The organism is Agrobacterium sp. MS2 (assembly GCF_003261015.1).
GTDB classification, from domain to species: domain Bacteria; phylum Pseudomonadota; class Alphaproteobacteria; order Rhizobiales; family Rhizobiaceae; genus Agrobacterium; species Agrobacterium pusense.
This window is the reverse complement of record NZ_QLNF01000025.1, coordinates 79,775-137,445: the sequence shown is the minus strand read 5'-3', so window position 1 is coordinate 137,445 and position 57,671 is coordinate 79,775. Positions and strand designations below refer to the sequence as shown.

Annotated in this window: 42 protein-coding genes and 4 pseudogenes (2 of these 46 running past the window's edge); 25 read left to right on the top strand and 21 right to left on the bottom strand. The window is 59.0% G+C overall.

Going from position 1 to position 57,671, the window contains the following annotated elements:
• The 4 genes and pseudogenes from DOU54_RS11395 to DOU54_RS11380 form a co-directional block, all read right to left on the bottom strand.
• A protein-coding gene (locus tag DOU54_RS11395; RefSeq protein ID WP_113731317.1) for a bile acid:sodium symporter family protein crosses the window boundary here: on the bottom strand, nucleotides 1-401 show its 5' portion. The gene continues 550 nt to the left of window position 1, outside the view; 401 of the gene's 951 nt are visible here — the first part of the coding sequence; its start codon is at nucleotides 399-401; its stop codon lies off the left edge, out of view.
• Nucleotides 402-637: 236 nt separating this feature from the next.
• Nucleotides 638-2,262: pseudogene (locus DOU54_RS11390) on the bottom strand (type IV secretory system conjugative DNA transfer family protein).
• On the bottom strand, nucleotides 2,259-2,606 hold the full coding sequence (locus DOU54_RS11385) for a mobilization protein (protein ID WP_146617353.1): 348 nt from the start codon (nucleotides 2,604-2,606) through the stop codon (nucleotides 2,259-2,261). The pseudogene DOU54_RS11390 and the gene DOU54_RS11385 overlap by 4 nt, the downstream one beginning before the upstream one ends.
• A gap of 184 nt (nucleotides 2,607-2,790) precedes the next feature.
• Entirely contained in the window at nucleotides 2,791-3,717 is a 927-nt protein-coding gene (locus tag DOU54_RS11380; RefSeq protein ID WP_113731316.1) for a nucleotidyltransferase and HEPN domain-containing protein, read from the bottom strand.
• Nucleotides 3,718-4,138: 421 nt separating this feature from the next.
• On the opposite strand from DOU54_RS11380, the gene traA reads away from it, so the two are divergent.
• Nucleotides 4,139-6,679: a Ti-type conjugative transfer relaxase TraA gene (gene traA / locus DOU54_RS11375; RefSeq protein WP_286079891.1), complete on the top strand. Its 2,541-nt coding sequence runs from the start codon at nucleotides 4,139-4,141 to the stop codon at nucleotides 6,677-6,679.
• Between the two features lie 187 nt (nucleotides 6,680-6,866).
• On the opposite strand, the pseudogene DOU54_RS28430 reads toward traA, so the two are convergent.
• From DOU54_RS28430 to DOU54_RS11345, 6 genes and pseudogenes are all read right to left on the bottom strand, one after another.
• Nucleotides 6,867-6,944: pseudogene (locus DOU54_RS28430) on the bottom strand (colicin E3/pyocin S6 family cytotoxin); the annotation flags it as partial.
• 78 nt (nucleotides 6,945-7,022) lie between these two features.
• Nucleotides 7,023-7,322, bottom strand: coding sequence for a hypothetical protein (locus DOU54_RS11365; protein ID WP_113731315.1), 300 nt, complete (start codon nucleotides 7,320-7,322; stop codon nucleotides 7,023-7,025).
• Nucleotides 7,323-7,350: 28 nt separating this feature from the next.
• A complete protein-coding gene (locus DOU54_RS11360; protein ID WP_286079890.1) occupies nucleotides 7,351-13,818 on the bottom strand; it encodes a hemagglutinin repeat-containing protein in 6,468 nt (2,155 codons plus the stop codon).
• A gap of 36 nt (nucleotides 13,819-13,854) precedes the next feature.
• Complete coding sequence (locus DOU54_RS11355; RefSeq protein ID WP_044459930.1) at nucleotides 13,855-14,307, bottom strand: hypothetical protein; 453 nt, start codon at nucleotides 14,305-14,307, stop codon at nucleotides 13,855-13,857.
• An 18-nt stretch (nucleotides 14,308-14,325) separates the two neighbouring features.
• Nucleotides 14,326-16,236 carry a ShlB/FhaC/HecB family hemolysin secretion/activation protein gene (locus tag DOU54_RS11350; protein WP_113731314.1) on the bottom strand — a complete coding sequence of 637 codons (1,911 nt, stop codon included), beginning with the start codon at nucleotides 16,234-16,236 and terminating at the stop codon, nucleotides 14,326-14,328.
• Nucleotides 16,237-16,614: 378 nt separating this feature from the next.
• Nucleotides 16,615-17,445, bottom strand: a complete 831-nt coding sequence (locus tag DOU54_RS11345; protein ID WP_113731313.1) for a porin family protein — start codon at nucleotides 17,443-17,445, stop codon at nucleotides 16,615-16,617.
• A 110-nt stretch (nucleotides 17,446-17,555) separates the two neighbouring features.
• Here DOU54_RS11345 and DOU54_RS11340 point away from each other — a divergent pair, with 110 nt between their 5' ends.
• Nucleotides 17,556-18,623 (top strand): linear amide C-N hydrolase, encoded by a 1,068-nt coding sequence (locus DOU54_RS11340; RefSeq protein ID WP_064263001.1) that lies wholly within the window; start codon nucleotides 17,556-17,558, stop codon nucleotides 18,621-18,623.
• Nucleotides 18,624-18,663: 40 nt separating this feature from the next.
• On the opposite strand, the pseudogene DOU54_RS28425 reads toward DOU54_RS11340, so the two are convergent.
• Nucleotides 18,664-18,780, bottom strand: a pseudogene (locus DOU54_RS28425) (dihydrofolate reductase family protein); the annotation flags it as partial.
• Nucleotides 18,781-18,783: 3 nt separating this feature from the next.
• Here DOU54_RS28425 and DOU54_RS11330 point away from each other — a divergent pair.
• The 3 genes and pseudogenes from DOU54_RS11330 to DOU54_RS11320 all read left to right on the top strand — a co-directional run.
• Nucleotides 18,784-19,599 (top strand): annotated as a pseudogene (locus tag DOU54_RS11330) (ABC transporter ATP-binding protein); the annotation flags it as partial.
• Nucleotide 19,600: 1 nt separating this feature from the next.
• Nucleotides 19,601-20,596: a carbohydrate ABC transporter permease gene (locus tag DOU54_RS11325; RefSeq protein WP_113731312.1), complete on the top strand. Its 996-nt coding sequence runs from the start codon at nucleotides 19,601-19,603 to the stop codon at nucleotides 20,594-20,596.
• Between the two features lie 2 nt (nucleotides 20,597-20,598).
• Nucleotides 20,599-21,648: a carbohydrate ABC transporter permease gene (locus DOU54_RS11320; RefSeq protein WP_022563731.1), complete on the top strand. Its 1,050-nt coding sequence runs from the start codon at nucleotides 20,599-20,601 to the stop codon at nucleotides 21,646-21,648.
• A 94-nt stretch (nucleotides 21,649-21,742) separates the two neighbouring features.
• Here the strand turns inward: DOU54_RS11320 and DOU54_RS11315 are convergent, their stop codons facing one another.
• Nucleotides 21,743-24,442, bottom strand: a complete 2,700-nt coding sequence (locus DOU54_RS11315; protein ID WP_113731311.1) for a DNA translocase FtsK — start codon at nucleotides 24,440-24,442, stop codon at nucleotides 21,743-21,745.
• Nucleotides 24,443-24,816: 374 nt separating this feature from the next.
• On the opposite strand from DOU54_RS11315, the gene DOU54_RS11310 reads away from it, so the two are divergent.
• The 7 genes from DOU54_RS11310 (at nucleotide 24,817) to DOU54_RS27420 (ending at nucleotide 31,304) form a co-directional block, all read left to right on the top strand.
• Entirely contained in the window at nucleotides 24,817-26,424 is a 1,608-nt protein-coding gene (locus DOU54_RS11310; RefSeq protein WP_113731310.1) for an ABC transporter substrate-binding protein, read from the top strand.
• A gap of 9 nt (nucleotides 26,425-26,433) precedes the next feature.
• Entirely contained in the window at nucleotides 26,434-27,423 is a 990-nt protein-coding gene (locus DOU54_RS11305) for an ABC transporter permease (RefSeq protein ID WP_006697258.1), read from the top strand.
• Nucleotides 27,420-28,250: an ABC transporter permease gene (locus tag DOU54_RS11300; protein ID WP_113731309.1), complete on the top strand. Its 831-nt coding sequence runs from the start codon at nucleotides 27,420-27,422 to the stop codon at nucleotides 28,248-28,250. The genes DOU54_RS11305 and DOU54_RS11300 overlap by 4 nt, the downstream gene beginning before the upstream one ends.
• Nucleotides 28,247-29,047, top strand: a complete 801-nt coding sequence (locus DOU54_RS11295; protein WP_037093499.1) for an ABC transporter ATP-binding protein — start codon at nucleotides 28,247-28,249, stop codon at nucleotides 29,045-29,047. The genes DOU54_RS11300 and DOU54_RS11295 overlap by 4 nt, the downstream gene beginning before the upstream one ends.
• Nucleotides 29,044-29,823 carry an ABC transporter ATP-binding protein gene (locus DOU54_RS11290; protein ID WP_037093501.1) on the top strand — a complete coding sequence of 260 codons (780 nt, stop codon included), beginning with the start codon at nucleotides 29,044-29,046 and terminating at the stop codon, nucleotides 29,821-29,823. The genes DOU54_RS11295 and DOU54_RS11290 overlap by 4 nt, the downstream gene beginning before the upstream one ends.
• 9 nt (nucleotides 29,824-29,832) lie before the next feature.
• Nucleotides 29,833-30,951 (top strand): pyridoxal-phosphate-dependent aminotransferase family protein, encoded by a 1,119-nt coding sequence (locus tag DOU54_RS11285; protein ID WP_113731308.1) that lies wholly within the window; start codon nucleotides 29,833-29,835, stop codon nucleotides 30,949-30,951.
• A gap of 164 nt (nucleotides 30,952-31,115) precedes the next feature.
• Nucleotides 31,116-31,304, top strand: a complete 189-nt coding sequence (locus DOU54_RS27420) for a hypothetical protein (protein WP_003506556.1) — start codon at nucleotides 31,116-31,118, stop codon at nucleotides 31,302-31,304.
• Between the two features lie 179 nt (nucleotides 31,305-31,483).
• On the opposite strand, the gene DOU54_RS11275 is transcribed toward DOU54_RS27420, so the two are convergent.
• Nucleotides 31,484-33,295 carry an IlvD/Edd family dehydratase gene (locus DOU54_RS11275; protein ID WP_035208190.1) on the bottom strand — a complete coding sequence of 604 codons (1,812 nt, stop codon included), beginning with the start codon at nucleotides 33,293-33,295 and terminating at the stop codon, nucleotides 31,484-31,486.
• A gap of 525 nt (nucleotides 33,296-33,820) precedes the next feature.
• Between DOU54_RS11275 and ytfQ the strand changes: the two genes are divergently transcribed.
• From ytfQ to DOU54_RS11250, 5 genes are all read left to right on the top strand, one after another.
• Nucleotides 33,821-34,780, top strand: a complete 960-nt coding sequence (gene ytfQ, locus DOU54_RS11270; protein WP_004438884.1) for a galactofuranose ABC transporter, galactofuranose-binding protein YtfQ — start codon at nucleotides 33,821-33,823, stop codon at nucleotides 34,778-34,780.
• Nucleotides 34,781-35,078: 298 nt separating this feature from the next.
• Nucleotides 35,079-36,602, top strand: a complete 1,524-nt coding sequence (locus tag DOU54_RS11265; RefSeq protein WP_113731307.1) for a sugar ABC transporter ATP-binding protein — start codon at nucleotides 35,079-35,081, stop codon at nucleotides 36,600-36,602.
• A complete protein-coding gene (locus DOU54_RS11260; RefSeq protein ID WP_161794454.1) occupies nucleotides 36,602-37,642 on the top strand; it encodes an ABC transporter permease in 1,041 nt (346 codons plus the stop codon). The genes DOU54_RS11265 and DOU54_RS11260 overlap by 1 nt, the downstream gene beginning before the upstream one ends.
• Entirely contained in the window at nucleotides 37,639-38,619 is a 981-nt protein-coding gene (gene yjfF, locus DOU54_RS11255; protein ID WP_113731306.1) for a galactofuranose ABC transporter, permease protein YjfF, read from the top strand. Before DOU54_RS11260 ends, yjfF begins: the two co-directional genes overlap by 4 nt.
• Nucleotides 38,620-38,636: 17 nt before the next feature.
• Nucleotides 38,637-39,371 carry a FadR/GntR family transcriptional regulator gene (locus DOU54_RS11250; protein WP_006697251.1) on the top strand — a complete coding sequence of 245 codons (735 nt, stop codon included), beginning with the start codon at nucleotides 38,637-38,639 and terminating at the stop codon, nucleotides 39,369-39,371.
• A 65-nt stretch (nucleotides 39,372-39,436) separates the two neighbouring features.
• Here DOU54_RS11250 and DOU54_RS11245 read toward each other — a convergent pair whose 3' ends face one another.
• Complete coding sequence (locus DOU54_RS11245; protein WP_113731305.1) at nucleotides 39,437-40,654, bottom strand: MFS transporter; 1,218 nt, start codon at nucleotides 40,652-40,654, stop codon at nucleotides 39,437-39,439.
• 184 nt (nucleotides 40,655-40,838) lie between these two features.
• Here DOU54_RS11245 and DOU54_RS11240 point away from each other — a divergent pair, with 184 nt between their 5' ends.
• From DOU54_RS11240 to DOU54_RS11225, 4 genes are all read left to right on the top strand, one after another.
• Complete coding sequence (locus DOU54_RS11240) at nucleotides 40,839-41,777, top strand: AraC family transcriptional regulator (RefSeq protein WP_035208187.1); 939 nt, start codon at nucleotides 40,839-40,841, stop codon at nucleotides 41,775-41,777.
• 234 nt (nucleotides 41,778-42,011) lie between these two features.
• Nucleotides 42,012-42,365, top strand: coding sequence for a DUF1304 domain-containing protein (locus tag DOU54_RS11235; protein ID WP_113731327.1), 354 nt, complete (start codon nucleotides 42,012-42,014; stop codon nucleotides 42,363-42,365).
• A 4-nt stretch (nucleotides 42,366-42,369) separates the two neighbouring features.
• A complete protein-coding gene (locus DOU54_RS11230) occupies nucleotides 42,370-43,641 on the top strand; it encodes a glycerate kinase type-2 family protein (protein WP_113731304.1) in 1,272 nt (423 codons plus the stop codon).
• Nucleotides 43,642-43,756: 115 nt separating this feature from the next.
• Nucleotides 43,757-44,008, top strand: a complete 252-nt coding sequence (locus DOU54_RS11225; RefSeq protein WP_113731303.1) for a hypothetical protein — start codon at nucleotides 43,757-43,759, stop codon at nucleotides 44,006-44,008.
• 88 nt (nucleotides 44,009-44,096) lie between these two features.
• On the opposite strand, the gene DOU54_RS11220 is transcribed toward DOU54_RS11225, so the two are convergent.
• From DOU54_RS11220 to DOU54_RS11195, 6 genes are all read right to left on the bottom strand, one after another.
• Nucleotides 44,097-45,284, bottom strand: a complete 1,188-nt coding sequence (locus DOU54_RS11220) for a Gfo/Idh/MocA family protein (protein ID WP_004438856.1) — start codon at nucleotides 45,282-45,284, stop codon at nucleotides 44,097-44,099.
• 21 nt (nucleotides 45,285-45,305) lie between these two features.
• Nucleotides 45,306-46,358 (bottom strand): sugar phosphate isomerase/epimerase family protein, encoded by a 1,053-nt coding sequence (locus DOU54_RS11215; protein ID WP_113731326.1) that lies wholly within the window; start codon nucleotides 46,356-46,358, stop codon nucleotides 45,306-45,308.
• Nucleotides 46,359-46,502: 144 nt separating this feature from the next.
• Nucleotides 46,503-47,576, bottom strand: coding sequence for an ABC transporter ATP-binding protein (locus tag DOU54_RS11210; protein WP_006697244.1), 1,074 nt, complete (start codon nucleotides 47,574-47,576; stop codon nucleotides 46,503-46,505).
• A 17-nt stretch (nucleotides 47,577-47,593) separates the two neighbouring features.
• Nucleotides 47,594-48,442, bottom strand: coding sequence for a carbohydrate ABC transporter permease (locus tag DOU54_RS11205; protein WP_004438848.1), 849 nt, complete (start codon nucleotides 48,440-48,442; stop codon nucleotides 47,594-47,596).
• The gene (locus DOU54_RS11200) at nucleotides 48,435-49,373 is read right to left on the bottom strand and encodes a carbohydrate ABC transporter permease (RefSeq protein WP_004438845.1); all 939 of its coding nucleotides are present in this window, start codon (nucleotides 49,371-49,373) and stop codon (nucleotides 48,435-48,437) included. The genes DOU54_RS11205 and DOU54_RS11200 overlap by 8 nt, the downstream gene beginning before the upstream one ends.
• Before the next feature lie 67 nt (nucleotides 49,374-49,440).
• Nucleotides 49,441-50,742, bottom strand: a complete 1,302-nt coding sequence (locus tag DOU54_RS11195; protein WP_034498157.1) for an extracellular solute-binding protein — start codon at nucleotides 50,740-50,742, stop codon at nucleotides 49,441-49,443.
• Nucleotides 50,743-50,938: 196 nt separating this feature from the next.
• Here DOU54_RS11195 and DOU54_RS11190 point away from each other — a divergent pair, with 196 nt between their 5' ends.
• Genes DOU54_RS11190 through DOU54_RS11180 form a run of 3 tightly spaced genes read left to right on the top strand, consistent with a single transcriptional unit; the run spans nucleotide 50,939 to nucleotide 53,949 of the window.
• Entirely contained in the window at nucleotides 50,939-52,138 is a 1,200-nt protein-coding gene (locus DOU54_RS11190; protein ID WP_037093277.1) for an ROK family transcriptional regulator, read from the top strand.
• A gap of 51 nt (nucleotides 52,139-52,189) precedes the next feature.
• Complete coding sequence (locus DOU54_RS11185) at nucleotides 52,190-53,290, top strand: Gfo/Idh/MocA family protein (protein WP_113731302.1); 1,101 nt, start codon at nucleotides 52,190-52,192, stop codon at nucleotides 53,288-53,290.
• Nucleotides 53,291-53,307: 17 nt separating this feature from the next.
• Nucleotides 53,308-53,949: a ThuA domain-containing protein gene (locus DOU54_RS11180; protein WP_004438834.1), complete on the top strand. Its 642-nt coding sequence runs from the start codon at nucleotides 53,308-53,310 to the stop codon at nucleotides 53,947-53,949.
• A 133-nt stretch (nucleotides 53,950-54,082) separates the two neighbouring features.
• Here the strand turns inward: DOU54_RS11180 and DOU54_RS11175 are convergent, their stop codons facing one another.
• Nucleotides 54,083-55,441, bottom strand: a complete 1,359-nt coding sequence (locus DOU54_RS11175) for an amidase (RefSeq protein ID WP_037093280.1) — start codon at nucleotides 55,439-55,441, stop codon at nucleotides 54,083-54,085.
• A gap of 302 nt (nucleotides 55,442-55,743) precedes the next feature.
• Here DOU54_RS11175 and DOU54_RS11170 point away from each other — a divergent pair, with 302 nt between their 5' ends.
• Nucleotides 55,744-57,671 carry the 5' portion of a sensor domain-containing phosphodiesterase gene (locus DOU54_RS11170; protein ID WP_113731301.1) on the top strand. Its footprint extends 415 nt past the window's final position, so the window shows 1,928 of its 2,343 coding nt (coding positions 1-1,928); its start codon is at nucleotides 55,744-55,746; its stop codon lies off the right edge, out of view.

Sequence of the window (57,671 nt, the reverse complement as noted above, 5' to 3'; positions counted from 1 at the left end):
ACCGAGGTGCAGGCGACCGACAGCGCGACATCGCCCTTGGAGAGATAAGTCATGACATTGGAAGACGTGCCGCCCGGGCAGCAGCCAACCAGAATGACGCCAGCCGCGACTTCCGGCGGCATGGGAATGATCCGGGTGAGCAGAACTGCGAGCAGCGGCATGATGAGAAACTGGCCGAGCACACCGATCGTCACATCGAACGGCCTTTTGGCAACCTCTCTGAAATCATCAACCGAAAGGGTGAGGCCCATGCCGAACATGATGATTGACAGAAGCGTGACGATCCAGGGCGCGATTTGCTTGAACGTATCCGGAAAAAAGAAGCCGAGTACGGCAAACAGGATTACCCAGGTGGCAAAGGTCTTGCCCACGAAAGCCGAAACGGCTGCCAGCGTCTTCATTTACATACTCCCAACATGATTATGAAAACCCATCTAGACTCCTATGGTGCCCTGTCAAGGTCATTACCCCGTTGCTAGACCTCGCGGTCGAAAACGATCCCCCCTCCGCGATGCCACCGTCGCCACAGGACTGCAATTTGGACGAAGGCTTATCTATCCGCTTCCCGTTGCGCCGAAGAGAGCCCGAGGGCCGCGCACACGAGGTCTCAGATGCTGGCCTGCCCTTTCGTCGCGCGTTAGACCGCGTCGAACATCTCCCTGAACTCCGGATCGGCAAAATAGGCAAGCTTTTCAGCAAATATTGGTCGTTGCCCGGCCAGGAACAGCAATTGTCCTTTTGCGGGCAGTTTGCGCGCCTTGTCCGGGGTGAGTAGCGGCCGGCCGGTATGCTGCTGGCTATAGGAAATTCCGGTCTTATCGGAATCGAGCGCTCTCGCCATCGTCTGGAACACGACTGTCTCCTGTCCGAGCAAATCAGAGATGAGGCGGGCGCTGTCATGATCGTTGACGCCGAAGACCTGCAGCACGCCGGCGTTTGACAGGAAGGTTCCGCGCGATGACCGTATGTTGCGCGCAGCTGATGGATATCCTGAAGGATAGGCCAAAGCTGGACACCATAGCCCGCCATCAGACCCATAGCGCGTTCGACTGGGGCCAGATGCCCAAGGGATGTAAACTCATCGAACAAATAAAGAACCAGTGCCGCCGGCTTTGCCGGATCACGAGCCATTTCGAGCAGGCTTTGAGAGACAAGCAGGCGCAGCCAGCGCGAATAGGTCGAGAGGCGGTCGGGCGGAAGAACGATGAACACCGTCATGTTGCTGCGCTTGAGATCCGCAAACCGGAAATCCGAGCGACTGAGGATGGCCGTCATGCGTGGTGAATCGAGAAAATGCGTATGGCGCTGGGCTGCGGACAGAACGCCTGCGGCTTCGCGATCGGATTTTCCGAGGTGACGGTTTGCGGCACGCACGACAAGACCTCTTGCCGCATCGCTGTCCTGCATCCGCTTGAGCAACGCTGCAAACTGTTCCGGAGCAAGGGTGAGATACTCTCGAAGTGTTGCAAGGTGCCGGCGTCGCAAAGGCTCCGCCGCAACAATCTCGAGCAGCAATCCGGCAATCAGCACTTTTGCCTCCTCGTTCCAATGCGCCTCGCCCGCCATTCCCGGTTCGTCGAACACGAGTGCGTCGGCAAGCGCGCTGGCATCTTCCGCAACATCGAGGCTGTGGGGATCGAGCATGGCCAGGGGATTGAAAGCTGAGGAGCGTCTGCCGGTGAAAGCAAAAGGATCGAGCACCTGAACCGGCCCGAACTTCTGGCGGGCACGGCCGGTGATCCTTGCATTCTCGCCTTTTGGATCGACGCAGATCATGGGACGGTCAGCGGTCAGCAGGTTCGGGATGATCGTGCCGACGCCCTTGCCGGTACGGGTCGGCGCCATGGTGAGGAGATGGGCCGGACCATCATAGCGCAGGGGCCTGGTCGTTTTCGTATCACGACCAATCAAGAGGCCGGAGCTGGATGAGGTTAGAGCGGCTATCTCCTTGTCTGTCGCAAAGCGGGCGGAGCCATGGGTCTCATCGTCACTGTCCCCGAAATGCAAAATCAGTGGAGCGGTGATGAACCGGAAGGTGATGGCGGCGAGCGCCAGCAGGGTTAAGACACCTGGGATGATGTAGACAGGCGAGCCGTGACCGAAACCCGTTTGCTCAAGGAAATGACGGCCACCCATGCCGATCACAAACGTGACGATGATAAGGATGAAGAGAAATCCGGCGAGCTGTTTCCAGATCCGGAAGGGGATGGCAATCAAAGCCAGAAATGCCCAAATCGGATCCTGCGCGGCAGCGCGCATCATGTTCTTGAATGCGGCCCAAGCAAGTCGTATTCGGGTCGTAGAGCACCCTGCCCGCTGTCGCTACCCTCTCCCTTGTCCGTCAGTCCTTGTCCGATCAGGTCGGCAAACAGCGCCTTGTCATTGTCGCGTGTCAGAAAGCCCGGCAGTTCGCGACGCAGCCATTCACCGAGTTGTTTGCTGAACTCCTGATCATCCGAGGCTTCGAGATGATGCAGAACGAGCGAGCCGATCAGGACCTTGCGCCGCATATCGTTGTTGCGCTCGGTTTTTGAAAGCCGGGCCTTGAGCGCGGAGCGTTGCGCGTCCAGTTCAGCCAGGCGCTGTTCGATGGTTTTCCGTGCCACGATTATTCCTTTCGATTGCGGTCGCACCGGAACTGCCGCTTTGACCACGGCTTTGCTCCTGGAAGACAGACCAGTTTCTACGGGGAGATCGACATAGCGATTGTAAAAGTAGGTTGGACCCTGTGGTTGATCACGCTGCGGTGGCTGCTGCCTGAGCTCAGGATTGATCCGCCACCGGTGGCGCTCAGTCGCTGGAATTTGCGGCTTGTCCCGCGGCCTGTTTGAGCTTTTCGATGTACTCGCGGCAGAGGGTCTCAACCAGCTTGTGAAGTTCCGCCGTCCGCTCCTGAAGCCATGTCAGCGCCTCTTCGGAAACCTCGAAACGCTTCGAATAGCGTGCCTTGACGTAGGCCTCATTCAGGATGTTGTACCAGGTGGTAAATCGCTGACGGTCGCGCGGCCAGATGTCAATCAGACGGTGGTCACGACCTTCGGAAAGTCCACGCAGGAATTTGAGATTGTGCGACGCGGGCGAATAGTTTGTCAGTGTCAGCAGGTAGCAGTTGTAAGCGGTCTCGACTGCCTGATGAAGATTGAAAGCCGCGTGATTTCGCTGATCATGGGTGATAGAATATAGAGCGAGTTCATGAAAGAATTTGGCGCTATTAAGTTGGGTACTGAAATGCTCCTCAGCCACCCTGAGTGCATCGGAAGGGCTGAGCGGTTTCGCTTCAGCCAGCGGCCTGTCGTCGAATTCGTAAAGAACAACACCTTCGCGGGCGAGGTCGACGAAGAAGTACTGGCCATCATGTAAAAAATTGCTGATCTCGCGAGCGCCATGGACAATCAGGCTCACGGGTGTCTCGATCTCCTTGTCCCACATCAGCCGGTCTGTTGTCTTGTCCCAGTATTTGGGATCGGCCAGCTCCTTGTTGCTGACGATGACAAGAATATCAAAATCCGAGCGGTAGCCTTTCGACGTATGCGGTTCATCAACCCAGTTGCCGCGCGCGTAAGAACCGAACAGGATGATTTTGAATATCCGTCCATCCTTCTTGGCGTCAGACTTCGAGCGCTCGACCAGATCAGCAAACTCTTCCTGGATAATCCCGACGACGCGCGCAAGCTCGCGTTGCTTTCGTTCCGGCAAATGTTCAAGGCTGGTCTTCATGTCTGCTCCGCTTCTGGACGGTATCCTGTATGGTCCATTGTAAACTTCTTTGAAACTCCGATTTTTGGCAGCCGCCAACCGAATGCCTGTATCCCGCTAGGGCAATCTTCCGGCGCGTTGTCTGCGCCCGCTCTGTTTGTCGAGCCGCGCCTGCAATATCTCCTTCCACTCGTCCGGCTCCCTTTGGCGCCTATCCCTCCTCCGTCGTGCGATCAACCTGCGCCTATCGCCCTCCCCTGATTGACGCGTTTGTGTCCCTATTCAAACACGAGCAATTGCCACTTGGCGACTACTACTTTTAGTAGTCGAAATGCCTGTTCGATGTTGCTAGCGTCGCCACCGGTAAACAGACAAGGGCGCACTTACGACTTGCACCGCAGTTGAGCGCTGAATTTCCCCGTTTGCGGATCGGAGATTTCGGTTGGCGATTTATCATCTCAGCACCAAACGTGTCTCGCGCTCATACGGCCGCAGTGCCGTCGCTTCTGCCGCCTACCGTTGCGCGGTTCTCCTCACCAATCACCGCGATGGTCTCGTGCATGATTTTACCCGGAAAGAAGGAGTGGAGCACATCGAGATCGTGCTGCCGGACGGTCTTTCTGCCGATTGGGCTCTGGATCGTTCGGCATTGTGGAATGCTGCCGAGTTTGCAGAAAAGCGCAGGGATGCCCGCGTCGCCCGCGAATTCGAAATCGCGCTTCCACATGAGCTGTCTCCAGAAGGGCGGCTGAAGGCTGCACGCGCCTTTGCCCGGGATCTGACAAACCGCTATGGCGCGGCTGTGGATTTTGCCATCCATTCGCCGGGCGAGCATGGTGATATCAGGAACCACCATGCGCATGTGCTGATGACGACGCGACAGCTTGGCAGAACCCGTCTTGGGGAGAAAACTCATCTCGAGCACAAGAACGCACGGCTGCTGGCAAATGGCATGGCGACGACCGACATGCAGCTGCGCGATATCCGGCAGGCATGGGAAGGCATCGCCAACCGCCAGCTTCAACGCGAAGGCATGGACGTTCGCATCGATCATCGGTCGCATGTGGAGCGCGGTCTTGAACTGTCGCCAACCGAACATATGGGCGTGCATGCCTCGCAGATGCAGCAGCAAGGAATGACCGTCGAGCGCGGGAGGCTGGATGACGAGGCGGCACGGCAGAATGCAGCGCTGATCCGCCAAAAACCGGAACAGGTTCTGACGCTGATCAGCAACGAGAAGAGCGTGTTCGATCGGCACGACATTGCCAAAACCTTGCATCGCTATATCGACGATGACGCCCAAACGTTCCGGAACGTCTTTGCCGCTGTGATGGCGTCGCCGGCACTGGTGGAACTCCAGGCTGAGCACATCGATCCGGACGCAGGTGAGGTTTCCAGCGCGCGCTATTCGACTCGGGAGATGATCGATCTGGAAGTTGGCATGGCGCGATCGGCGAACCGGTTTCATCAGGCGCAGTCCCACGGTGTCGATCCGCGCCATGTAGAGCGCGCGAAGGAGAAGCAGGATCGCTCTCTTCAGAAAAGCCCTGGCGGACCGTCGGCTGCGAGCGATCCGTCTGCGGGATTGTCGGATGAACTGCGTCAGGCGATCGAGCATATTACCGGGCGAGAACGCATTGCGGCCGTGGTCGGGTTTGCCGGTGCCGGAAAGTCCACCATGCTCGCAGCGGCTCGTGAGGCCTGGGAGGCTCAAGGTTATCAGGTCCATGGTGCGGCATTAGCCGGAAAGGCAGCCGAGGGGCTTGAGGAAAGTTCCGGTATCGAGAGCCGCACGCTTGCGTCATGGTCATACAGCTGGGACCATGGCCGGGATCTGATCGGCAGCAGCGACGTGTTCGTCATCGACGAGGCCGGCATGGTCGGCAGCCGGCAGCTTGCCCGCTTCATCGGCGAGGCTGAAGAGCGCGGCGCGAAGATTGTTCTTGTTGGCGACCATGAGCAGCTGCAGGCGGTCGGGGCCGGTGCCCCCTTCAGGGCGATTGCCGAGCAGATCGGCCATGTCGAGCTTTCCGGCATTCGCCGCCAGCGCCATGATTGGCAGAGGCAAGCATCGGTTGCCTTTGCGACCCACAAGACGGCCGAGGGCCTTGCCGCCTACCGCGATCACGGCGACATCCATTTTGCGGAAAGCCGCGAGGCGGCGATGGCAGAGATCGTGCGTGATTATGTTGCCGATCATGAGAAGCGTGCCGATGGCACCCGGGTTGCAATGGCGCATCGCCGTGCCGATGTGCGCGCCCTCAATGCCGCCATCCGTTCCGAGCTTCAGAACCGACAAAGGCTGGAGCGCAGCCACGGGCAGAACGCCGGTGCGGACCGTGGGGGTGTCGGGGATCTTGGAGAACTCAACTTCCAGACCAGTAACGGCAAACGCGCCTTCGCCGCCGGCGACAGGATCATCTTCCTCGAAAACAACCGCGACCTCGCTGTGAAAAACGGCATGCTTGGCACGGTCGAGCATGTCGAAAAGGGCAAGATCATCGCCCGGCTCGATGGCCGGGGTGGCGACAGTGTCAGCATTCTGACGAACACCTACCAGGCAATCGACCACGGTTATGCGACGACGATCCATAAAAACCAGGGGGCGACGGTGGATCGCGCCTTCGTGCTGGCGTCCGGCACCATGGACCGGCATCTGACCTATGTCGCCATGACCAGGCATCGCTACAGCGTGCAGCTCTATGCCGACAGCCAGGAGTTCAGCAATACAGGCCGGCTGGTCGATCACGGCGCGGCTCCCTATGAACACAATCCGCAGTCACGCGAGAGCTATTTTGTGACGCTGGAGAATGACTGGGGCGAACAGCGAACGTTGTGGGGCGTCGATCTCAAGCGGGCCATGCAGGAGGCATCGCCAAAGATCGGGGACAGGATCGGACTACAGCATGAAGGCGCCACGCCTGTCACGCTTCCGGACGGTACAAAGGCGGAGCGCAATGCATGGCGTGTCGTCAAGGGGTGATGAACTACAGAGAGCAATACATTGATTGCTTTATCGATCTTATATGAATTATACATCAGTGGATCACTATCGCTCACCGAGAAAATACGCATAGTAGTTTGAGAACCACTCTTTTCGACCTATACTTGATTCACAAACGGTGATCCATCTCTTTCAAAGATTTCTATTACAAAGATCGTTCTTATTATTAACCCTTCGCAGTGGTTCGCTCAGGTTTCCCAGTATTCGTTTGCTCGCCGGTTTTGGGATCAAATTCTCCAAGATGCTTCTTTCCAGGCCAAACATGTCGACCGGAATGTGCTCTGTGTAACGGGTTGTAACGATTCTCTGAGAATGAACGGGGTTAATCGTGGGGAGGGTCAGCGATAAGTTCTTCTATTGTAACGTTTTTTAGTCGTTTCAAGGCCTCAAGGCAGTCGGTCCGCACTTCAGGGTTCTCTTCAACCGCCCTTCCATACCAATATTTTGCGGCATGCAAATCTCCCATCGCCTCGTAAGATTGACCGAGCATTTTACCTAAGTAACCTCCATCAAGTGACTGGTCACCGTCAGCCATGTAAAGAAAGATTTTAACTGCATCATGTGGCCTATCTAGCTTAAGAAAGCTCTTTGCTTTTTTTTCTAGTACATTGAAATCGTACATTATTTTCACTTTCTTTGTTTGTGAATTTTTACCTCAGGTTGATATGCTCGTTCCCCCAAGGGCCTTCCAAATTAATATGTGGTCCCTGCCCCCTCAAATATTGTCCTGGCGCGAGATCAAAACGCAAAATCATGCCGTTCGGAAAGATAAACTGCGTAGCTCCTTTAGGAGTGACGACCAGACGAGGAACTCCACCACCCAAGACCTCCAACCGAGAAGACAGGTCAGCAACTTGTACGGTGTCGTGCGGATTCTCTGCATCTTCTTGGCGATTTTGTGAGGCTAGACGGGATAAGCGCGTCACGATCTGCGGATCGTTCATCGCATAACCCACTGACTTCACTATTTGTCCCGCTTGTTCTGGATCCATTTGCCCTTTAGCAGCCATTTCCTGGAAGCTATTCGCAACAATTTCACTTAACGTTTTTCCGGCATTCCGAGCGATCCGAACGGTATTGCTCGAAAGGTAAATTGCGCCGTCGATATGTTTATCTTTTGTAATTTCGTATGCTTTGTCGGGATCACGATTGAGTTCGTCAAGCGGCCGCGTCGAACTGTTATCCCGCTCGAGAGCAGCCTGCTGCTCCTGGTCACGAATGACAATATCGCCTGGTCCGACGGTGGCACGTACCGTCTGGCGAGTGTCGTCGAATTGGTAGGAGCCTTCCAACGTATGATTGGCGGTGGCGTTGCCCGCCGCGTCCTTTCCACTGGAAAGATCGATACCAAGATCGACACTGAAACCTTCGTAACCCTTCTGGCCTTCAAAGTTGTCGTGGGTCAATGTGCCCGTATCGAGTATGAGGTCACCGGTTGCAGAGATGATCTTTCCGGCACCCAGATGGGTATTGCCGCCGACGGTGACGTCCATCGCTCCATTGGAAACGAGGCCGGACTGCTCAGTGATCCAGTTCGTTTCTCCAGAACCGCTGCCACCGCCAACTTGCACGCCGGACAGAAGCTGGCCTCCGCCGAGGCTGAAGCCGGCCGAGGCGAAGTGGTTGGAGTTTGTACCGGTATCTGGCACGGACAGGATCGTGAGATTACCACCGACATTGGCAATGACCGTGTCCCCGGAGACCACCGCACCCGCGAGACGCGTATCGTTTCCTGACTTCAGAGTTATGTCACCGGTTCCGCTGACATGACTATTGACCTGAGTTGTCCCATCGGCGTTGGACTTGCCGACCGACGCATTGGCCCCGCCCGTCAATCCGGCGCTGACACCGTTGATGCCGACGCCAGCGGAAACACCGAAGTTTGCACCGCCTGACATGCTGCTCGTCGATGAGCTGTTGGTCGCCTGGGCGCTTTCGAGAATGATATCCTTGCCGGCCTTGAGCGTAATATCACCGGCTTTTTCATTGTCGGAGATCACGATCTGTCCTTCTGAACCGTAACCTGCAGCGATTTGTGCGCCATGGCTCGTCAAATCTCCGGAGACGGCCTCAATCGTTACCGACTGCGCTGCGCGTATCTCGGTCGGAACCGGGACAGAGGATTGCGCGGTTTCCCTTTCTTTCTGGTAGCTGAATCCCACGGTCAGCGACGCCGAGACAAGGTTGCCGCCCTTGGCAATCTTATCAAGCGCATCATAGGCTTTCAGCGAGGCAAAGGCGGCATTGGCGGCAGAATAGCCATCATTGATGGTCGTAAGCTTCTGTGCTGCGCCGCTTACGCTGGTAGCCGCGTTCACCACCGAGGTCGCCACCGACAGACTTACGCCCGCGAAAAACTCCTCATGCAGGCTTTCGTAGTTGGACTTGTCCTGCGCGGAAAGCAGATTGACGTTGCGCTCCGCAAGGATGGCGACATCGCGGTCTGCCGATAGCTGAGCGGCCTGCAGGTTGGCGTCTCGGCCAGCGGATATGATTAGGTCACGACCGGCAAACAGGATGGATCTGGCGTTAATTTCTGATGACTGACTGGTCCGATCGACCGACTTGCCGTAGCCGATACCGATCGATGCGCTGCCGTTGCCAGATTTCACCTGAATACCGAAGCCCGAGCGTTTTTCCTTCTCCTGCGATGAGGCACTCTCTGCTCCAGGAGTGATATTGACGTCGCGGGCTGCATCAAGCGTTATATCCTGACCGGCTGCGATAGAGGAGCCGATCACATTGACGTCGTTTTCGCGCGCCGTAAGAGTGACATCGGTTCCAGCGCTCAGCCCGGAGCCAACGTTAAGACTGGACGACTGACTCTTTTCTTTCTGTTCCTTGCCCCAGAGTGAAAGGAAGCCGCCGCCGGAACCGGCAAACAGGCCAGATTTCTTGCTGCTGCTCTCCAGCGCGTGCTGTTCCTCGGCCCCGATGATGGCGACGCTGTCGCCCGTGACGCTGATCGCATCGCCTGCCGTTATGTTCGAGCCGGCGATGACAGCGTCGCCGCCAGCATCCAGCTTGATGTTGCCGGATGCGGAAAGCTCGGAGCTGACTGTGGCTTCGTCGTAGTTGTACTGCGTCGAGCTCTTTTTCGAGAGAAAGCCCTTGGATGAGGAGCTCTGCTCGAACTCCGCCGTATTCTTGCCCGACGCGATCAGCAGATCGCCGCCCGCGCTGACATTGATATCGGCTTTGTCGGTCTCGTCGCCGGCAGTCACCTTCGAGGCGGAGACGACGGTATCTCCACCTGAGATGATGGATACACCCTTCCCGCCACTGACCGATGATCCGACGACGGTCTGCATTTCCGTGTGGCTCGTCGTCTGTTTGCTTCCGCCGAACAGACCGCCCTTTTTCCTGTAGGTGTAATCTATCGTGGTGGTGTCGATGGCCTCAGCGATTGTCACATCGCCGGTCGCTTTCAGACCGACCGTTCCATCGGCAGCAATGTTGCTGCCGATGACGTTGAGGTTGCCACCTGCATTGGCTGAGACCGACCCGCCCGCGGTGATCTCGGAACCCTGGCTGGCGGTTCTCACAACCGTCGTAAAACTCCGCTTGTCGCGCAAAGTGCTGGTCGTTGACCGTTCGGTGACGGAGATATTGATGTCTCCATTCGACGTCAGGCCGAGATTGCCGCCGGCCGTCACTTTCGCATTGGCGAGCAGAATGTTCTCGTTACCCTTCAGCGAGGCATTGCCACCCGCCGTGAAGGTGCCGCCGATTGCCGCGATCGACGAACCAGAAACGCTAAGATCGCCGGTCGATGCCACCATCCCTGATGTTGCAAGCAGGCCGGTATCGATCGTCACCTGATTGCCCGCGATCAGCGCGCCCGCAGAATTCAATCTTTCCCTGTCATTGGCGGCGAGATGTAGTACCGGCGCAAGAACGGTCGTACCGTTCACCGTCTGCCACTCATATACGACGACGGATTCGGTGAGGCTGGCGATCTCCTCGGCCGTAAGCGGTTCGCCGAGCGGGCGCTGCTGCGCTCCCAGATAGGCGGCTCCGTTGTCGAGCAATTGCTTTATCTGAGCGATCGAATCCTGCCCGGTGAAGCCGGAACCCGTCGCCAGTTTGAGCTGCTGCTCAATATATTGGTTCTCGAAATAGGCGTCCCCAAGGAACTGGATCTGCCGGTCCGGCTGGTAGCCGATGCGGCCAAGGAAATAGCTCGATCCGTAGAATTTCGAGACATCGAGGAAGGCGGCACGCGTTTCATAGAGGAACGTCTGACCGGGAATGGTGCCGCCAAAGCCGCCGGACTGGGGGCCTGCAACGGAGCCAATAGTGAACAGCGCACCGCTTGCGGTCATGCCAGCGAGCAATCCGGTCGGATCGCTCGAAGGCGCAGGCGCTACTACGCTGACATGATCTGCGATCGTACCTGCTGCGGCGGTATTGTTAACGGTACCAAAACCGGTAATACCCAGCGCTCCGCCAGAGCGGATCGCCGCGGGAACACCGCCGATCGCCTCGACGCTTTCTACACTCCGTCCTGGCCCGATATCCTTTGACGCATCGCGCGTTCCAAAGGGACTGGGGCCAGGCATGGCGACCTGCCATGAACCTTCCCAACCACCTGTATCGCCGCTTGTTTTCGATTCCTGCCACTCATAGATGACGTCAGGATAATATAGGCAGCCACCTTGTTGGTTGCAATTGAGCGAAGTGGTACGCTGCAATTGCAAACCGAGATTGTTAAGAGTGCCGGAGCCAACAAGTGTCATGCCGGAGCCGGCTTCGATGTTGCTATAGGCATTGGTAAGATCGACGGTATCGACAAAAAGCGTATTGCCCGCCTTGATTGTCGCTGCGGGGCTACCAGCCGATGTAAGACGGTCTTCAGTCACATCACGATAGACATGGCGAATGGGCGCACCAATAACGAACTGCTTGCCAGCAAAAGAGACGGGAGATGAACAATCTCCACATTCGCGTGCATAATAGGTGTCATAAGCCGACACGAGTGCGTTTGAGATTTGCTGGCTCGTATAGGTGGGAGCCACGCTTTTCTCGTTACGCAGATTTGCCGTCAGGATCGAGATATTGCGACTAGCGGAAATTAGACCTGAACTGTTGACCGTAGCAGCATTGCGCGCGCCAGAAGCACTTCCAGCAATTGTGAGGTCACGACCTGCGACAATCGCCCCCTGATCATTAGCCAGCACGCCGCCCACGAAAAGTGCCGCGTCGTTACCGGCATAGATGAGCCCCGTGGCGGTGTTGGTCAGGTTGCCGGCGATATTGAGGGCAAGATCATTGCCAGCAGCCAGCTGACCGGAGTTGGCAAGTTGCGAAAGCGACAGCGTCAGATCATGGGCCGCAAGAATATTGGTGGCGTCATTCGCAGTGAGGCTACCCGCTTGGATCGCGATGTCACCTGACCCCTGAACGGAACGAGCTGTGCTGCTCGCGGTGACAGCATTGAGCCGCGCACCGGTCAGATCTGTCGTTCCAGATGAGGTGAGATCAATGCCACCTGACGTCAGCGTGCTGTTGGTGAGATTGATATTATTGGCATTGATGTAGAGCGTGCCGGATGTGGCAAGTCTGCTCCTATTATTTGAAAGATCGGCATTTTGCTGCCTGATCCTGATGTCGCCCCCTGCTGCCGTGCGTTTATCGAAGCTGATGACACCACCTGTCGAAGACAGCAAAACGTCTCCGTTTGCCTCCAGACTGTCATAGCGGATGTCACTGCCAGCCGAAGCCTGCAAATTCCCTTCTGCAAGCACGAGCCCGGAAATCCCCAGATCAAGGCCGGAGAGCAGAGCCAAATCGCCTTTCGAAAGCAGCGAGCCCGCTGTGATCGCTCCTGAGGCCGCCGTAAGTGACATCGCCGCGCCAGACTGGGCCGTGCCCCTGATGGCAATGGAGCCAGCCCCCGACCATAGCGAAACAGGTCCGGCAGCCGACGCGTCGGCCAAGGCAATACGCCCGTCTGCCAGAAGGTTGAGTGCGCCACTCGCCCCGAGAGTACCGGCGACATCGATGAAGCCTGCTCCGCCATTGATCAGGATATCCTCTTCTGCACCGATAGAAGCGACCCTGACGTCCTTCCCCGCCTTGACCGACACTGATTTTTTCGAGGTCAGACGACCGGCCGAAACACTCCCCTTCGAAGAGATGCTGACGCCGTTATTGCCAGAGGTATTGCCGATCGAAATTTTACCGTCTGCCGACAGCGAAAGCTCCCCGGCATTGGCCGCCATGTCGCCGCGCATGCGAACGCCGGCACCTTTTTCCGTGACAACCATCTTGATGCGGCCGGCCTGCATGGCCCCGAGTGCTGAACCATCGATTGCGTATTCAGGTGTTCCGGAGGTGGCATCGAGCGCTGTTGCCTCCCCGGTGGCATAATCGAACTTGCTCTTGCCGGCGGTCAGGCGCAAATCCTCACCGTAGATCGTTCCGTCGATCTGGATGGTACGGGACACGACATCGAACAGACTGACTGCACCATCACCAAGCGCAAAATTCCCACCCCCAGGGCCGAAAGTGACATCCCCTGCGTTGACCGTGAATCCATTGAGACGTCCATCGCTGCCGATGTCAGGCACACCTGTCGTCAGCGTGGCTCGTGGCGTGTTGATGAAACCGCAGCCGTCGCAGGTGATCCCGTTCGGATTGGCAATGATGACATCGGCCCTGCCACCGAACACTTCGGTCGGACCGAGAAGCGAACTGCGGTTTTGCGACGTGACCTCATTGAGGATGACGGACGCAGGGCCTTTACCTTGCAGATTTGGATTGCCGGGTGTCACGCCACCCAGTTTCGAGGTGCCCACCTCACCATTGAAGTTGTTGAGAATGACCCCCGGTGTGCCGACGTTGAAATTGTTGTATTTGTTGTGCGACAGACCTTGGCTGTTGGGTCCGACGATATCAATGAGCGGCACTCCGTTCGGAGCAGCCCCTATCCCGGGGCGATTTGCAAAAGATCCTCCAACTTCCGGCGATATGTCCTGTGCGTGAAGAAGCGCTGGCTGAAGCAGGAGCGTAAAACTGACAACGGTGGCAATGATTTTTTGAGCCAGCGTCCCGGCACCAGCGAACAACGCGAGGTCGATTGTCTTGCGTGGAAGACGCTTAAACTGTGATGTCATTGTTGCTCGCCTCTCGTGGCAGACGGAATTTGGGGCTTAGCGGTCTTTTCTGCTCGTGTCGGCCGGAGATGGCTTGCTGTCGAGTTTCTTGTAGACATCTGCCAGCTTCGATTGCGGAGCTGGGCATTTTTTGCTTTTGGCGATCTCGGCAAGGACCTGATTGCGGTTACGTAAGGCGTCGATCTCCAGTTTTTCCGGCGATTTCGGGTCCATGAAGAAAAGGGCGGGCCAAAACAGAAGAACACCAGTCGCGCCAAGGACCACGTTCTTACCCTGCGCATCGGATCGTTCTTTCACCGTCGAGAGCACCTGGCGCTCATTGGCCTCGAATTCGCGCTTTATGCCGGCGCAATCGAAAGCACTGTCGGCCGGGTTGGTCGAGGAGACCGGATTCGCCGCCCGACCACCGCAACCGGAAACGACAATGGCCGTTGCCACCAGCGCGGATACGAAAGGTAATTTGGAGGTGTTAAACGAAGATCTGATCATAATATTCTCTTTTGAAGCCTACCAGCGTGCCGTTACGCTGGCGAAAATGAGATTTCCGCGTCCGCCACTTACGCTGCTGGAAAATGCCTGGGAGTAGCCGAAATCGGCACTGATGTTTCCGCCCACGAGTTTCGCACCAACGGTCCAACTTGCGAGATAGCCGTCTGGAATATCGAAGCGATGCTGCGAGAACACGCGGCCATAATCGAGGCCCAGGTAGGGGCGTAATTCGCCCAGAACGGGCGCCAGACTTGTGCCCTCCCATGGCATTGTCCGCCAAACCAGTTCGTTGCGGCTGAAAAACCCGTTGTTGCCGAATATGACACTTTCCCTCAGGCCGCGTACGTTGCTGGAGCCACCAAGTCCGATCTGCTCCGCGCCAAACATGTTATCGGGAGAATATTGGGCATTGAGAAGTGTCGTTAACTCGAACCGCTGGCCAGCCGCCTCGAACGGCCGCGTCGCGCTGACGGTCGTGTTGAACTTCAGAAACCGGGGATCTGCCGTGCCCGCTCCCGGCTCTCCGGCCTCCACCGCGTCAAAGAGATCGAGACCCTTATCAAGGGCAAAATCGAGAGCGATGACGCCACCCAGAATTCTCTGTGAACGCGACAAGCCCAGACTGCCTATCGTGTATCGGCGGCTTCCCACCTCAATTCGATTGCCGAGAAGAAAGTTGTCGGTCTGCTTGTAGGTGAGACCGCCTCTGAGCGTCGTGATGGAATCCTTGTCGCGCAGAATGACGCGATCTATGCCAAACCCAGCCTGACCGGAATTGCCCGAGGTTTCGATCGGCCCAAAATTGCCGGGAATAGCGCTGTCATATTCGTACCAGGAGCCATTCGTTGAAAACGTCCAGTAGCCATAAGGTACACTTGTATTGACCGAATAGCTGTTGCTGTGCCCGCGGCCATCGTCGTCCCAAGGGTAGTCCGGGCCGCTACGCCCATAGGAGAACCCCAACTGATCATTGATGCCCAACAGGTCGTCTAAGCCGACGGAAACATTGGTCTGGGAGTAACCGGTACTCTCTTGACCGAGATTGTTGTTGGAAATGCTCACGTACCAGCGCTTGCGCGGCTTGTTGTGGACGTTGAGGATAGACGTGCCGTCCTCTTTGCCCGGCAACATGGAGGTTTTCGCGTCGTTCGATGACAGGCGGTTGATCTGATCCAGCCCCTGTTCAATATCGCGGATATTGGCGACCTCACCCTTCACGCCGGGAAAAGCCGTCGCGAATGAACCGTTTCTCGCAACCGGGTGGCCGTTAAGGTAGATATCCGAGATCGTGCCTTCGACGACCACCAATCGCAGCAGTTTTGTTCCGGCAATATCCTGTGGGGGAACATAGGCGCGAGACGTCACGAATCCCTTGTCGAGATAGAGGTCGGTGATGGCCTTGAGCAGAGTGGTGATATCCGCAACACCGATGCAGCGATTGTCGTAACGCTGCGTAATTTTTCTGAATTCAGCGGCGGACAGCCGTGCCGCACCTTCGATCTCCACGCGCGAGATATTGAAGCATGGGCCATTGGACTTCGCCTCGCCTCCTGGTGCCCTGTCCGCACGGCTAGTGACGCCACCAGGCGTGACCCGCTTCAGGTTTTCCAGCCGCTGCAACTGTTCTTGTTGTTCTTGCCGACGGGAAAAATCGTCGGCGGGTGACTGTGCACTTGCCTGCCCTGACGCGATCAGGCTTGCAAAAAGCGAAATGGCAAAGGTCCGCTTGAAAGCGTCCGTCGACTTAACGGAGGCATTCCGCTCTGCCCGCACGGCGACCGGGGATGTTGCGAAGATTCGAGTGGCCGGCGCAATTGCGAGACAAAAATACGGAAGGAGTGACGGTCGGCAAGCAGAAATGTGAGCAGCAACGGGCATGTTTAGGAGGCCTGCATTGGAGATGAAGTTTGTCGCGGCAATGCCGCCCATGCTTCACTCCGCAGCTGTCCTTGCTGTCGATCCCCTACCGGGTACATAGATCAGTTCATCTGATCCAAGAAGCGTTAAAGTAGTAACTTTCTTTGCGAAACGATCGTCGCAAGTCATTTGCCCAAGGAACCGCGCTCGCTGAAAATTCACGTAATAATCAATCTTGCCAACACCATGGCATGGACGTTATTTTTCATCCGTGAATTTTAAGCACGATCCGCCAATCTCCATTCGTGCGTTTTCTCGAGTCAAACAACAACCAGAAGTTATTGCAACAAGCGTTGGTCTGCAAGACCGCATAGAAACCAAAGTTAAGGGGAAACTAAAATTGTTTCTCAGATGGGATATGAACGGTGGCGAGACAACGCAATTCAATGGCTAGAACCGATAGGTCAGACCGACCACCGGCCCGCTCAGCCTCGAATCAAAAACATAACCGTCGTCTGAATAATCCACGTCGAGCACCTTGTAGCCTGCCGAGACGAACAGGGTGTCGGTAAAAATGTAGTTCACCGTCGCCAGTGCGGACCAAGTGAAATCCGACCCCGCTCCAAAGCCGCCGATATCGAACTGTCCCTGCACGGAGAGTTTATCCGTGAGGTTGAAAAAGGCGCGCGCGCCGATCACGGGATCAACCCACCCGAAACTCTCCTGATGCGTAGCTGATACGCTGCCGATCAGGGGATGGCTTGCGGTCACCGCCACCTCATTAGAAATATGCCAGAAGCGAGCCCCGGCAAGCGCGTCCAGCGAAAATCCATCTGCATCAATGATGCGGTATCCGGCCTGCAGCGTCGCCATAAATTCTTGCGTATCGACATCTGCATCTATCGCAGCGCCGGCCGGCAAGATCGGCAAACCGGGAATTTGCAGTGCCGGCAGCGGCCCGGCCGCCTTGCTGTCCGTAGTATCGACATACATGATGTCGCCGGAGAGGACGAAGCGGTCATAACGGCCCCAGACGTTAAGAAACCCGCCGAAGTTGAGATCCTCCATCACATCGGAGAAGGATTTTTCGACATGAAGCCTCGGCGCCCGCCGGAACGGCGAGATGTTGCCGTTCAAACCAGTGGCCCATAGATAACCCGTGGCCTGAAACGCCCAATCGGCTCCATCAACCGTTGCGGGCGCGGCACGAACCTCATCCGCGCCTGAGGCCGCAGTTGCGGAAAAGGCCGTAAAGACCGCAAAAACCGATAATTTTAGCAATGCCTTCTCCCCAACTAATCGCCCGTAGCTAAACCTATTTGACTCCCGCCAACAAGTCCGATCTTCTATCATACGCTGTATCTTGTACCGAAAGCACCGGAGACGTTTAAATGCGCCCGAAGACCCTGCCGCTTTTCTCTGCCTTCACCGCCGCCATGGTGTCCATCGCCACGCTCACCACGTCAGTTGCGGAGGCCTGCACGCGTTTCGTTTATTTGGGCGAGAATAATCAGGTAATGACGGCCCGTTCGATGGACTGGAAAACCGATGTGGGGACAAATATCTGGGTTTTCCCCCGCGGCATGGAACGTTCCGGTGAGGCCGGTCCGAACTCCATAAAATGGACCTCGAAATATGGCAGCGTCATTGCATCGGGTTACGACATTTCCACGACGGACGGCGTGAACGAGGCAGGCCTGGCGGCCAACGTTCTCTGGCTCGTTGAGTCGAGTTATCCCGTCTATGACGGTAAATCTCCGGGCTTGTCCATCGCAGCATGGGCGCAATATGTGCTCGACAATTTCGCGACCGTGGAGGAAGCGGTGCGTGCGCTCGAGAAAAACCCGTTCACGATCGTGACTGATAATGTCCCCGGCGAAGAGCGTCTGGCGACACTGCATCTATCGCTCTCCGATGGGAGTGGCGACAGTGCGATCGTTGAATATATCGATGGCAAGCAGGTCATCCATCACGGCCGCCAGTATCAGGTGATGACCAATTCGCCGACTTTCGACCATCAGTTGGCATTGAACGAATACTGGAAGCAGATTGGCGGCACCGTCATGCTGCCGGGCACGAACCGCGCGTCCGACCGTTTCGCCCGCGCATCCTTTTACGCAAACGCAATACCCAAAAGCGAAAACCCGGTCGAAGCCATCGCAAGCGTGTTCAGTGTCATCCGCAACGTCTCCGTTCCTTACGGCATCACGACCCCGGACCAGCCCAACATATCCTCCACCCGCTGGCGCACGGTGATCGATCACAAGCGCAAGCTGTATTTCTTCGAATCCGCGCTGACACCGAATATTTTCTGGATTGACCTCACGAAGCTCGATCTTTCCAAAGAGACGGGTACAGTGAAGAAACTCGACCTCGGCCCCAATCAGATCCATATCTATTCCGGCATGGCGAATGACAGCCTGAAGGAGGCTCAACCTTTCAAATTCCTGGGGCTTTGAGTCTCATCCTGGCCGCTGCGGTTCCATGGTCGCCGGAGCGTCATGAAAAGCGGTAATGCAATCTCACACAGCCCTTGTCGATTGCTGTTGCATTTATCAGCGTCGGGCTTGCCCGGTACCCGGTCAGAGGAAAGAGAGGCTGGCCGCAGCCGAGTATTCCGCCTTCGGCCTGGAAAACCTGCGCTTCAAGCGGTCGGAAATCGAAAACCGCATCAACGAGGCGGCGCGTATGCTCGCCATCGAACCCTATCTCGACCGCAAGCCGAAACAGCTTTCCGGCGGCCAGCGCCAGCGCGTCGCCATCGGCCGTGCCATCGTGCGCGAGCCTGACATCTTCCTCTTCGACGAGCCGCTATCGAACCTCGATGCCGCACTGCGCGTGCAGACACGCGCCGAAATCACCCGACTACATCGCGATATCAAGACGACGATGATCTATGTCACCCACGATCAGGTGGAAGCCATGACCATGGCCGACAAGATCGTGGTGCTGCGCGCCGGACGCATCGAACAGGTGGGCAGCCCGCTCGAGCTTTTCGACAATCCGCGCAACCTCTTCGTTGCCGGCTTCCTCGGTTCGCCGCGCATGAACATGCTGAAAGGCACCATCATCAAGCGCGACGACGGCACCATTTCCATCGATGCCGGCCATGGCGTGGCGCTCCCCTGCCTTGTCGATCCCGCAACCGTCAGTCCCGGGCAGGCCGTTCTTGCGGGCATCCGACCCTCGCATTTCACCATCGCGGATGCCGGCCTGCCCTTCGAGGTGCAATACCACGAAAGCCTCGGCACCGAGACCTATCTCTACGGCAATATCAAGGGTGAGAAGGACCAGATCATCGTGCATCAGGCCGGCCATTTCGCGCCAGCCTCCGGCGCGGTGCTGAAGATTATGCCGGCACGGGAGAAGGTTCATGTCTTTGATCCCGCCACCGAACTGGCGCTGCCGCGCCTTGCGGGCGAAGGGAGGGGGTAGCATGGCCAATCCGACGCTTGCGAGACTGTCCGACCGTGCGCTCGACGCCGTGATGGCGATTGCCGAGGTGCCGCTCAACTTCATCGAGCGGCTGATCGGCAAAAGGCGCATGCCCTATATCTTCCTGATGCCGAACCTCGTTCTTTTTGGCATCTTCACCTTCCTCCCGATTGCGATTGCGGTCGGTTATGCCTTTACCGGCGGCACCGAACTCTTGATCACCGACCGCCCCTTCGTCGGTTTCGAGAATTTCGGCAAGCTGCTGGATTGCCAGAGCTATATGGACCCCGGCAGCTGCCGGGAATCGCTGTTCTGGACGGCGATCTGGAACACGCTGTGGTTTGTCGGCTTCAATGTCATCGCCACTTTGCTTGTGGCGCTCATCACCGCCCTCATCCTCAACCGGGCGATTGCCGCGCGTGGTTTCTTCCGTGCCATGTTCTTTTATCCCGTCCTGCTGTCGCCCGTCGTCATCGGCCTCATCTGGAAGTGGTTTCTGGACCGCAACGGCCTACTCAATGCCTTCTTCCAGATGCTGGGCGTGCCGCCGGAAATCTTCCTGCTGGATGTCGGCTGGTCGCGCTTTTTCGTGGTGGTCGTTTCGGTCTGGTTCCACATGGGCTTTTATACGCTGATCCTGCTCGCCGGCCTTCAGGCCATCCCGAAGGACCTCTATGAAGCCGCCGCCATCGATGCCGCCTCGCCCCGGCGCACGCTTTTGCGCATCACCCTGCCGCTTCTCGGCCCCAACCTGCTCGTCGTGCTCATCCTGTTGATGATCCGATCGGTGCAGATATTTGATGAAGCCTGGGTTCTGACCAATGGCGGCGGCCCAGGCACGGCCAATACGTTTGTGGTGCAATATATCTACCAGATGGCTTTCGGCAGTGACCTGAGGCTGTTTGGCCTCGCATCCGCCGCCTCGGTTCTGATGGGCCTTGTGCTTCTCGCACTTACCCTCGTGCAATTGCGCCTCGGCAAAAAGATGGAGTCCTGACCATGTCCAATGCCGTCTCTTTCCTCACGCGCACCCGCCGTCCCGGCCGGATCGGCCTCACCGATATCCTCTCCTGGGTCTGGCTCATCGGCGGCACACTCGCCGTCCTCATCCCGGTTGTCTGGGCCGCCATGTCATCGCTGAAACCGGAAGCCGAAATCACGCGGTTTCCGCCAAGCCTCCTGCCGCGCGCTGCCGTGCAAGTGGAGGTTCAGGGCTACGACAGGCCGCTCAGCCTGTGGAAGGCCACCATCGACGGCGCAGAGCGTGAGATGGCCATGGTCCGCCGCATCGGCCTCAAAGCCCAGATGGTGGACCCAGCCAATCCGGGCCCGCCAATCAGTGTCGACACACGGGAAATAACGCCGGTTCAGAAGCTGACCATCGCGACGGAGAACTTCACCGATCCCCTGACACAGTTCAGCTTCCTCACCTTCCTCAAGAACTCGGTCTTCGTCACCGTCGTCGCAACGGTCCTGACGCTGATCGTCAACGCCATGGCAGCCTTTGCGCTCTCCAAATACCGTTTCCGTGGCGAAAAGGCGATCTTCGTGCTGATCATCTCCACTCTGATGATCCCGCTCACCGTCGTCATGGTGCCGGCCTATCTCGTCATCGTCGGTGTCGGTCTCGTCGATAATCTCTGGGGCGTCATCATTCCCACCGTCGCGACGCCGACAGGCGTGTTCCTGCTCCGGCAATATATGCTGACCATCCCCGACGAACTGATCGAGGCGGCGCGCGTGGACGCCGCCAGCGAATTCCGCATCTTCTGGCGCATCATCCTGCCGCTGACGGCCCCGGCGCTCGCGGTTCTCGCCATATTCTCGGTTTTGTGGCGCTGGAACGACTTCCTCTGGCCGCTAATCGTTCTCAGCAGCCGTGAGAATTTCACGCTGCAGGTGGGGTTGAACGCCTTTCAGGGCGAGTTCTCTGTGCAATGGCACTATATCCTCGCCATGACCTTCCTCAGCCTGGCACCCGTCACGGTCGTGTTCCTGTTCCTGCAGCGCTACATCACGACAGGCATCGCCGGAACGGGAATGAAATAGCGGCTTCGCAGACATTCGCAACGAACGCCACAGAAAGAAAAAGGGAGATGTTGTTTGCAACATCTCCCCCTTCGTTCATTTGGTGACGCGATGATCAGTCGTCGGAGCCCATCGCATCATAAGAGTCGCGCTCGCCGGCGATGATGGCGCGCTTGCCGACATGGTTGGCAGGTCCGACAATGCCTTCCTGCTCCATTCGCTCCACCAGCGAGGCGGCGCGGTTATAGCCCACCGAAAGGCGGCGCTGGATATAGGAGGTCGAGCACTTCTTGTCGCGCATCACTATTTTGACGGCCTTTTCATAGAGGTCATCGATGTCGTCGTCGCCCATCGAGGTCTTGTCGAAGACAGCCGTATCCTCTTCCGCCTCTTCTTCCGCTTCCTCGGCATCTTCAGTGACCGTGCCCAGATATTCCGGACGACCCTGCGTCTTCAGATGCGCCACGACCTTTTCAACTTCCTCGTCGGACACGAAGGGGCCGTGAACTCGGGCGATGCGGCCACCGCCCATCATGTGCAGCATGTCGCCCTGGCCGAGCAGATGCTCCGCCCCCTGCTCACCAAGAATGGTGCGGCTGTCGATCTTCGACGTCACCTGGAAGGAGATGCGGGTCGGGAAGTTGGCCTTGATCGTGCCCGTGATGACATCGACCGAGGGACGCTGGGTTGCCATGATGAGATGGATGCCGGCGGCGCGCGCCATCTGCGCCAGACGCTGGATCGCACCTTCGATCTCCTTGCCGGCGACCATCATCAGGTCGGCCATTTCATCGACGATGACAACGATATAAGGCATCGCCGTCAGGTCCATTTCCTCCTGTTCATAGACCGCTTCGCCAGTGGCGCGATCGAAGCCGGTCTGGACATTGCAGAACACCGTCTCGCCCTTGGCACGGGCAGCAGCGGCCCTTGCATTGTAACCATCAATATTGCGCACGCCGAGACGCGACATCTTGCGGTAGCGGTCTTCCATTTCACGCACCGCCCACTTCAACGCCATCACCGCCTTTTTCGGATCGGTGACGACAGGCGTCAGGAGATGCGGAATACCGTCATAGACCGAGAGCTCGAGCATCTTCGGGTCGACCATGATCAGGCGGCATTCTTCCGGCTTCAGGCGGTAGAGCAGCGACAAGATCATAGTGTTGATGGCAACGGACTTGCCCGAACCGGTGGTACCGGCGACCAGAAGGTGCGGCATCTTCGCAAGTTCGGCGATAACCGGTTCGCCGCCGATGGTCTTGCCGAGGCAAAGGGCAAGCTTCTGGCGTGTCTCGGCGTAATCCTGCGCCTCGATCAGTTCACGCAGGTAAACCGTCTCGCGCACCGGGTTCGGCAGCTCGATGCCGATGACATTGCGGCCGGGCACGACCGCAACGCGCGCCGAGAGCGCCGACATGGAGCGCGCGATATCGTCAGAGAGACCGATGACACGCGAGGACTTGACGCCAGGGGCGGGCTCGAATTCATAGAGCGTGACGACAGGACCAGGGCGGACATCGATGATCTCACCCTTGATGCCGAAATCCTCGAGCACGCTTTCGAGTAGACCGGCGCTCTGTTCCAGGGCTTCCGGTGTCATGGTCGTGGTCTGCTGGACGCGGGCTTCCTGCAGGAGGTCAATCGAAGGATACTCATATTCCCCATCGGCGAAGACAGGTGCTTCACGGAACATGGGCTGAGAAGACTGGATAGGCGCTCGCGGCGTAAAACGCGGCTCGGCAACGATCCTTTCCGGCGGCTGAACCTGCTCTGCAAGCTGCTGCGGCGCAACGACCATGGCAGCTTCCGCTATCGGCTGCGACGCGAACTCCTGTTCGGCAGCCACGCCGGCGGCTGGAATGAATGTCTGCCGTACGCCAATTTCCCGATAAAGCCGGATGGCGGAGCCGCCGGGTACGGTGACGACAGGTGGCTCGGCCGAAAGGATAACCGGGGCGGCTGCGGGGGAGACGGGAGCGACAGCCACTGCGGATGAAGGCGCTGTCAGAACGGTGTTTACAGGCGCCGGAGCTGCGGGCGCCGAAACGGAAAATGCGCTCCGCACCTGGGCGGTAAGAGCTTCAGCCGCATCGCCGGGCAGATCAAGCGTCATCACTTCCCAGAACAGCTCATCCGGCAGATGGGCGGCAAAGGCGGGAATGGAAGTCTGCGTCTCAGCTTCCGGCTGCGCGGCAGGTTGCGGCTCAAGTGCCTGCGGCGCTGCGGGTTCCGCATCGGGCGCGGCAGACGTCGATGAAGATGGATCCCGCACGGCTGCGGCAGCCTCTTCCGCCTGTTTACGGGCAAGCTCCAGCCGCAATTTGTAAGTCAAGGCGCGAGCACCGCGCGCGTCGGGCGGCTGCGGCAGAAACGGCATGCGCGGCGGCGCCATGCGTTGCTCGGCCGGCTTCTCGGCTGGCTGGGGTGCCGGCGCATCCTGGCGAGCCGCCGTCTCGGGCTCTGCGGCAGCCGGTACGGAGGCAGCGGGCGCCTCCTCGTCCGGGATATTCGGCGTCTCCACCGGCATACGCCGGTTAAAGACGCTCTCCGGCGTGCGGGTAAAGCGGACATTCGGGCCAAGCACGAAGGCATTCTGCCAGCCGGGCATCTCGGCACGGCCTTCGATGGCATCGGCTGCGATCACGTCAGCATTCTGCCGCGGCGCTGCACCTGCAGCCGTCACGATCGTCCGCTGCCCCGCAGGCGTCTGGACACCGGCATGACGGGCGTTTTCGCTCCCCTCCCCTACGCTATTGGACGAATTCTGAAATCTGGATCGGGAGAAGCTCATGGCAGCGTGCACACTCATCATAAACGTACATATTTCGGTCTCCTTGAAATAAAAAATAAAGGTTAATTACCCCTTTCCAAACGGGGTCGTACCGACGGATTTTCAACCGCTCCACAGGTTCGCAGCGCCATCCGCTGCCTCGCAAAACACATATCAAACGCTTGGTTTCATTCGGTAATGTCGAGTTTTCCGCCGTGAATTCGCCGCTGATGGCGAACTGGAAAACCGAATTTTCCGAGACGGGGCATATTGTTTCCGCAAAGCTCTCCGCAACGTAAAATCATTGCTGTAAAGGGCGCGAATTAACGTGGACACTGCCGAGGTTGCAGCCTTAAGATCGGCGCGCCGCGGGCAAGCGGAAAAGCCCGCCTCGCCCTCATTCCGGAGTGAAATTCATGTCGCCTGTCCAGCTTTCCCGCCGCTCGCTTCTCAAGACCTCGCTCGCGCTGGCCGCAACCACGGGATTGGCGGGAATTACCGTCGCACAGGAGAAATTTGGCGGGCGACTGATCGTCGCGGCCGATTCGGAACCGAAAAACCTCAATCCGGCCATCGTTGCCTCCAACGGCGTGTTTTACATCGCCAGCAAGATCGTCGAGCCCCTGGCCGAGGCCTCCTTTAACGGCACCGATGGGCTGGAGCCGCGACTTGCGACGGAATGGCAGGGAGCCGATGACGGGCTCAGCGCCACCTTCAAGCTTCGCGAGGGTGTGACATGGCATGACGGCAAGCCATTCACCTCGGCGGACGTTGCGTTTTCGGCGCTTTCCGTCTGGAAACCGCTGCAAAATCTCGGGCGGCTGGTCTTTGCCAATCTCCAGACGGTGGAAACGCCTGATGACCACACGGCAATTTTCCGCTTTTCCAAACCCACGCCGTTCCAGCTCATCCGTAATGCGCTGCCGGTGGTTACCAGCGTCGTGCCGAAACACCTCTATGAAGGTACCGACATCGCCACAAATCCGGCCAATACTAAACCGGTGGGCACTGGGCCTTTTGTCTTTTCCGAATATAAACCTGGCGAATATTACCGCCTGACGCGGAACCCGAACTATTGGGGCAAGGGTCAGCCGCAGCTCGAGGAAATCATCTATCGCGTCCTTCCCGATCGGGCCGGCGCGGCCTCTGCGCTGGAGGCCGAAGAAATCCAGCTTGCCGCGTTTTCAGCCGTGCCGCTCGCCGATCTCGCCCGCATCGCCAAGGAGCCCGGCATAAAGGTTATTGCGGATGGCTATGAGGCACTGACCTATCAGTTGGTGGTGGAAATCAACCATCGCCGCAAGGAACTGGCAGATCTCAAGGTCAGAAAGGCGATCGCGCACGCCATCGACAGGAAATTCGTCATCGACAAGGTCTTTCTCGGTTACGCCACTGCATCGACCGGCCCCGTACCAAAGAATGCGCCGGAATTTTACACGGATGACGTTGAGACCTATGATTTCGACGTCGCCAGGGCCAACGCTCTCCTGGATGAGGCGGGTTATCCGCGTGGCGCGAATGGAACACGTTTTTCGCTGAAGCTTCTGCCCGCGCCCTACTTCAATGAGACCCGCCAGTTCGGTTCTTATCTGCGGCAGGCGCTTCAGGAAATCGGGATTGATGCAGAACTGGTGAACAATGACGCCGCGGCGCACCAGAAGGCCGTTTACACCGACCACGCCTTCGATCTCGCCATCGCCCCGCCGGTGTTCCGCGGTGATCCCGCAATATCGACCACGATTCTCGTCCGTTCCGGCATTCCGGCCGGCGTCGGCTTCTCCAATCAGGGCGGCTACGAGAACAAGACGCTGGACGAATTGATCGACAAGGCGGCGATAACAGTGGATGCCGCCGCGCGCACGGCGCTTTACAAGGACTTCCAGAAACAGGTCACGGCCGATCTGCCGCTGATCAACGTCGCCGAGTGGGGTTTCATCACTGTGGCGCGCGATACGGTCAAACATGTCGCCAGTAATCCTCGGTGGGCGGTGTCCAACTGGGCGGATACGGCGGTGGATACCTGAGGCAACACCGTGAGACGTGCGGCGAAATTGCTGCGGCGAAGGGCATTCACCGCTATTCCGGTGCTGCTGATCGTGCTCGTCTTCACCTTCCTGCTGCTTGAAAACGCATCGGGTGACGCGGTCGACGCCTATCTCGTTTCCATCGGCGGCGGCGATGCCGGGCTGCGCGATGCGCTGCGTGAACAATATGGTCTGAACGGCTCCGTGCTGGCCCGTTTCTGGCTCTATGCGAGTTCGGTGCTGCGGCTTGATCTCGGCTGGTCGCTTGCCTTTGACCGGCCTGTGCTGGGGCTGATCCTGGAAAGGCTGCCGAACACGCTTCTTCTGATGGGCAGTGCGACAACGCTCGCCTTCATCCTCGGCACAGCACTCGGCATCGTGGCGGGCGCGCGTCCGGGCGGGGCGACAGACCGCGCGCTTTCCACACTCTCACTCGCGCTTTACGCCACGCCCGGCTTCTGGCTTGGGCTCGTGCTCGCCATCGTCTTCGCGGTGAAATTCAGATGGCTGCCTACCTCCGGCATCGAGACCATCGCTTCGGGCAAGCACGGCATGGCGAGGGCGGTTGATATCGGCCGCCATCTCGTGCTGCCGGTCGCCAGTCTTGGGCTGATCTATCTTGCGCTTTTCCTGCGCGTGATGCGCACCGCCATGGCGGCGATCTGGCCATTGGATTTCGTGCTCTTCGCCCAGTCCAAGGGGCTTTCAAAACGACGGATCGTGCTACGCCACGTCGCCCGCAACGCCGCCCTGCCGCTTGTCACCGTGCTTGGCCTGCAGGCGGCCACCATGCTGGGCGGCAGCGTGGTCATCGAAAGCGTTTTTGCCATTCCCGGTTTTGGCCGGCTGGCGCAGGAGGCCGTCACTGGCCGAGACGCCCCGTTGTTGATGGGCATCATCCTGACGAGCGCGGTTTTTGTCATCCTTGTCAACCTCTCCGTCGACATTGTCCATTCCGTGCTCGATCCGCGCATTGGCAGCGGGGAACAAGGCGCATGAGTTTCGCTTTCCGGCTCCTGCGCAGTTTCGAAGGCATGACGGGAACCGTCATCCTGGTGCTGCTTTCCCTGACGGCGCTTGCCGCACCCGCCGTCTTTCCAGGTGACCCGCTGGCTATCGTTGGCGAACCGCTGATTACGCCTTTTACGGATGCGGCCCTACCGCTCGGCACCGATCGGCTGGGCCGCAACGTGCTTGGCGAGCTCGCCCATGGCGCGCAGGCCTCCCTGCTCGTCGGCATAGGCGCCGCCGCAGCCGCGCTGATTATCGGCACCGTCATCGGCACCATTGCCGGATTTGCCGGCGGCGTTGTGGACGAAGCATTGATGCGCGTCACCGACGCCTTCCAGATCGTCCCGAACTTCCTGCTAGCGCTCGCCTTCGTCAGTACAATCGGGCCCTCCATGCCGATTGTCATACTCGCCATTGCGCTTGGCGCATGGGCGGATCCGGCGCGGTTGATGCGGGCGCAGGTCTTGAGCATCCGCGAGCGCGATTATGTTCAGTCCGCCCGCGCCATCGGCATGCACCCGCTTGAGATCGCATTCAGGCAGATCCTGCCAAATGCCCTGCCGCCGGTCATGGCGCTTGCCGCCATCATCGTCGCCGCGGCCATTTTGACCGAAGCCGCCCTATCCTTCCTCGGGCTCGGCGATCCCAATATCGTCACCTGGGGTTCGATGATCGCAGAAGGACGCAATGTCCTTCGCTCGGCCGCGTTTCTGTCGGTCATTCCCGGCATCGGCCTTCTGGTTACGGTTCTCGGCGTTTATCTTCTTGGTGAAGGCATCAACAAGGCGATGGCGACAGGGAGGCGAGCGCCATGAGCGGAAATGCACTGTGCCGGATCGACGATCTCAGCGTTTGGTATGCGGCAAGTGATGCGCCGGCATTGCAGAATGTCTCGCTGACGATCCGGCAAGGCCAGAGGCTGGCGATCATCGGCGAAAGCGGCTCGGGGAAATCGACGCTCGGCAAGGCGATTGCGGGGCTTCTTCCCGGACATGCGAAGGTTTCCGGTGATATTTCGTGGAGCCGCGACAGCCTGTTCCACGGCAGGCCGCTGCCAGGGCGGGATATCGGCACGATCTTTCAGGATACAGGCGCAACGCTGAATCCGGTTCTCGCCATCGGCGAACAGGTGGCGGAAGGGGCTGTCCGGCATCTAGGCCTCTCATGGCGGCAAGCGCGCGATCTTGCCCGCGATCTTCTGGAGCGGGTTCGGCTGCCGCACCCTTCCCACCTTATCCGGGCCTATCCGCACCAGCTCTCCGGCGGCCAGAGGCAACGCGTGACGATTGCCGCCGCCATTGCAGCCAGTCCTTCAATCCTGATTGCCGATGAAGCCACGAGCGCGCTCGATACGGTTAGCCAGGCCGCCATCGCCACGCTGCTCGACGATCTGGTGCGGCAGGAAAACAAGACGCTGGTCTTCATCACCCATGATATCGGCCTTGCATCCAGCCTTGCCGACGAGATTGCCGTTCTGCGCGCGGGATTGCTGGTGGAACATGGCCCGACGAGGCGGGTGCTGTCCGCACCCGTCCATGACTATACGCGTGCGCTGCTTGCCGATTACCTCGATCTGTCCACGCCGCCGCTGGTCAGCGAGGCCGCGTCATGAACGATGCCCTGCTCACCGTCGACGGCTTGTCCAAGACCTACCGCACCGGAGCAAGAAGGGTGGCGGCGCTCTCCGACATCTCTTTTTCGCTTCGGCCCGGTGAGACGCTCGGACTTGCCGGTCCCTCCGGCTGCGGAAAATCCACGCTTGCGCGCATTCTCATGCGATTGATCCCGGCCGACGAAGGCACGATCCTTTTCAGAGGCCACAATTGGCTGACACTGGACGGCGGCAAGCTTCGCGCCGCCCGCCAGCACATGCAGATGGTGTTTCAGGATACGCATGGCGCTTTCAATCCACACGCCAGCGTCGAAGATGCCATCGGCGAACCGTTGCGCATTCATCGCACGGTCGCAAGACGCGAGCGTGCGGCGGAAGTCCGCCGCCTTCTCGACCGCGTTGGCCTTCCCGCCAGCTATGCCGGCCGCTCGGTCTTCGAGCTTTCCGGCGGCCAAAGGCAGCGCGTCGCGATCGCACGGGCGATTGCGCTCAAGCCGTCGCTTCTCATCCTGGACGAAGCCGTCTCCGCGCTCGATGTTTCGGTTCGCCGGCAAATCCTTGAACTGCTGGTGGAAATACAGCGCGAGACGGCTGTTTCCTGTATTTTCGTCTCCCATGATCTCGCGGTCATTCGCGCCGTCTGCCACCGCGTCGCCATCATGGAAGCAGGAAGGATCGTTGAAATCGGCCGGACAGGAAATATCGTCTCGGCGCCGCAATCCTCGACCGCCAGAACCCTGATCGACGCCGCACCGCGCCTGACCATCACCACGTAAGGAAAAGACATGCACGCTCCGGATTATGCATTGCTGCTCGACCCACCCGCTTTTCCTGCCGAGCGTTATGCTGCCCTTGCCGACCGGCTGGCCGCGCTGATGAGCACAAGCAACGACGTGCTGCTGATACAGGCGGAAGCCGTGCTGGCGCTCGAAGCCGCAGCCACCAGCCTTGCGCGACCAGGCCTGAAAGCGCTCAACATTGTCACCAGCCCTTATGGTACGTGGTTTGGCGGCTGGCTGGAAAAGGGCGGCGCGACCGTGCGCAATCTGACCGCCAGCCCGGCAAGGCCAGTCACCCTGGAGGAAGTGGAACGGGCGCTGGACGAAGGGCCGGATTTCGACCTTCTCGCCATCGTCCACGCGGAATCGGCAAGCGGCATCCTCAACCCCCTGCCCGCCATCGCCGCGCTCGCCCGGGAACGGGGAATCGTGACCCTTGTGGATGCCGTCGCGTCCATTGGCGGACATGCTTTCGACGTCGACCGTTTAGGTATCGATATCGCCGTCATCGGCCCGCAAAAGGCGCTGGCCGGCCCCGCCGGCATTTCCGCCATTTCCGTCAGCGAAAGGGCCTGGACGCTTCTTTCGCATGACGGCGCTCCTGACAACTCCATGCTCTCGCTTATGGACCAGAAAAAACTCTGGCTCGATGCCGGTCGCGGCGCACTGCCCGGAACGCCCGCCCCGCTGGAGTTTTACGCGCTGGAGGCCGCCCTCGACAGGATCGAGTCAGAAGGGCTGGCATCCGCCAATCGACGCCACAAAACGGCAGCGACGGCCACCCGAAACGGCCTCAGGGCGCTTGGCATTCCAACCTGGGTGGAAGAGGCGCACGCTTCCGCCCTCGTTTCCACGGCGATCCTGCCTGATACCCTCGAAGCCAGGGCATTCCTCGCGGCTGTGTCCCAGAAGCAAGGCGCGGACATTTCCGGTGGCGTCGGCCCCGGCGCGGAACGGTTGATCAGGCTTAATCACACCGGTCGGAGAGCGCATCGGGATGCAGTGAAAGCCAATATCCTGGCCTTCTCCGGCGCCCTGAAAAGCCTCGGCCACGCTGCAAATACCGATTTCGCGCTGGAAGCCGCAGAAAAAACCTATTTGGACGCACCTGCGGATGGCGTTTAACGGTGTCGAAGAACATTCATTGCGCAAAATCCGCTCGCGATGGAACGCCGCTCACGACATTGTTGTTAAAAATGGTAGACAAATTCCTCCGCCAATCTTGACGAAATCATGGCAACGCGCGAAACTTAACGCTACGTTAACTCGCGTGAAGAAGGGAAACGGCCATGGTAGCAGGGTTCAACATGCTCTCCTTTGACCTCTTTGGCATCGGCCGAAGGATGCCCGTCGTCAATGAGCGGGTGGAGACCGAGTTTCAGGACAAAACACCGCGCAGACCCGACGACGAATCGCATGATGACGATCGCGATCAGGAATATGAACTGTTTTTCTGGTCGCTTTACCCGGTGATCTGAGCGTCTGCCGCACGCTCCAAGCCATCGACACATTGACCCTCCGTGGCCTCATGATGGGGGGCGCGGGGCGCATGATAGCGTTGGTCGGTCCATAGACCTCAATATTTCTAGTTTACCGTTAAAAGAAACGAAAGCGGCCCCAAGGTTGTCCTCGGGGCCGCATAGTCTTGTGATGGCTGTTAGTGGTTGTCGCGCGGCAGGCCCTTGGTCTGGGCGATGCGCTGATACTTCACGGCAGGTTCCAGGACCGCGCCGGTTTCCATCTGGCTGACGATGCCGCGCTGGATTTCCTGCCATGGCGTCTGGTGGTCAGGGAACTTGTAGCCACCCTCTGCATGCAGAGCCTCGTAACGCTTGGCCAGTTCTTCACCAGAAATCAGGATATCCGCCTTGCCGCGGCCTACATCGATGCGGACGCGGTCGCCTGTCTGCAGAACGGCAAGGCCGCCACCTGCTGCTGCTTCCGGGGAAGCATTGAGGATGGACGGGCTGCCCGAAGTGCCGGACTGACGGCCATCGCCGATGCAGGGCAGCGAGTTGACGCCTTCCTTCAGCAGATAATCCGGAGCGCGCATGTTCACGACTTCTGCCGCGCCGGGATAACCGATCGGGCCGGCACCGCGCATGAACAGGATGGTGTTGGCGTCGATCTTCAGCGACGGATCATCGATGCGGTGATGGTAGTCTTCCGGACCGTCGAACACCACGGCACGTCCTTCGAAAGCTTCGGGATCGTTCGGGTTGGAAAGGTAACGGTTGCGGAACTCTTCCGAAATCACACTCGTCTTCATGATGGCGGAGGAGAACAGGTTGCCGCGCAGAACGCGGAAGCCGGCGCGCTCCTTGAGCGGCTGTTCATAGGGGCGAATGACCTTTTCGTCCTCAATGATCGCGCCACGGCAGTTTTCGCCGATGGTCTTGCCATTGACCGTCATGGCATCTTCCATGATCAGCCCCTGGGTCATCAGCTGGTTGACGACAGCAGGAACGCCGCCGGCATGGTAATAATCCTCGCCGAGATACTCACCGGCCGGCTGCAGGTTAACGAGCAGCGGTACGTCTTCACCATAGGTCTGCCAGTCATCCACTGTCAGCTCGACGCCGACGTGACGTGCAAGGCCGTTCAGGTGGATCGGCGCGTTGGTGGAGCCGCCAATCGCCGAGTTGACGCGGATGGCGTTGATGAACGCATCCTTTGTCATGATGTCCGATGGCTTCAGGTCTTCCTTGACCATTTCGACGATACGCAGACCGGTGAGGTAGGAGACTTCCTGACGATCACGGTAAGGCGCCGGGATGGCGGCGGAGCCGGGAAGCTGCATGCCCAGCGCCTCGGCAAGCGAATTCATGGTCGTCGCCGTGCCCATGGTGTTGCAATAGCCGGTCGACGGAGCCGAGGAAGCGACAAGCTTGACGAAGCCCTGATAATCGATCTCACCCTTCGCCAGCAGTTCACGTGCCTTCCAGACGATGGTGCCGGAGCCGGTGCGTTCACCGCGGAACCAGCCGTTCAGCATCGGGCCGACGGAAAGGGCGATGGCCGGAATGTTGACGGTGGCCGCCGCCATGAGACAGGCAGGCGTGGTCTTGTCACAGCCGATGGTCAGAACGACGCCGTCGAGCGGATAGCCATAAAGCACTTCCACGAGGCCGAGATAGGCGAGGTTACGGTCGAGACCTGCGGTCGGCCGCTTGCCGGTTTCCTGGATCGGGTGAACCGGAAATTCGATGGCGATGCCGCCAGCTTCACGGATACCTTCGCGCAGGCGGTTTGCCAGTTCCAGATGGTGACGGTTGCAAGGAGAAAGGTCCGAACCCGTCTGCGCGATGCCGATGATCGGGCGGTCGGACTGAAGCTCGGCCTGGCTCAGACCGAAGTTCATGTAACGCTCGAGATAAAGCGCGGTCATATCCGCATTTGCGGGGTTGTCGAACCAGGCGCGCGAGCGAAGCTTGCCTTGTGTTGCAGGCAGTTTGTCGGATGTAGTCATGATGCAGGTCTCCAGCCGGAAGTGGCCAACGGTAAAATATTACGAAATGCGACAAGCTTATGTTGTGCGAAAGGAAAATGGAATCAGCTTTCGGAGAACACGCATAACCGACAGAGCAGCGCCAGACGAGTGACCTGAAGCCGTTCTTCGGATTTAGCCGAATATTTTTCGGTATTTATGGTGATACCGGTGTCGCGCAACGGCCTCTCCCTCCCATGCCTTGCGGGAATGCGGCTAGCTCTTCGGCTCCCCGCTCCGCCTTTTATAAAGTCTCTTTATTTGTATTACTATTAGAGACAATCGCCTTCTGTCAAGTCGCCTCTGAGGCCACGTCAGGCCAGTTCCGCGAGCGGAAAAATGAGGCTTTCTTTCGTTCAACCCATTGATTCATCGTATTTTATGGCGAAAATTCACCACGGTTCACCGAAGCCAAATTGCGGAAAGGCTAAAAAATCGCTTTTCAAGAGTATTACTATATGCTCATAGTGATCGCGTCACGCTGACATCATCTCTGGGAGGATTAAGATGAGAAAAGCTCTCGCGACAGTTACTGTCGCCGTTTCGCTGTGCCTTGCATCAAGTGTTTCCGCCAAATCGCTTACCGTCGGCTTCTCGCAGATCGGTTCGGAATCCGGCTGGCGCGCGGCTGAAACCACCGTTACCAAACAGCAGGCCGAGAAGCGCGGCGTCACGCTTAAGTTCGCCGACGCGCAACAGAAGCAGGAAAACCAGATCAAGGCCGTTCGCGGCTTTATCGCGCAGGGCGTCGACGCAATCCTGATTGCACCGGTCGTCGCAACGGGCTGGGATGCTGTCCTGAAGGAAGCCAAGGAAGAGAAAATCCCTGTCATCCTGCTCGATCGCCAGATCGAGGCTCCCGATGATCTTTACCTGACCGCAGTTACCTCGGACCAGGTCCACGAAGGCAAGGTTGCCGGTGACTGGCTGGTGAAGGACGTCGGTTCCAAGGATTGCAAGGTGGTGGAATTGCAGGGCACGACCGGCTCCTCGCCCGCCATCAACCGCAAGAAGGGCTTCGAGCAAGCCATCGCTTCGCACGCCAATATCAAGATCGTCCGCTCGCAGACGGGTGACTTTACCCGCACCAAGGGTAAGGAAGTGATGGAAAGCTTCATCAAGGCGGAAGGCGGCGGCAAGGACATCTGTGCGGTCTATGCCCACAATGACGATATGGCCGTTGGCGCGATCCAGGCGATCAAGGAAGCCGGTCTCAAGCCCGGAACCGACATCAAGGTCGTGTCGATCGACGCCGTGCCTGACATCTTTAAGGCTATGGCAGCCGGTGAAGCCAACGCCACCGTGGAACTGACGCCCGACATGGCCGGCCCGGCATTCGACGCGCTCGAAGCCTATCTGAAAGACAAGAAGGCTCCGGCGAAGTGGATTCAGACCGAATCCAAGCTCTACACGGCATCTGACGACCCGATGAAGGTCTACGAGGCGAAGAAGGGCCTGGGTTACTAAGCCATTCTTTGCAGAAACGGCGCGTGGATTGCGCCGTCTCTTTCTGTTGAGGAGAGCGAAACCTTTCCGATCTAGTCTGCAGAATGGTCTCGTATGGAGCGAGCGCATGCCACTTGTTTCTTCTCCCCGTCCGGGGAGAAGTCCGCGGCAGTGGGATGAGGGGGCAAGCCTGGAGATGTCAGAAGAGCTTGCCCCTTCATCCGACCCTTCGGCCCACCTTCTCCCCGGCGGAGAGAAGAAATACGCCGCTCCCTGCCGATTGCTCTACCAAAACCCATTGCAATACGGAAACTGCTCAATGTCCGAAACGGCACCACTTCTGGAAGCACGCGCCATCGGCAAATCCTTTCTAGGGATCACGGCGCTGGATGGCGTCGACTTTGCGCTTGGGCACGGCGAAATCCATGCCCTGCTCGGCGAAAACGGCGCGGGCAAATCGACGCTGATCAAAATCCTGACGGGCGTCTACAGCCGCGGCAGCGGATCAGTCTTTCTGGAAGGCAGCGAAATCTCGCCCGCCAATGTGGGTGAGGCGCAGGCCCTTGGCATCGGCACCGTCTATCAGGAGGTCAACCTTCTCGAAAACCTCACCGTTGCGGAGAACCTCTACCTTGGCCGCCAGCCGCGGCGCTTCGGGCTGATCGACCGCAGCACGATGCAAAAGAATTCGCAGGCGCTGCTTGCCCAGTACGGCCTTTCCATTGACGTCAACGCCCTTCTCTTCAGCTATTCCGTCGCCATCCGTCAGATCATCGCCATCGCCCGCGCCGTCGATCTTTCCGGCAAGGTGCTGGTGCTGGACGAACCGACCGCCAGCCTCGACGCTCATGAGGTTGAAATGCTGTTCGGCGTACTGAAAAAGCTGCGGGCGCGCGGTATCGGTATCGTAATCATCACTCATTTCCTCAATCAGGTCTACGATATCGCCGACCGGGTGACGGTGCTGCGCAACGGCCGGCTTGTCGGCACACGCGAAATCGGCAGCCTGCCGCGTTCCGAGTTGATATCGATGATGCTCGGCCGGGAACTTCAACAGATCACCCATGACCATCAGGCGACCGAAGAAACAATCGCCGAAGGCGAGCCAAGCATTCGCTTCGAAGGTTATGGCAAACGCGGCAGCGTCTCTCCCTTCGATCTCGGGATACGCCCCGGGGAAATCGTCGGCGTGGCAGGGCTTCTCGGCTCCGGCCGGACCGAAACGGCATTCCTGCTCTTCGGCATAGACCGCCCCGACACGGGCAAAGCAACGATCGACGGGCAGGCGGTGACGATCTCTTCTCCCGAGGCGGCGATTGCGGCCGGTTTCGGTTTCTGTCCCGAAGAACGCAAGACGGACGGCATCATTGGTGATTTCTCCGTGACCGACAACATCGCGCTGGCCCTTCAGGCCCGGCAGGGATGGGCGCGGCCGCTGTCGCGCCGGCAAAAGGCAGAGCTGGCGGAAGGTTTCATCAAATCCCTTGATATCCGCCCGGCCGACCCCGACCGGCCGATCAAGTTCCTGTCCGGCGGCAACCAGCAGAAGGCCATCCTGGCCCGCTGGCTGGCCACCCATCCCCGGCTTCTGATCCTCGATGAGCCGACACGCGGCATCGATATCGGCGCCCACGCGGAAATTCTCAAAATGATCGAAAAACTCTGCAGCGAGGGCATGTCGCTTGTCGTCATATCCTCCGAACTGGAAGAACTCACCGCCGTGGCGCATCGTGTCGTCGTGCTTTCCGACCGCCGGCATGTCAGCGAGCTGAAAGGCGGCGAAGTGACGGCCGACAATATCATGCGTGCGATCGCAGATGCGGCCAGAACGGAGGCGGCATGATGACGGCAGTCAATCGGCGTCTTAGAAGACTTGCACCGCAGCTTGCTGCGCTTTTTATCATTCTCGCAGCGATTACAATCATTTCGCCCGGCTTCCTCAATGTGTCGTTTCAAAATGGCAGGCTCTATGGCAGTCTGGTGGATATTCTTGTGCGCGCCGCCCCCGTGGCGCTGCTCACCATCGGCATGACGCTGGTCATCGCGACCAAGGGCATCGATCTTTCCATTGGTGCTGTCATCGCCATCTGCGGCGCCGTCGCCGCCACGCTCATCAGCAATGGACATTCCATTCCCGCCGTCATCGCCATTTCGCTTGGCGTGGGAATTGTCTGTGGCCTCTGGAACGGCGTGCTGGTTGCTCTTCTCGACATACAGCCCATCATCGCCACGCTGATCCTCATGGTGGCAGGGCGCGGCATCGCGCAGCTCATCACCGAGGGCGTCATCCTCACGTTCAACAATGACAGCTTTTCCGCGATCGGCTCCGGCGCATTTGCCGGTGTGCCCCTGCCCGTCATCATCTGGATAACGGCCGCGCTCCTGATAGGCTTTCTCGTTCGCAAGAGCGCACTCGGTTTCCTGATCGAAGCGACCGGCATCAATCGCCGCGCAGCGGCTCTTGCCGGTGTAAGGGCGCGCTTTCTGCTGTTCTTCGTCTATGCCGTTTCCGGTCTTTGCGCGGCGATCGCCGGCATGATCGTGACGGCGGATATTCGTGGTGCGGATGCCAACAATGCCGGCCTTTGGCTGGAATTGGACGCCATATTGGCGGTGGTCATCGGGGGCACTTCACTAAATGGTGGCCGCTTCTCCATCACCGCATCGCTGATCGGCGCGCTCATCATCCAGACCATCAATACCGGCATCCTCGTCTCGGGCTTTCCGCCGGAATTCAACCTCATCATAAAGGCCGGCATCATCATGGTGGTGCTGACGCTGCAATCTCCGGCGATCATGGCCGTCCTCGGTTTCGTGAAAGCGCCAAAGCAGCACGCCAAAACCGCCACCAACGGTATGACCAAGGAAGGAACCGCGCGATGATCCACAGCCGCAACCTGCCCTTCCTCACCACGCTGACGATTTTCGTCGTCGCCTATCTTCTTTGCGTGATGCAATATCCGGCGATCTTTTCGACGCGGGTGATCGGAAATCTTCTTACCGACAACGCCTTTCTTGGCATAGCCGCCGTCGGCATGACTTTCGTCATCCTGTCAGGCGGCATCGATCTCTCAATTGGTTCCGTCATTGCCTTCACCAGCGTCTTTGTGGCCGTCCTGGTCGGCACCTATAACATCCATCCGCTGCTTGCCTTCGCCATCGTGCTTTTGATTTCCACGCTGTTTGGCTGCCTCATGGGCGCGATGATCCGCTTTCTGTCCATCCCGCCCTTTGTGGTGACACTCGCAGGCATGTTCCTGGCGCGCGGGGCTGCCTATCTGATCTCCACCCAGTCGGTGCCGATCTCACATCCTTTCATCGATGCGATACAGGGCTTTTATTTCCGCTTTCCAGGCGGCGGCAGGCTGACGGCGCTCGCCATGCTCATGCTTCTCGTCTTCGCCGCCGGCACGCTGATCGCAAGCCGCACGCGCTTCGGCGCCAATGTCTATGCGCTGGGCGGCAATCCGCAATCTGCCGAGCTGATGGGCGTGCCGATCGGGACCACCACCATTGGCATCTATGCACTTTCCGGCTTTCTCTCCGGCCTCGCTGGCATCGTTTATACGCTTTACACCTCGTCAGGTTACTCGCTGGCGACGGTGGGCGTGGAGCTGGACGCGATCGCCGCCGTCGTCATCGGCGGTACACTTCTGACCGGCGGCACGGGATTGGTCGCGGGAACCTTTGTGGGGCTTTTGATCCAGGGCCTGATCCAGACCTACATCGTTTTTGATGGAACCCTGTCCTCCTGGTGGACGAAAATCGTCATCGGCGTGCTGCTTTTCGTGTTCATCGTGTTGCAGCGCGCAATCATCTGGTATTCAAACAGGAGACTGGCCGGACCGCATCCGGCATAACGCAAACGGAGGCTTGCTTGGGGCTGCTCGAAACGACGATTAGCGGGCGAAAACGCCGGAACAGCCACGCGCATGTGGTTTCCGAACTCGGCAGCGCCATCGTCTCGGGCAGGATCGCCGAAGGCTCTCTGCTGCCCAACGATGCGGAGCTCTCCATGCGTTTCGGCGTCTCGCGCACGGTGCTGCGCGAAACCATGAAGACGCTGGCGGCCAAGCGGCTGGTGGAACCGAAGGCGAAGGTGGGCACCCGGGTGCTCGACCGTTCGAGCTGGAATTTCTTTGATCCAGATGTGCTGGGCTGGCGCTGCGAAGCCGGCATCGACCAGGAATTTGTGAAGCACCTGGCCGAAATTCGGCTGGCGCTGGAGCCGGCGGCGGCGGCGGCAGCAGCTCTCCAGGCCTCCAATGAAGACATTGTCTCGCTTTACGTCATCGCCGCAAAATTCGACAATCCGCAGCATACGCCGGAGAGCATCGCCAAGGTGGATCTCGAGTTCCATCTTGCCGTCGCGCATATGTCCGGCAATCCCTTCATGCGTTCGGCAAGCGGGCTGATCGAGGCGGCGCTTGCCATCTCATTCCAGCTTTCGTCACCGGCCGCATCGCCCGGCACCATCGCGGAGATCGCATCCAACCACCTTCGCATTGTCCACGCCATCGCGGCGCGGGACGCGGATGCGGCGGTGAAGGCCATGCGGCATGTGATCGAAGTGGGCAAGGACCGGACGCAGAAGGCGATCAAGACGGTTTAAACCCGAAACCAGTCGTAGCGAAGGCGGGCCCACAAGAATGCAGGCCCATTCCTCTCGCTAGGTCCTCAGCCCTGCGATGCCTTCACCTGCGGCACCACGCCGCGCCGCGACGCCATCAGCGAGGCGCCGAGAAGAGCTGCGATGGCCACGAAGACGAACACCATGGTTGCGCCCTGGAGATCGATCAGCAGGCCGCCAAGAACCGCACCGCTGGAAATAGCGATCTGGAATGTCGTAAGCAGCAGCGCACCCGCGCTCTCGGCCTCATCCGAGGCAACACGCGTGATGAAACTCTGCACGCTGACGGGCAATGCGCCGAAGGCAAAACCCCAGGAGGCGATGGCAAGGCCGGCAACAACGGGAGATGCGCCGGCAATCACCAGGATGGAAGCCGATGCGGCGATCAGCGTTGCGGCGAAGGTCACCGCCCAGGCCGTGTTCTTTTCGGCAAGGAAACCACCGAAAAGATTGCCGAAGAAACCGCCGATACCGTAAATCAGCAGAACAAGCGAAATCGCCTCCACGCCAAGCTGCGGCACGTCTTCCAGGAACGGTCGGACATAGGTGAAGCCGGCAAAGTGGCCCGCAACGATAAATAGCGTCGTCAAAAGACCGATCCGGACCTGGGTTCGCTGAAGCAGCCGGAACATGGTGGAAACGCCGGGGGCACCGGCCGGCGGCAGCGAAGGCACGGTGAGCAATTGCACGGCGAGCGCAATGACGCCGAGCACGCCGGCAACGACGAAGGCCGATCGCCAGCCGAGCGTCGCGCCAATCCACGCGCCCACCGGTGCCGCACACACGGTTGCGACGGAGACCCCGGTAAGGATGATGGCCATGGCGCGTGGCATTTTTTCAATAGGCACGAGCCGCAACGCCAGCGCCGCCGACATGGCCCAGAAGCCGCCAAGACCGATGCCCAGCAGGACGCGCGAGGCAAAGAGCATGAAAAGCCCATTGGCAAAAGCGGCCAGTGTGCTGGAGATGATCAGCAGCGTGGTCAGCCCCAGCAGGGTCCAGCGCCGGTCAAAGCCGCGTGTGCCGATGACGACACCCGGGCCCGCAACCGCCGCGACCAACGCCGTGACGGTTATAGATTGTCCGGCAATGCCGGAGCTAATGGAGAGATCAGCCGATAGCGGCGTCAGGAGGCTGACGGGCAGGAATTCCGCCGTTACCAATCCGAAAACGCCGAGCGAAAGTGAAACCACAGCGGCCCATTTCGCATCCGGCTCCTGTCTACGCGGCGTATATTCCAGTTCGTTTATGGTCCGGCTATTCATGAAAATCTCCTGATGCGCATTCCCGGAACGCGTCGTGAAACGGAAAGGGCAAGGCGAGGAAGCCGGTTGGGAGCCCCGCTTCAACGACTGCAAATCGATGCAAGCAGGCTATGCGTGACAGCCCGGCGTTTCCATGCTAGAAAATCCGTATTCCTTAACCAATCGTCCGAATATGCGAGATACCATGAACGATGCCCTGACGGAAATGTTGCGTGGCCTCAGGCTTGACGGTGTGGAATATGGCCGCTGCCGCATGGCCACCCCCTGGGCGACGGCTTTTCCCGAACAGGAGGCGGCGCGGTTTCATTTCATCGGCGTGGGGCATGCGAAATTGCAAAAACCCTCGGGTGAATGGCTGACCCTGACATGTGGCGACGCCGTGCTTCTGCCGCGCGGGCATGCACATGTGCTGGCGAGCGGTGAAAAGGTGGCCCCTTCCCCCTTCGACCGGTTCGGCAAGAAGGAAGTGTGTCAGGGCATTTTCGACATGGAGTGCGCGAGTGCGGGTGGCGATACCGTGGCTTTCACCGCTTCGATGCGTTTCAACATGGATAACCTGCATCCGCTGCTGCAGCTGATGCCTGACGTGATGCTGACCAGCGATCTGGCCAAAAGCGATCCGGCCATTCCCCATCTTCTGGAAGCCATGACGCGGGAGGTCGAGCTGAACCGCGTCGGCGCGGGTGGCATTCTGGCGCGGCTGGCCGATGTGCTGACTGCAACGCTGATCCGTACTTGGGTGGAATATGGCTGCGGCGATTCCAGCGGCTGGCTTGCCGCCGTGCGCAATCCCGAACTCGGCCGCGTGCTCGCCGCCATTCACCTCAATCCCGAAAAGGACTGGAGCGTGGAAGAACTCGCCTCCCTGATGGGCGCATCGCGCTCAAGTTTCGCGGAACGTTTCACCCGCGTGGTAGGAGAAAGCCCCGCGCGTTATGTGGTTCGGGTGCGCATGCATCAGGCGCGGCTGTGGCTGCGAGAGGGCATGCGGGTGACGCTAGCGGCCGAAAAGCTCGGTTACGATTCCGAGGCCTCTTTCAGCCGCGCCTTCAAACGGGTAATCGGCGCACCACCCAGCCAGTTCCGCAGGAAAGATGCGGCAGGGCTGGAGGATGCGGCTTAAGACGCGCCCTCTCGGCGGATATCACAGACTTGGCGGAAATTATGGGAAAGGATCTTTATCCGCTCCACCGCATCTTCCTCATGGGCGGCCGGCGGCGCTCTTCACCAGTTCGTACGGGAAGAGAGGATTCTGGCCTTGCGGCTACCTGTTGCACCGTTAAAACGGAATGATCCGTTTGCCACCTGTTACCCTGACAGACCGGGCGACGGGAATCAGGGTTTGGAGGAACCGATGATGATCGCCAGCTTTCTGATCGCCGTGATCGCGGCAATTCATATTTACATCGTCATCCTGGAAATGCTGCTTTGGGAGAAGCCTGCCGGTCGCAAGGCCTTCGGTATTTCCGCGGATTTTGCCCGGCAGACGAAAGTGCTGGCCGCCAATCAGGGTCTTTATAATGGCTTTCTCGCAGCGGGGCTGATCTATGGGCTCACGCAGGGTGACGACGGGCTGAACTTCAAGGTCTTCTTCCTGACCTGTGTGCTGGTGGCCGGTATTTTTGGCGCCGTGACAGCCAATATCAAAATCCTGTTCATTCAGGCATTGCCGGCATTGTTTGCGCTCGGCTTCCTCTGGATCGGAGTATGAACAAATGACCGCATGGAACGATACGTCCGCAAGAGACGCTCTCAACCGCATCTTCATGACCGCAGTCACCAGCGCCGATCCCTCTAAAGTGTTGCAACAACACCTGCCCTCCCCGCCTAGAGGGCGGTGTGTGGTGGTTGGCGCAGGCAAGGCTTCCGCCGCAATGGCCGCAGCGCTTGAAGCGGCATGGCCAAATGTCGATCTTTCCGGCGTGGTGGTGACGCGTTACGGCCATGCCGTCCCGACCGGGCGCATTGAAATCATCGAAGCCTCGCATCCGGTGCCGGACGACAGGAGCGCCGAAGCCGCAAAACGCATTCTCGCCGCCGTTGAAGGGTTGACTGCAGACGACATGGTCATCGCGCTGATTTCCGGCGGTGGTTCGGCGCTGATGGTCTCACCCGCCGAGGGAATGACGCTTGCGGACAAGATGGCGGTCAACCGCGCTTTGCTTGCCAGCGGCGCCACGATTTCCGAAATGAACGCCGTGCGCAAGCACCTCTCCCGCATCAAGGGCGGGCGACTGGCGCTGGCCGCCAAACCGGCGAGGGTCGTTTCCCTGCTGATCTCCGACGTGCCGGGCGACGATCCCTCGGAAATTGCCTCGGGCCCGACGGTCGCCGACCCGAGCGATATTGAAACCGTGCGTGAAATCGTTTCCCGTTATGCGCTCGATCTTCCCGAAAATGTGCGCAAAGTGCTGGAAAAAGGCGAGGAAACCCCGAAGGCCGGCGATATCGCGGAAGATATCCGGCTCATCGCCGCCCCCTCGCTCGCCTTGCAGGCGGCAGCGGATGAGGCGGTGAAGCTTGGCTTAACGCCGCTCATCCTCGGGGATTCGCTGGAGGGTGAATCCAGGGATGTCGGCGCGGTCATGGCCGGTATCGCGATTTCCGCCCGCCGCAAGGGCCTGCCACTCAAAGGCCCGGCCATTTTGCTTTCCGGCGGCGAAACCACGGTTACGATCGGCAAGGGGCCGGCCGGCAAGGGCGGCCGCAACACGGAATTCCTGCTGAGCCTTGCGCTGACGCTCAAAGGTGCTGATGGCATATGGGCCATTGCCGGCGATAGCGACGGCATAGACGGAGTGGAGGATGCCGCGGGCGCCGTGGTGACGCCGGACACACTTGCCCGTATGCGCGCAGCCGGTGTCGATCCGCGCCAGTCACTCGTGAGCCACGACAGCTATACGGCTTTCAGGGCGGCAGGAGATCTTGTCGTGACCGGTCCAACGCTCACGAATGTCAATGACATCAGGGCGATTTTGATCGGCTGATAGCGGGGCATTGGCAGAGACTACTGAGCTTCCGGCACGTGCTCGTAGAGGAGCACGTTTTGACTATACACTCGGACAGGAGTAATCTGGCGGGATATCTTTTGGAGCCTCAGCCATGCGTCCTGGAGTGCTCATACTTGGCTTGGCCATCGCCCTTATACCAACTTTGGCGGATGCCCATAATTGCAAATGCCGAAATCGCGGTGTCATGTTCCAGCTCGGCCAGACGTCCTGCCTCACGGTCGACGGCGGGTCCTATCTGGCCCGCTGCGAGATGAAACTCAACGTTTCCTCCTGGACCAAGATCCAGGACGGCTGCCCCGTGACGGAACGCGTGGAATCGACGTCGTCCAGCGCTTATCACTAAGTCTTGGGCCCCAGTGTACGAAGGAGCTGGCGCATCAGCTTTTTTCTTCTCCCCGGGGCGGGGAGAAGAAATACGCTGCAACCTCGCCTCAGAGCTTCACCCAGCCACCGTTCTTCTTGCCGGACTCGATGCAGGCCGTAACAAAGGCGACACCCTTCACGCCATCATCGACGGTCGGGTAAATTACGGCCTTGTCGAGCGCCGATCCGGTGCGGCGGGCTTCGATGGCATGCGCCGCCTCGGTATAGATCGTTGCAAAGGCTTCGAGATAACCTTCCGGGTGGCCGGAAGGGATGCGGGTGACGCGTGCTGCGGCAGCCCCTGCCCCGGCACCGCCGCGGGTGATCAACTGCTTCGGCTCGCCAAGCTTCGTGAACCAGAGATAGTTCGGGTCGGCCTGCGTCCATTCGATGCCGGCCTTGTCACCATACACACGAACTTTCAGCCCGTTTTCGTGGCCGACCGCAACCTGGCTGCACCAGAGCAGCCCCTTTGCCGCCTGCTTGCCACCCTTCGGCTTGAAACGCAGCATCACATGCGCATTGTCATCCAGCCGGCGGCCTTCGACAAAGGTATGCACATCTGCCGCCAGTTCGTCGACTTCCAGACCGGAAATGAAGCAGCCGAGATTATAGGCATGCGTGCCGATATCGCCTGTGGAACCACCCGCACCGGATTGGGCCGGGTCGGTGCGCCAGACAGCCTGTTTGGCACCCGTCTGCTCGATGGGTTCCGCCAGCCAGTCCTGCGGATATTCCATCTGCACCAGCCGGATCGTGCCGAGAGCGCCCGATTCCACCAGTTCCCGTGCATGCCGCACCATCGGATAGCCGGTGTAATTATGCGTCAGGATGAACAGCGCATCGGCCTTGTCGGCGACGTCCTTCAGCTTTTTGGCGTCCTCCAGATTGGAGGTCAGCGGCTTGTCGCAGATGACATGGATGCCACGCTCCAGAAACGCCTTCGCCGCCGGATAATGCACGTGGTTGGGCGTGACGATCGCCACCGCCTCTATGCCATCCTCGCGTAGCGCCTCCTTTTCGGCCATCTCCTCGAACGAGCCGTAGCAACGCTCGGGATCGAGCCCCAGTTCACGGCCGGAGGCGAGGGATTTTTCCGGGGTCGAAGACAGCGCCCCTGCCACGAGATCGAAACGGTTGTCGAGCCGCGCCGCCATGCGGTGAACACCACCGATAAAGGCACCCGAGCCGCCGCCCACCATGCCAAGGCGAATCCGCTTGTTCGCCTTGTCGGTTGTCTTTCCTTCAATAGCCATAATGTTTCCTCTGCAATGCTCTCAAAGCCCAAGCATACGGCGGTTGGCCGCATCGTCGGTGCCACCAGATGCGAAATCGTCAAAGGCTTTTTCCGTGACGCGGATGATATGCGCCTTGACGAATTCAGCCCCTTCGCGGGCGCCGTCTTCAGGATGTTTCAGCGCACATTCCCACTCGACCACGGCCCAGCCGTCGAAATCATTGGCGGCCATTTTCGAGAAAATCGCACCGAAATCGACCTGCCCGTCGCCCAGCGAACGGAAGCGGCCGGCCCGTTCCACCCAGCCCTGATACCCACCGTAAACGCCCTGCCGTCCGGTCGGGTTGAACTCCGCATCCTTGACATGGAACATCTTGATGCGGTCTTTGTAGATATCGATATTATCGAGATAATCGAGGCATTGCAGCACGTAATGCGAGGGGTCGTAGAGCATGTTGGCACGGGGGTGGTTCTTCACCCGTTCCAGGAACATCTCGAATGTGACGCCATCATGCAGATCTTCACCCGGGTGGATTTCATAGCAGACATCCACACCCTGCTCATCGGCATAATCGAGGATCGGCGTCCAGCGTTTGGCAAGTTCGTCAAAGGCTGTTTCTACAAGACCGGCCGGGCGTTGCGGCCACGGGTAGACGAAAGGCCAAGCGAGCGCGCCGGAAAAGGTCGCATGCGCCTTGATGCCGAGATTTCTGGAGGCTTTCAGCGCAAACTTCACCTGCTCCACCGCCCATTGCTGACGCGCTTTCGGGTTGCCACGCACTTCCGGTGCGGCAAAACCGTCAAAAGCCTCGTCATAGGCTGGATGAACCGCAACAAGCTGGCCCTGCAAGTGGGTGGAAAGCTCGGTCACTTCCACACCGTTCTGGCGCGCGACACCGGCGAATTCTTCGCAATAGTCCTTCGATTCCGCCGCTTTTTTGAGATCGATCAGCTGCCCGGCCCAGGTCGGCACCTGCACGCCAGCATAGCCCTTTTCCGCCGCCCATTTGGTAATGCTGTCCCAGCTGTTGAAGGGGGCCGCATCACCGGCGAACTGACCGAGAAAAAGACCCGGTCCCTTGATCGTTCTCATAAAAATCTCCTCCTGCATCGATACAGTTACGCGGTAACCCCGCTTTGTTCCCAATCGCCAAGCTAACCGCTCGTGATTTTCAGACAAGCCCCAAAAGCGAAGGGGCAAGAGAATTTCAGCATTTCATCAAGAACATCTGGGCACTTAAAGCGCCAGTCCGCTCGCCCTGTCGAAGACGTGCACGCGCTCATGGTGCACGGTGGCGGCAAAGGGCGTGTTGACCTTCACCGGCTGCTCACCATCCACCACTGCCGTGACCTGATCGCCCGCCAATTCGAAGACCACATGGGTCTGCGCGCCGGTTGGCTCCACCAGCACCGTTCTGCCGGTAAGCGAGATATCTCCCCCAATCGCAGAACCGATATGTTCGGGGCGAAGCCCGATCGTCACGGGCTGGCCGCGCTTGACCTTGCGGGAGGCGGCAATGCGGATCGCGGTTCCGTCCTTCAGCCGGGCGGCGGGCTGGTCGCCTTCCCCATCGACCACACCTTCGATGAGGTTCATGGCCGGCGATCCGATGAAGGCGGCGACGAAGAGATTGGCGGGTGTCTTATAAAGCTCAAGCGGAGTACCCTGCTGCTCGATGCGGCCGTGATTGAGCACCACCACCCGGTCCGCCAGCGTCATGGCCTCGATCTGGTCATGGGTCACATAGATGGAGGTCGTGCCGACCTTCTGGTGCAGCGCCTTGATTTCGCTGCGCATCTGCACGCGCAGCTTGGCATCCAGGTTGGAAAGCGGCTCGTCGAACAGGAAGACGGCGGGGTTGCGAACGACAGCGCGACCCATGGCGACACGCTGGCGCTGACCGCCGGAAAGCTGCGAAGGCTTGCGGTCCAGAAGCTTGCCAAGATCAAGCATACGGGCAGCTTCGGCAACACGCTCTTCAATGACGTTTTTCGGCTGGCCGGCAAGCTTCAGATTGAAGCCCATGTTTTCAGCCACCGTCATATGCGGGTAAAGCGCGTAGGACTGGAACACCATCGCGATGTTGCGCTCACGCGGGGTCATGCCATTGACCACCTTGTCGCCGATGAGAATATCGCCATCGGTGATTTCTTCCAGCCCGGCGATCATGCGCAGCAGGGTGGATTTGCCGCAACCGGAAGGGCCGACCAGCGCGATGAATTCTCCATCAGCAATATCGAGCGATATGCCGTGAATGACATCGAGCGCGGCATAGGACTTGCGGATCTCTCTAAGTTCGACGGAAGCCATATTTTGCTCCTTTCACGTCACGATTTGACGGCACCGGCCGTAAGGCCCGCGATGATGTGTTTCTGTGCGAGGAAGAAGACGATGACGGTCGGCAGGATCGTCAGCGTGATGAAGGCGAGAACGAGCTGCCACTCCGTGCCGAATTCGCCGCGATAAACCATGATGCCGAGCGGCCAGGGATATTTCGATTCCGAATTCAGCATGATGAGCGGCAGGATGTAGCTGTTCCAGCTGCCGACAAAGGAAACGATGCCAACGGTCGCCACGATCGGCCGTGAGAGCGGCACGGAAATATGCCAGAAGAAGCGCAGATAGCCGCAGCCATCCACAAAGGCCGCCTGAAACAGCTCGTCGGGCAGATTACGGAAGTAATTGCGGAACAGGAGAATGCTCATGCCCAGCCCGAAGGCCACCTGCGGCAGCACCACGCCCCAATAGGTATCGAGCAGGCCAAGATCGCGAATGCGGATGAAAAGCGGCAGGATGGCGGTGGCCGCCGGGAACATCAGCCCCAGCAGGAAATAGTTGAGCAGGAAAGACGAGCCAAAGAACTTCACATGCGCGAAAGTGAAGGCCGCCATGGCCGAAACTGTCAGCGTCAGGAACACCGTCAGCAGCGCGATAACCAGCGAATTGAAAATCTGCAGCCAGTAACGTTTGCCGAAGAGGATATCGCCGTAATTGGCCCATTGCCATTCGGCCGGAATTCCGAACGGGTTAACGCGCAGGTCTCCCAGCGTCTTGAAGCCACCGAGCGCCGTCGTGAGAAGCGGGATGAGCACGATGGCTGCAATCAGGCTCAATGAAATATAGAGATAAAGCTTGGTTTGCAGCGGCATGCGGACGGAAGTGGATGTGTCAGTCATGGCGCATGAAAATCCTTTTGTAACCGAAGGCGAGCGTCACGCAGATGACGAAGAGAACGACGCCAACCGCACTGCCAAGCCCGACCTGCATGCGCATGACGCCGTAGGTGTAGAGGAAGGTGACCATGGTCTGCGTGGAGTTGGACGGACCGCCGCCGGTCAGCGGCATGATCATGTCGAACAGCTGCAGCGAGCCTATCACCGCGAAGAAGACGGAAAGGCGCACCGTGGAGCCCAGCATCGGCAGCGTAACGTAACGGAATTTCTGCCAGCCGGACGCGCCGTCGATTTCGGCCGCTTCCAACACGTTCTTGTCGACGGATTGAAGGCCGGCGATGAACAACATCATGTGGAAACCGAAATATTTCCAGACGATGACGCCGAGCACGGCATAGATCGCCACATCCTTGTCAGCCAGCACATAGGGATTGGCGAAACCGAAGAAATTGGAAATGGCGGCAAACAGGCCATAATCGCCATCATAAACGAAACGCCAGATCAGACCCGCCGCGACGTCAGCCAAAACGTAAGGCAGGAAGAATACCAGCCGGAAGGCGACGACACCGGGAATGCGGTGCGCCAGCATCATGGCGAGCCAGATGGCCAGCGGAATCTGGATCAGGATCGAAATGAGGATGATGAGGCCGTTATTGATCAGGGCCTGCGAGAATGCGGCATTGCCGAAAAGCACCTGGAAATTCTTCAGGCCGACAAAATCGGTCGGCGTGCCGTAGCCGTTCCAGCGGTAAAGGCTGTACCACGCCGCCTCGCCCATGGGCAGGATGACAAACAGGGTAAAGAGCAAAAGTGCGGGCGGCAGAAAGACCAGAAGGGTCAATGCCCGGTCATGCGCGACCGAACTTTGCTTGCGCCTGGCCTTTGCCGCGCCGCGCGCCGGTATGGACGCAGAAGTCATGGAAATATCCGTCATCTCTATCCGCTTTCATGGAGGCAGATAAGCAGCGCCGCACATTCGCGGCGCCGCCATGGAAACCAGATCAGCGCAGTTCGAATGCGTCCTGAATCTGCTGGGCACCCTCTTCGGCAGTCATCTGGCCGGAAACGATCTCAACCGAGATATCGTTGACGACACGACCGACGGCAGCGCCGAGCGTCTGGTCGAAGAAGTTCTGGTGCCAGGTGGAAGCAGCCAGCTGCTTGGCGGAATCCGCCAGCAGCGGGTTCTTCACCGCACCGGCAGCCCCTGTGGCAACCGGCAGGATCATACCGGCGGTCGCCATTTTCTCTTCGCTTTCCTTGCTGGTCAGGAAGGTGGCGAAATCGACAGCCTCCTTGGAGGCGTTCTTGGTGAGCGCCCAGCCGTTCAGGCCGCCCAGAGTGTCGGTAGCCTTGCCTGCGCCGCCTTCGACAACTGGGAAAGCGAAGCGACCGATATTTTCAGGGGCCAACCCCTTGCCGTCGCCGGCATTCTTGCGCTGGTTCGCTTCGGTATTGTCAAAGCCGAGAATGATTGCGGCCTTGCCATCGCCAAAGACGCCCAGTGCCTGTGGCCAGGTTGCACCAAGATACCCCGGCTGGAAGGGTTCGAGCTTGCCGAACTCGGCCAGTTGCTCACCCGCCTTGATAATCGCCGGATCCATAAAGCCTTCGCCTTCACCCTTGCGGGCTGCGTCAAACACGGCCTGGCCGCCATTGCGCATCACGAGATAGCTCCAGTAGAAGTGGATCGGCCATTTCTCACCGCCGCCACCTGCAATCGGCACGATGCCGGCGTCTTTGATCTTCTTCACCGTCGCGCTGAAGTCCGCCCAGGTCTTGATGTCTTCGGCCTTCACACCGGCCTTGGCGAAAAGCTCCTTGTTATAGAAGAAGCTGACGAGGCTGACACGATAAGGTACGGCCCAGACCTTGCCGTCGAAAGACAGGCCGTCAATTGCGGATGCGTTATAGGCCTGGCGCAGCTTGCCGCCATCGGCGTCGAAAACCTCGGTCAGATCCTTCAGCGCACCGGTTTTGGACTGTTCCTCAAGAACGCCGCCGCCCCAGCTATAGAAGAAGTCCGGAACATCGTTCGATTGCAGCAAGGTCGGCAATTTTGCCTTGAAGGCTTCGTTTTCGAGGAACTGCAGTTGAACATCCACATCGGGGTGCTTGGCCTCGTATTCCTTGGCAATTTCTTCCCAGACAGCCACGGATTTCGGGTCCAGCTCAACATGCATCCATTTAACGACCGTCGCGGCCGAGGCGCTTGCTGCGCCGAGCATGAGAGCAATGCTTGTCGTTGCGGCAAAGCCTGTCAGCCTGCCGCTCAGGCTTGCGCCTGCGTGCCAAATCGTCATGATGGTGATCCTCCCTCGGGGATTTCCTCATTTATTCCCCAATGCGGATTAATTCACATTAGGCCTCACCCAATGTCAAGGCACTATGCCGATTTTTTGCGCGAACAGCTTGACACACCCCTCCCTTACACCGTTATTTAATCCGCAACCCGACGTAAACCGGTTCTCGAACCGGCATTGATCGCAGCAGGACCCCATGAAGACCGCAGACCCCGAACTAATGCGCGCGATCAACAGGCTGAGCGTGCTGGACAGCATCCGCCGACATGGGCCCATTTCCCGCGTTGAGATCAGCGAACGCACCCAGCTTTCCACCACGACCGTTTCCGCCATTACCGCCTCACTTTTGGATGACGGGCTCATCCTGACCCGGCACCTGGGCGATATCCGCACCGAAGGTGGGCGCGGCAGGCCGCGTGTGATGCTGGAGCTGAACCCGGATGCCGCCCGCGTTGTGGGCGCCAAGATTGCCGCAAACCGCATGGTCTTTGTCGTCACCGATTTTTGCGGCAATGTACTCTCCACGCTTGCCTTGCCGATCCGGGTAGACCGCCAGCCCATCGGCGTCATCGCCGATCTGGTGGAGGACGGCGTAAGACGTTGCGTCGTCGATGCCGGTCTATCGCTTGAGGATGTGGACATGGTCTGCCTCGGCCTGCCCGGCGTCATCGAACATCGCACCGGCAAGATTCGAAGCAGCCCGATTTTGCGGGAAGTGAATGTTAATTTCGCTGAGGAAATGACAGCGCGGCTGAATTCGCCGACCATTATCGAAAGTGACGCCCACGCGATTACGCTTGCCCATCACTGGTTCGGCCATGCGCGCGATCTCGAAGACATGGTGCTGATTTCGCTGGAACAGACGCTCGGCCTTGGCGTGCTGCACCAGAACCAGCTCTTCCGTGGCGCGGGCGGTCTCAGCCACAATCTGGGTGACCTCGTCATCGGCCTTGCCAATGAAGGCACGGTGCGGCTGGCGAGCCAGGCCGGTGAAAACGCAATTTTGGGCTCCCGCCCGGCGGATGGGCGTTTTGCCGAAGCGATCCGGCTCGGCCGTGGCATGCAACATGCTCATGCGCTGATTGCGGCCGAAGATCACGACCTCATCACGGCCGCCTTGCGAGCCGGTGCCGCCCTCGGCCTGACACTAGCCAATATCGTCACGCTGTTTGCACCGCCGCGGGTCATCATCACCGGCTCCAGCCTCGAACTTGGCGAGCCGTTCATCGTCAGCATTCGCAACAGCTACAATGCCGCAGTGCCGCCATCTCTGGCCGGTGTGGCGGAACTGGTTTTCGATGTTGCGAGCGACGAATTGTGGGCGCAGGGGGCCGCGGCCGTTGCGCTTTACGAACTTTACGAATCGCCATGGAACACGACCGGGCCAGCGCTCTAACCCGCAGGGGTGAGCACAGACCAAGGCATTTCTGATTTACGGGAGGATTATATGAACAAAGTCAGCATCGGCATCATCGGCTGCGGCAACATTTCCAGCGCCTATCTCAAGGCCATGGCTTCGTTTCCCATTCTCGACATTCGCGGTCTTGCGGATATGAACGAGCAGGCGGCAAAGGCCCGCGCCGACGAATTCGGCCTCCAGGCGAGAAGCATCGACGCACTTTTCGCCGATCCCTCGGTTGAGATCATCGTCAACCTGACGATCCCCAAGGCGCATGTGGAAGTGGGTCTGCGCGCGCTGGACGCCGGCAAGCACGCCTATTCGGAAAAACCGTTGGGCATCAATTTCGCCGAAGGCAAACGCCTTGCGGACGCGGCAAAGGCAAAGAGCCTGCGTATCGGTTCGGCTCCGGACACCTTCCTCGGCGGCGGGCACCAGACAGCGCGCCGGTTAATCGACGAGGGTGTGCTTGGCCAGCCCGTGGGCGGCACCGCCACCTTCATGTGCCCCGGCCATGAACGCTGGCACCCCAACCCAGCTTTCTATTATGAGGTTGGTGGCGGGCCGATGCTGGATATGGGCCCCTATTACATTACCGATCTCGTCAACCTGTTTGGCCCGGTCGCCAGGGTGGTGGGTTTTGCCATTGCCCCCCGCAACGAACGCCTCATCACAAGTGAGCCAAAGAACGGCGAAAAGATCCCCGTTCATGTCGCCACCCATGTGTCCGGCGTGCTGGCCTTCGAGAACGGCGCCGTTGTGCAGGTGGGCATGAGCTTCGATGTCGCCGGCCACAAACATGTGCCGCTGGAACTCTACGGCACGGAAGGTACGCTGATCGTCCCCGACCCCAACCATTTTGGCGGCGAAGTGCAATTGTTGAAGAAGGGCGGACAGTTCGAGCCGCAGACCCTGTCTTCGCCCTATGCAGACGGAAATTACCGTTCGATTGGCGTCGCCGACATGGCCTACGCCATCCGCGAGAACCGTCCGCACCGCGCCAATGGCGATCTTGCCCTCCACGTGCTGGAAGTCATGGAAGCCTTCCAGACGGCGTCAGATAGCGGCACGACCGTTTCCATCACCACCAAGGCGGAACGTCCTGCTCCGCTTGAAACATCGCTGGTCGACGGCCAGCTCGGCAAATAATCCCGAGGAGGAAATAAATGCGCGAAGCACTCATCGTCTGGGGCGGCTGGAGCGGCCACGAGCCGCAGGAATGCGCCACCATCGTCAAGGACATTCTGGAGGAGGACGGTTTCAAGGTCTATGTCGAGCACAGCACCGAGGCTTTCGCCGATCCGTCGGTGCATGATCTCAGCCTTGTTGTGCCTATTGTCACCATGTCAAAGATCGAGAAGGAAGAAATCAAGAACCTGACGGCGGCTGTTGAAAACGGCGTCGGCATCGCCGGCTTTCATGGTGGCGCGGGCGACAGTTTTCGCGAATGCGTGGAATACCAGTTCATGATCGGCGGGCAATGGGTCGCCCATCCCGGAAATATCATTGACTACACGGTCAACATCACCCGCCCTGACGATCCGCTGATGGAGGGGATTTCCGATTTTCCCTATACGTCAGAGCAATATTACATGCATGTCGACCCCTCCAACGAGGTTCTGGCGACAACGACGTTCACCGGCGATCACGCTTGGTGGATCGACGGCGTGGTGATGCCGGTGGTGTGGAAACGCAAATACGGCAAGGGCCGCGTTTTTTATTCGGCGCTCGGCCACCAGGCCAAGGAATTTTCCGTGCCGCAGATGAAGACCATGTTTCGCCGCGGCGCCAACTGGGCGGCGCGTTGAGGTTATCGGCAGCCTCTCCCTCGCAACGTCATCCTCGGCCTCGCGCCGAGGATCGGCAGCAAATCCTCGGGACAGGCCAGAGGATATCGGGGGATAGGTTCCACGTTCCCGACAAGCCGAGAAGATGGACACCTCAAGCCCGAACGATTTCTTCCGTCGCCATCGCCGCCCCCAGCACATGGTCATCCGTACCGTCCAGGCCTGAAAGCAGCAAACCGACCGGCATGCCTGCGTCGCCCGTTCCACAAGGGATCGAAACACCGCAGAGATCGAAGAAGTTACCGATCTGCGTGTTGCGCAGGGTTTTTGCATTCATGGCGAAAAAAGCATCGTCACTTTGGAGAAGCGGCGCGACCCTGGCCGCAACATGCGGCAATGTCGGCGACATCAGCAGTTCGCCTTTCCCGATCATTCCCGAAAAAGCCGCAGTCATGCGTTCCCGCGCATCGATGATGGCTATGTAATCCGGCACTGAAATATTGGCCCCCAGCTTCGTTCGTGCGACAACGCGCGGGTCCATGCGCGTGGCATCAGCACCTTCCAGCCGGGTTTTGTGTAGGGCAAAGGCCTCCGCGGTCACCAGCGCACCCTTTTCCTTGATAAGCTCGAACAGTTCCGAAAAAATCGGGAATGCCTGTCGTCGCACCGAGGCACCGGCGCGGACAAGACGGTCCACCGCCTGCTCGAAAGCGGCCGCGACTTCGTCCTCGATTCCGTCGAAAAATACGGTCTCGGGCACCACAAGAGAAAGGCTGGAAAGTGGCACGCGCTGCACATCGGCGGCAGTCCTGCCCCGCATGGCGGCATCCACCCAGACCGCATCCTGAACCGTGCGGGTGAGGGGCCCGAGCGAATCGAGACTCTTCGCCAATGGATATACGCCGCGCATCGAATAACGGCCGCGACTGGCCTTGTAGCCTACCACGCCATTGAAAGCGGCGGGAATGCGGACCGATCCGCCCGTATCCGTGCCGATCGCCACCGGCACCAGACCGGCCGCCACGGCCACGCCCGCACCGGAGGAGGAACCGCCGGGCAGACGGTGTCCATCCGTGGAAAGGGGATTGCGCGGCGTGCCGTAATGCGGATTGATGCCAAGACCGGAAAATGCAAACTCGCTCATATTCGTTCGGCCGATGCAGATCATGCCGGCCTGTTTCAGCGCGGTCACCACATCAGCGTCCCGCGACGCAGGCTCATCATCCGCAAGCACGGTCGATCCGGCCGTGGTCACCGTTCCCTCCAGATCAAAAAGATCCTTCCAGGCCACTGGAATGCCGTCGAGAAGCCCGCGGGAACGGCCTTCGCGGATGCGTGTCGATGCGACCTCCGCTTCGGCGGCGGCCCGCTCCGCCGTCAGCCCTATGAAAATGGCCTGATCGGCCTCCTGACGGATCGCATCGATTATCTCTTCCACCAGGGCGCGCGGATCAAGGTGGCCATCCTGGATGAGAGCGGAAAGCTGCGCGATGTTCTTGCCCCTGTGAGCCATGACGAAATTCCCTAAAATCGGCGTATGATGCCCAACATGCCGTTTATGCAAGGCTTGGCAAGGTCGGTCGCGGGATTTTCCCGGACGGCCGTTGCCGCCACTGGAACTCGGCTGCCAGAGTCTATTTCTCAACCTGAAGTGCAAAGAACGACCGCTTATATAAGCAGCGACTGTAAAAAGACGGATTAATTCTTAATCGCATCTAAACTTTGTTGAATTATTTAGCAGACACCATTGAAGTGCATGCCCTATAAAAATTCCATAAAACAATCATAACGCGACATCGCGGGGGACTATCGCGAATGGAAGAGACTGCCTATCGGGGGATGGATAGACAGGTAGAGCCCGGCCACATGCTTCGCTCAACGACGCCGCCGGAAAAGGGCCGGTCGTCGCGGCGACGCTCGCTCGCCAGCAAGATAACCCTGATTTTCCTGGGTGGGGTGATCTTCGCCTACAGCATCGGCGCGCTTGTGGGCTGGTACATGTTCGTTGCCGCCGCCAGCGAACAGTGGCTCAATCAGGCCCGCGTCAACTCCCAGATTGCCAGCGCCACCCTTCGAAGCATCTACACCTATGTCAGCGTCACGGCGGATGCCGATGGCCAGGTGAACGGCATTTTGACCGACAAGCCTATCGGCGACGATGAATCCATTCTCGTTACGGGCTTCAATCCAAGCGATGTTCTCGCGCTCATCGGCGCCCAGACGAAAAATGCCGTCTGGCTATTCCGCTATGATGACGCCGATTCCGGTTTCAGGCAGATCGCAGCCGCTTTCGACAACGCCACAGACGATGATGAAAAACCGCTCGCTACCGACCCGATCTTCGCCAGAGATGCCGTGGCGGCGCGCTTCGCGACGGGGTTTGCAACCATAGGCGACTCCAGCCACTATATCGGCCTGCTGCCGATCATCAGTACGGAGACGAAAAAGCCGATCGGCGCGGTCGCCGTCAGCATCGGTGGTTCGGATGCGCTTTATGGTGCGCAGCGCAAACTGATCTACAATTCGCTCATCGCGCTGATCGTGGTGCTGACCGTGACAGGTGTTTTGGTAACGGTCATCGCGCGGCATTTCCTGAAACCCGTACCGGCGCTGGTGCAGGCGACCCTGCGGATCGCCCGCGAGGAAACCGATGTCGCAACCCCCTTTCAGGATCGGCGGGATGAAATCGGCGACATGGCAACCGCCATCGAGACGCTGCGCGAAGCCGTTCTGGAACGCGGACGCCTGCGGCAGATACGCGACATGGCGCAGCAAATGGAGCACATGGCCCATCACGATGCGCTGACCGGGCTTCCAAACCGGGTGCTGCTGATGAAGACGCTGGAAAATCGCCTTGAGCATCTCTCCGCGTCCGGCCAGCTGTTCAATGTCATGCTGCTGGACCTCGATCGCTTCAAGGCTGTTAACGACACGCTCGGGCACGCGGCCGGCGACGCCCTGCTGGTGGCTGTCGCTTCGCGGATCTCCTCCGTCCTCGGAGAAAACGATATGGTGAGCCGCTTGGGCGGCGATGAATTCGCGATCATACAGTCGACAAGCGGCGACTTTGAGAGCGATGCGGCGATGCTGGCAGCGCGGGTCGTGCATGCCGTGTCGCGCAGTTTCGCGCTCGAAGGCAGCGACATCAGCATCGATACCAGCATCGGCATCGCCTGTGCGCCCGGTCACGGCACGTCGGCCACACAGCTGCTGCAACATGCCGATCTCGGCCTTTACCGGGCGAAATCCATGGGTTGCGGCTATTTCGTCTTCTATGAGCCAGGCATGGACATGGCTGCGCAGCACAAGCACGCGCTGGAAATAGACATGAAATCCGCCCTCGAAAACCATGAGTTCGAGCTGCATTACCAACCCGTGGTCAATCTGCAGAGCGGCCGCATCGTCGCCTATGAAGCGCTTGCCCGCTGGCGCCACAGCAAGCTTGGCCTGATCTCTCCGGACCGCTTCATCGCGCTTGCGGAAGAAAACAACTTCATCAGGCCGTTGGGCGAGTGGGTTTTGGCCCAGGCCTGCATGGATGCAATGACCTGGCCGAAGGATATCAGACTTGCCGTCAACCTATCCGCCGTTCAGCTTTGCAATGACGATATCGTCCCCATTGTGGACCGGGCGCTTGAAGCATCCGGGTTCCCGGCGGAACGGCTTGAGCTGGAAGTGACGGAAACGGCTATGCTTGAGCGCGACAGCAGCACGCGTGTCCTAAAAATGCTGAAGGAAAGAGG

Bases quoted from the DNA above. Each gene is read 5' to 3' on its own strand.
- DOU54_RS11380 (WP_113731316.1), bottom strand. From the start codon at position 3,717: ATGAAGACCAGCCTTGAACATTTGCCGGAACGAAAGCAACGCGAGCTT.
- DOU54_RS11365 (WP_113731315.1), bottom strand. From the start codon at position 7,322: ATGTACGATTTCAATGTACTAGAAAAAAAAGCAAAGAGCTTTCTTAAG.
- DOU54_RS11360 (WP_286079890.1), bottom strand. From the start codon at position 13,818: ATGACATCACAGTTTAAGCGTCTTCCACGCAAGACAATCGACCTCGCG.
- DOU54_RS11355 (WP_044459930.1), bottom strand. From the start codon at position 14,307: ATGATCAGATCTTCGTTTAACACCTCCAAATTACCTTTCGTATCCGCG.
- DOU54_RS11350 (WP_113731314.1), bottom strand. From the start codon at position 16,236: ATGGGCGGCATTGCCGCGACAAACTTCATCTCCAATGCAGGCCTCCTA.
- DOU54_RS11340 (WP_064263001.1), top strand. From the start codon at position 17,556: ATGCGCCCGAAGACCCTGCCGCTTTTCTCTGCCTTCACCGCCGCCATG.
- DOU54_RS11325 (WP_113731312.1), top strand. From the start codon at position 19,601: ATGGCCAATCCGACGCTTGCGAGACTGTCCGACCGTGCGCTCGACGCC.
- DOU54_RS11320 (WP_022563731.1), top strand. From the start codon at position 20,599: ATGTCCAATGCCGTCTCTTTCCTCACGCGCACCCGCCGTCCCGGCCGG.
- DOU54_RS11315 (WP_113731311.1), bottom strand. From the start codon at position 24,442: ATGATGAGTGTGCACGCTGCCATGAGCTTCTCCCGATCCAGATTTCAG.
- DOU54_RS11310 (WP_113731310.1), top strand. From the start codon at position 24,817: ATGTCGCCTGTCCAGCTTTCCCGCCGCTCGCTTCTCAAGACCTCGCTC.
- DOU54_RS11300 (WP_113731309.1), top strand. From the start codon at position 27,420: ATGAGTTTCGCTTTCCGGCTCCTGCGCAGTTTCGAAGGCATGACGGGA.
- DOU54_RS11295 (WP_037093499.1), top strand. From the start codon at position 28,247: ATGAGCGGAAATGCACTGTGCCGGATCGACGATCTCAGCGTTTGGTAT.
- DOU54_RS11290 (WP_037093501.1), top strand. From the start codon at position 29,044: ATGAACGATGCCCTGCTCACCGTCGACGGCTTGTCCAAGACCTACCGC.
- DOU54_RS11285 (WP_113731308.1), top strand. From the start codon at position 29,833: ATGCACGCTCCGGATTATGCATTGCTGCTCGACCCACCCGCTTTTCCT.
- DOU54_RS27420 (WP_003506556.1), top strand. From the start codon at position 31,116: ATGGTAGCAGGGTTCAACATGCTCTCCTTTGACCTCTTTGGCATCGGC.
- DOU54_RS11275 (WP_035208190.1), bottom strand. From the start codon at position 33,295: ATGACTACATCCGACAAACTGCCTGCAACACAAGGCAAGCTTCGCTCG.
- ytfQ (WP_004438884.1), top strand. From the start codon at position 33,821: ATGAGAAAAGCTCTCGCGACAGTTACTGTCGCCGTTTCGCTGTGCCTT.
- DOU54_RS11265 (WP_113731307.1), top strand. From the start codon at position 35,079: ATGTCCGAAACGGCACCACTTCTGGAAGCACGCGCCATCGGCAAATCC.
- DOU54_RS11260 (WP_161794454.1), top strand. From the start codon at position 36,602: ATGACGGCAGTCAATCGGCGTCTTAGAAGACTTGCACCGCAGCTTGCT.
- yjfF (WP_113731306.1), top strand. From the start codon at position 37,639: ATGATCCACAGCCGCAACCTGCCCTTCCTCACCACGCTGACGATTTTC.
- DOU54_RS11245 (WP_113731305.1), bottom strand. From the start codon at position 40,654: ATGAATAGCCGGACCATAAACGAACTGGAATATACGCCGCGTAGACAG.
- DOU54_RS11240 (WP_035208187.1), top strand. From the start codon at position 40,839: ATGAACGATGCCCTGACGGAAATGTTGCGTGGCCTCAGGCTTGACGGT.
- DOU54_RS11235 (WP_113731327.1), top strand. From the start codon at position 42,012: ATGATCGCCAGCTTTCTGATCGCCGTGATCGCGGCAATTCATATTTAC.
- DOU54_RS11230 (WP_113731304.1), top strand. From the start codon at position 42,370: ATGACCGCATGGAACGATACGTCCGCAAGAGACGCTCTCAACCGCATC.
- DOU54_RS11225 (WP_113731303.1), top strand. From the start codon at position 43,757: ATGCGTCCTGGAGTGCTCATACTTGGCTTGGCCATCGCCCTTATACCA.
- DOU54_RS11220 (WP_004438856.1), bottom strand. From the start codon at position 45,284: ATGGCTATTGAAGGAAAGACAACCGACAAGGCGAACAAGCGGATTCGC.
- DOU54_RS11215 (WP_113731326.1), bottom strand. From the start codon at position 46,358: ATGAGAACGATCAAGGGACCGGGTCTTTTTCTCGGTCAGTTCGCCGGT.
- DOU54_RS11210 (WP_006697244.1), bottom strand. From the start codon at position 47,576: ATGGCTTCCGTCGAACTTAGAGAGATCCGCAAGTCCTATGCCGCGCTC.
- DOU54_RS11205 (WP_004438848.1), bottom strand. From the start codon at position 48,442: ATGACTGACACATCCACTTCCGTCCGCATGCCGCTGCAAACCAAGCTT.
- DOU54_RS11200 (WP_004438845.1), bottom strand. From the start codon at position 49,373: ATGACGGATATTTCCATGACTTCTGCGTCCATACCGGCGCGCGGCGCG.
- DOU54_RS11195 (WP_034498157.1), bottom strand. From the start codon at position 50,742: ATGACGATTTGGCACGCAGGCGCAAGCCTGAGCGGCAGGCTGACAGGC.
- DOU54_RS11190 (WP_037093277.1), top strand. From the start codon at position 50,939: ATGAAGACCGCAGACCCCGAACTAATGCGCGCGATCAACAGGCTGAGC.
- DOU54_RS11185 (WP_113731302.1), top strand. From the start codon at position 52,190: ATGAACAAAGTCAGCATCGGCATCATCGGCTGCGGCAACATTTCCAGC.
- DOU54_RS11180 (WP_004438834.1), top strand. From the start codon at position 53,308: ATGCGCGAAGCACTCATCGTCTGGGGCGGCTGGAGCGGCCACGAGCCG.
- DOU54_RS11175 (WP_037093280.1), bottom strand. From the start codon at position 55,441: ATGGCTCACAGGGGCAAGAACATCGCGCAGCTTTCCGCTCTCATCCAG.